General features: G+C 51.6%; 54 protein-coding genes, 1 tRNA gene and 7 pseudogenes (1 of these 62 cut by a window edge). 27 read left to right on the top strand and 35 right to left on the bottom strand.

What is annotated here, in order from left to right; genetic code table 11:
- Positions 1-146 precede the first annotated feature (146 nt).
- The 3 genes and pseudogenes from HV345_RS18450 to HV345_RS18440 all read left to right on the top strand — a co-directional run bounded on the left by HV345_RS18450 (position 147) and on the right by HV345_RS18440 (position 2,494).
- Positions 147-1,595 (top strand): annotated as a pseudogene (locus HV345_RS18450) (EAL domain-containing protein).
- A gap of 193 nt (positions 1,596-1,788) precedes the next feature.
- The gene (locus HV345_RS18445; RefSeq protein WP_137367227.1) at positions 1,789-2,253 is read left to right on the top strand and encodes an isoprenylcysteine carboxylmethyltransferase family protein; all 465 of its coding nucleotides are present in this window, start codon (positions 1,789-1,791) and stop codon (positions 2,251-2,253) included.
- Positions 2,254-2,418: 165 nt separating this feature from the next.
- Positions 2,419-2,494: transfer RNA gene (locus tag HV345_RS18440), tRNA-Thr, on the top strand.
- 381 nt (positions 2,495-2,875) lie between these two features.
- Here HV345_RS18440 and ykfI read toward each other — a convergent pair.
- From ykfI to HV345_RS18375, 13 genes are all read right to left on the bottom strand, one after another.
- A complete protein-coding gene (gene ykfI / locus HV345_RS18435; protein WP_008324514.1) occupies positions 2,876-3,217 on the bottom strand; it encodes a type IV toxin-antitoxin system toxin YkfI in 342 nt (113 codons plus the stop codon).
- A 20-nt stretch (positions 3,218-3,237) separates the two neighbouring features.
- Positions 3,238-3,555, bottom strand: a complete 318-nt coding sequence (locus HV345_RS18430; protein ID WP_008324516.1) for a type IV toxin-antitoxin system YeeU family antitoxin — start codon at positions 3,553-3,555, stop codon at positions 3,238-3,240.
- Between the two features lie 12 nt (positions 3,556-3,567).
- Positions 3,568-3,795, bottom strand: coding sequence for a DUF987 domain-containing protein (locus HV345_RS18425; RefSeq protein WP_008324517.1), 228 nt, complete (start codon positions 3,793-3,795; stop codon positions 3,568-3,570).
- Between the two features lie 8 nt (positions 3,796-3,803).
- Entirely contained in the window at positions 3,804-4,280 is a 477-nt protein-coding gene (locus HV345_RS18420; protein WP_000811693.1) for a RadC family protein, read from the bottom strand.
- Between the two features lie 15 nt (positions 4,281-4,295).
- The gene (locus HV345_RS18415) at positions 4,296-4,754 is read right to left on the bottom strand and encodes an antirestriction protein (protein WP_000211838.1); all 459 of its coding nucleotides are present in this window, start codon (positions 4,752-4,754) and stop codon (positions 4,296-4,298) included.
- A 97-nt stretch (positions 4,755-4,851) separates the two neighbouring features.
- Positions 4,852-5,091, bottom strand: a complete 240-nt coding sequence (locus tag HV345_RS18410; RefSeq protein ID WP_000194654.1) for a DUF905 domain-containing protein — start codon at positions 5,089-5,091, stop codon at positions 4,852-4,854.
- A gap of 76 nt (positions 5,092-5,167) precedes the next feature.
- Positions 5,168-5,635 (bottom strand): protein YkfB, encoded by a 468-nt coding sequence (ykfB, locus tag HV345_RS18405; protein WP_001547765.1) that lies wholly within the window; start codon positions 5,633-5,635, stop codon positions 5,168-5,170.
- Between the two features lie 22 nt (positions 5,636-5,657).
- Positions 5,658-6,101, bottom strand: a complete 444-nt coding sequence (locus tag HV345_RS18400; protein WP_001547764.1) for a YfjS/YafY family lipoprotein — start codon at positions 6,099-6,101, stop codon at positions 5,658-5,660.
- Positions 6,101-6,337 carry a protein YpjK gene (gene ypjK, locus HV345_RS18395; protein ID WP_001115854.1) on the bottom strand — a complete coding sequence of 79 codons (237 nt, stop codon included), beginning with the start codon at positions 6,335-6,337 and terminating at the stop codon, positions 6,101-6,103. The genes HV345_RS18400 and ypjK overlap by 1 nt, the downstream gene beginning before the upstream one ends.
- A 36-nt stretch (positions 6,338-6,373) precedes the next feature.
- On the bottom strand, positions 6,374-7,075 hold the full coding sequence (locus tag HV345_RS18390; protein ID WP_032654806.1) for a WYL domain-containing protein: 702 nt from the start codon (positions 7,073-7,075) through the stop codon (positions 6,374-6,376).
- Positions 7,076-7,292: 217 nt separating this feature from the next.
- Complete coding sequence (locus tag HV345_RS18385; protein WP_032654809.1) at positions 7,293-8,114, bottom strand: DUF932 domain-containing protein; 822 nt, start codon at positions 8,112-8,114, stop codon at positions 7,293-7,295.
- Positions 8,115-8,205: 91 nt separating this feature from the next.
- The gene (locus HV345_RS18380) at positions 8,206-9,069 is read right to left on the bottom strand and encodes a GTPase family protein (protein WP_181635899.1); all 864 of its coding nucleotides are present in this window, start codon (positions 9,067-9,069) and stop codon (positions 8,206-8,208) included.
- A 107-nt stretch (positions 9,070-9,176) separates the two neighbouring features.
- Complete coding sequence (locus HV345_RS18375; RefSeq protein ID WP_255467585.1) at positions 9,177-9,782, bottom strand: hypothetical protein; 606 nt, start codon at positions 9,780-9,782, stop codon at positions 9,177-9,179.
- 769 nt (positions 9,783-10,551) lie between these two features.
- Here HV345_RS18375 and HV345_RS18370 point away from each other — a divergent pair.
- From HV345_RS18370 to appA, 7 genes and pseudogenes are all read left to right on the top strand, one after another.
- A complete protein-coding gene (locus tag HV345_RS18370; protein WP_032654816.1) occupies positions 10,552-10,758 on the top strand; it encodes an AlpA family transcriptional regulator in 207 nt (68 codons plus the stop codon).
- Between the two features lie 404 nt (positions 10,759-11,162).
- Entirely contained in the window at positions 11,163-11,774 is a 612-nt protein-coding gene (locus HV345_RS18365; protein ID WP_008325050.1) for an inovirus Gp2 family protein, read from the top strand.
- A 305-nt stretch (positions 11,775-12,079) separates the two neighbouring features.
- A pseudogene (locus HV345_RS26735) lies at positions 12,080-12,166 on the top strand (hypothetical protein); the annotation flags it as partial.
- A 145-nt stretch (positions 12,167-12,311) separates the two neighbouring features.
- A pseudogene (locus HV345_RS18360) lies at positions 12,312-13,271 on the top strand (cytochrome ubiquinol oxidase subunit I); the annotation flags it as partial.
- Positions 13,272-13,282: 11 nt separating this feature from the next.
- Positions 13,283-14,419, top strand: coding sequence for a cytochrome d ubiquinol oxidase subunit II (gene appB / locus HV345_RS18355; RefSeq protein WP_032654819.1), 1,137 nt, complete (start codon positions 13,283-13,285; stop codon positions 14,417-14,419).
- Positions 14,420-14,431: 12 nt separating this feature from the next.
- On the top strand, positions 14,432-14,524 hold the full coding sequence (gene cbdX / locus HV345_RS18350; RefSeq protein WP_000270305.1) for a cytochrome bd-II oxidase subunit CbdX: 93 nt from the start codon (positions 14,432-14,434) through the stop codon (positions 14,522-14,524).
- Positions 14,525-14,603: 79 nt separating this feature from the next.
- Positions 14,604-15,902 (top strand): bifunctional acid phosphatase/4-phytase, encoded by a 1,299-nt coding sequence (appA, locus tag HV345_RS18345; protein ID WP_016239723.1) that lies wholly within the window; start codon positions 14,604-14,606, stop codon positions 15,900-15,902.
- A 119-nt stretch (positions 15,903-16,021) separates the two neighbouring features.
- On the opposite strand, the pseudogene HV345_RS18340 reads toward appA, so the two are convergent.
- From HV345_RS18340 to HV345_RS18310, 7 genes and pseudogenes are all read right to left on the bottom strand, one after another.
- A pseudogene (locus tag HV345_RS18340) lies at positions 16,022-16,714 on the bottom strand (polysaccharide biosynthesis tyrosine autokinase); the annotation flags it as partial.
- 148 nt (positions 16,715-16,862) lie between these two features.
- On the bottom strand, positions 16,863-17,843 hold the full coding sequence (locus HV345_RS18335) for an IS5-like element ISKpn26 family transposase (protein ID WP_032655735.1): 981 nt from the start codon (positions 17,841-17,843) through the stop codon (positions 16,863-16,865).
- Between the two features lie 125 nt (positions 17,844-17,968).
- Positions 17,969-18,250, bottom strand: coding sequence for a helix-turn-helix transcriptional regulator (locus HV345_RS18330; RefSeq protein ID WP_000780222.1), 282 nt, complete (start codon positions 18,248-18,250; stop codon positions 17,969-17,971).
- Positions 18,231-18,560 carry a type II toxin-antitoxin system RelE/ParE family toxin gene (locus HV345_RS18325; RefSeq protein WP_000493286.1) on the bottom strand — a complete coding sequence of 110 codons (330 nt, stop codon included), beginning with the start codon at positions 18,558-18,560 and terminating at the stop codon, positions 18,231-18,233. Before HV345_RS18325 ends, HV345_RS18330 begins: the two co-directional genes overlap by 20 nt.
- 1,047 nt (positions 18,561-19,607) lie before the next feature.
- On the bottom strand, positions 19,608-20,630 hold the full coding sequence (locus HV345_RS18320) for an IS110 family transposase (RefSeq protein ID WP_001572362.1): 1,023 nt from the start codon (positions 20,628-20,630) through the stop codon (positions 19,608-19,610).
- 160 nt (positions 20,631-20,790) lie between these two features.
- The gene (locus tag HV345_RS18315) at positions 20,791-21,036 is read right to left on the bottom strand and encodes a hypothetical protein (protein ID WP_255467584.1); all 246 of its coding nucleotides are present in this window, start codon (positions 21,034-21,036) and stop codon (positions 20,791-20,793) included.
- A 39-nt stretch (positions 21,037-21,075) separates the two neighbouring features.
- Complete coding sequence (locus tag HV345_RS18310; RefSeq protein ID WP_001067855.1) at positions 21,076-21,780, bottom strand: IS6-like element IS26 family transposase; 705 nt, start codon at positions 21,778-21,780, stop codon at positions 21,076-21,078.
- A 310-nt stretch (positions 21,781-22,090) separates the two neighbouring features.
- On the opposite strand from HV345_RS18310, the gene HV345_RS18305 reads away from it, so the two are divergent.
- The 7 genes and pseudogenes from HV345_RS18305 to HV345_RS26495 form a co-directional block, all read left to right on the top strand.
- The gene (locus HV345_RS18305) at positions 22,091-23,773 is read left to right on the top strand and encodes a methyl-accepting chemotaxis protein (protein ID WP_103283513.1); all 1,683 of its coding nucleotides are present in this window, start codon (positions 22,091-22,093) and stop codon (positions 23,771-23,773) included.
- Positions 23,774-23,872: 99 nt separating this feature from the next.
- Positions 23,873-24,190 carry a hypothetical protein gene (locus HV345_RS18300; protein ID WP_086550888.1) on the top strand — a complete coding sequence of 106 codons (318 nt, stop codon included), beginning with the start codon at positions 23,873-23,875 and terminating at the stop codon, positions 24,188-24,190.
- 20 nt (positions 24,191-24,210) lie between these two features.
- A pseudogene (locus tag HV345_RS18295) lies at positions 24,211-24,513 on the top strand (transposase); the annotation flags it as partial.
- Between the two features lie 67 nt (positions 24,514-24,580).
- On the top strand, positions 24,581-25,732 hold the full coding sequence (locus tag HV345_RS18290; protein ID WP_001254932.1) for an IS30-like element IS30 family transposase: 1,152 nt from the start codon (positions 24,581-24,583) through the stop codon (positions 25,730-25,732).
- A gap of 9 nt (positions 25,733-25,741) precedes the next feature.
- Positions 25,742-26,167: pseudogene (locus HV345_RS18285) on the top strand (IS3 family transposase); the annotation flags it as partial.
- A gap of 672 nt (positions 26,168-26,839) precedes the next feature.
- Positions 26,840-28,348 (top strand): group II intron reverse transcriptase/maturase, encoded by a 1,509-nt coding sequence (ltrA, locus tag HV345_RS18280; protein WP_001189123.1) that lies wholly within the window; start codon positions 26,840-26,842, stop codon positions 28,346-28,348.
- A gap of 80 nt (positions 28,349-28,428) precedes the next feature.
- Positions 28,429-28,616: pseudogene (locus HV345_RS26495) on the top strand (DDE-type integrase/transposase/recombinase); the annotation flags it as partial.
- Positions 28,617-28,781: 165 nt separating this feature from the next.
- Here HV345_RS26495 and HV345_RS18270 read toward each other — a convergent pair.
- From HV345_RS18270 to HV345_RS26730, 6 genes are all read right to left on the bottom strand, one after another.
- Entirely contained in the window at positions 28,782-29,786 is a 1,005-nt protein-coding gene (locus HV345_RS18270; protein WP_003029591.1) for a LacI family DNA-binding transcriptional regulator, read from the bottom strand.
- 29 nt (positions 29,787-29,815) lie between these two features.
- On the bottom strand, positions 29,816-31,216 hold the full coding sequence (locus HV345_RS18265; protein WP_003029589.1) for a sucrose-6-phosphate hydrolase: 1,401 nt from the start codon (positions 31,214-31,216) through the stop codon (positions 29,816-29,818).
- On the bottom strand, positions 31,216-32,586 hold the full coding sequence (locus HV345_RS18260; RefSeq protein WP_000345204.1) for a sucrose-specific PTS transporter subunit IIBC: 1,371 nt from the start codon (positions 32,584-32,586) through the stop codon (positions 31,216-31,218). Before HV345_RS18260 ends, HV345_RS18265 begins: the two co-directional genes overlap by 1 nt.
- 137 nt (positions 32,587-32,723) lie before the next feature.
- Positions 32,724-34,241, bottom strand: a complete 1,518-nt coding sequence (locus tag HV345_RS18255) for a carbohydrate porin (RefSeq protein ID WP_003029587.1) — start codon at positions 34,239-34,241, stop codon at positions 32,724-32,726.
- A 165-nt stretch (positions 34,242-34,406) separates the two neighbouring features.
- Positions 34,407-35,330 carry an aminoimidazole riboside kinase gene (locus tag HV345_RS18250; RefSeq protein WP_003029584.1) on the bottom strand — a complete coding sequence of 308 codons (924 nt, stop codon included), beginning with the start codon at positions 35,328-35,330 and terminating at the stop codon, positions 34,407-34,409.
- 228 nt (positions 35,331-35,558) lie between these two features.
- Complete coding sequence (locus tag HV345_RS26730; RefSeq protein WP_352145210.1) at positions 35,559-35,678, bottom strand: hypothetical protein; 120 nt, start codon at positions 35,676-35,678, stop codon at positions 35,559-35,561.
- 560 nt (positions 35,679-36,238) lie between these two features.
- Between HV345_RS26730 and HV345_RS18240 the strand changes: the two genes are divergently transcribed.
- Both HV345_RS18240 and HV345_RS18235 read left to right on the top strand, forming a co-directional pair.
- Positions 36,239-36,547 (top strand): maltose acetyltransferase domain-containing protein, encoded by a 309-nt coding sequence (locus tag HV345_RS18240; protein ID WP_003029582.1) that lies wholly within the window; start codon positions 36,239-36,241, stop codon positions 36,545-36,547.
- A gap of 28 nt (positions 36,548-36,575) precedes the next feature.
- Positions 36,576-37,232, top strand: a complete 657-nt coding sequence (locus HV345_RS18235) for an ATP-binding protein (protein ID WP_003029581.1) — start codon at positions 36,576-36,578, stop codon at positions 37,230-37,232.
- A 268-nt stretch (positions 37,233-37,500) separates the two neighbouring features.
- Here the strand turns inward: HV345_RS18235 and HV345_RS18230 are convergent, their stop codons facing one another.
- Positions 37,501-38,481 carry an IS5-like element ISKpn26 family transposase gene (locus HV345_RS18230; RefSeq protein WP_000019450.1) on the bottom strand — a complete coding sequence of 327 codons (981 nt, stop codon included), beginning with the start codon at positions 38,479-38,481 and terminating at the stop codon, positions 37,501-37,503.
- Positions 38,482-38,714: 233 nt separating this feature from the next.
- On the opposite strand from HV345_RS18230, the gene HV345_RS18225 reads away from it, so the two are divergent.
- The 3 genes from HV345_RS18225 (at position 38,715) to foxA (ending at position 43,531) form a co-directional block, all read left to right on the top strand.
- The gene (locus HV345_RS18225) at positions 38,715-40,031 is read left to right on the top strand and encodes a methyl-accepting chemotaxis protein (protein ID WP_255467583.1); all 1,317 of its coding nucleotides are present in this window, start codon (positions 38,715-38,717) and stop codon (positions 40,029-40,031) included.
- Between the two features lie 286 nt (positions 40,032-40,317).
- The gene (locus tag HV345_RS18220; protein ID WP_032931274.1) at positions 40,318-41,301 is read left to right on the top strand and encodes a helix-turn-helix transcriptional regulator; all 984 of its coding nucleotides are present in this window, start codon (positions 40,318-40,320) and stop codon (positions 41,299-41,301) included.
- Positions 41,302-41,422: 121 nt separating this feature from the next.
- Positions 41,423-43,531 (top strand): ferrioxamine B receptor FoxA, encoded by a 2,109-nt coding sequence (foxA, locus tag HV345_RS18215; RefSeq protein WP_181635898.1) that lies wholly within the window; start codon positions 41,423-41,425, stop codon positions 43,529-43,531.
- A gap of 106 nt (positions 43,532-43,637) precedes the next feature.
- Here foxA and HV345_RS18210 read toward each other — a convergent pair whose 3' ends face one another.
- From HV345_RS18210 to HV345_RS18195, 4 genes are all read right to left on the bottom strand, one after another.
- A complete protein-coding gene (locus HV345_RS18210) occupies positions 43,638-44,147 on the bottom strand; it encodes a hypothetical protein (RefSeq protein WP_223307927.1) in 510 nt (169 codons plus the stop codon).
- A 183-nt stretch (positions 44,148-44,330) separates the two neighbouring features.
- Positions 44,331-45,425: a 4Fe-4S binding protein gene (locus tag HV345_RS18205; RefSeq protein ID WP_047499123.1), complete on the bottom strand. Its 1,095-nt coding sequence runs from the start codon at positions 45,423-45,425 to the stop codon at positions 44,331-44,333.
- A 219-nt stretch (positions 45,426-45,644) separates the two neighbouring features.
- Positions 45,645-47,033: a diguanylate cyclase gene (locus HV345_RS18200; protein WP_016151942.1), complete on the bottom strand. Its 1,389-nt coding sequence runs from the start codon at positions 47,031-47,033 to the stop codon at positions 45,645-45,647.
- Positions 47,034-47,112: 79 nt separating this feature from the next.
- Positions 47,113-47,745 carry a LysE family transporter gene (locus HV345_RS18195; protein ID WP_016151943.1) on the bottom strand — a complete coding sequence of 211 codons (633 nt, stop codon included), beginning with the start codon at positions 47,743-47,745 and terminating at the stop codon, positions 47,113-47,115.
- 273 nt (positions 47,746-48,018) lie between these two features.
- Here HV345_RS18195 and yahO point away from each other — a divergent pair, with 273 nt between their 5' ends.
- Positions 48,019-48,294, top strand: coding sequence for a DUF1471 family periplasmic protein YahO (gene yahO / locus HV345_RS18190; protein ID WP_016151944.1), 276 nt, complete (start codon positions 48,019-48,021; stop codon positions 48,292-48,294).
- Positions 48,295-48,326: 32 nt separating this feature from the next.
- On the opposite strand, the gene prpR is transcribed toward yahO, so the two are convergent.
- Positions 48,327-49,937, bottom strand: coding sequence for a propionate catabolism operon regulatory protein PrpR (gene prpR / locus HV345_RS18185; protein WP_046275626.1), 1,611 nt, complete (start codon positions 49,935-49,937; stop codon positions 48,327-48,329).
- 251 nt (positions 49,938-50,188) lie between these two features.
- Here prpR and prpB point away from each other — a divergent pair, with 251 nt between their 5' ends.
- The 4 genes from prpB to prpE all read left to right on the top strand — a co-directional run bounded on the left by prpB (position 50,189) and on the right by prpE (position 55,735).
- Positions 50,189-51,070, top strand: coding sequence for a methylisocitrate lyase (prpB, locus tag HV345_RS18180; RefSeq protein ID WP_016155797.1), 882 nt, complete (start codon positions 50,189-50,191; stop codon positions 51,068-51,070).
- Positions 51,071-51,150: 80 nt separating this feature from the next.
- The gene (prpC, locus tag HV345_RS18175; RefSeq protein WP_047497899.1) at positions 51,151-52,320 is read left to right on the top strand and encodes a 2-methylcitrate synthase; all 1,170 of its coding nucleotides are present in this window, start codon (positions 51,151-51,153) and stop codon (positions 52,318-52,320) included.
- Positions 52,321-52,357: 37 nt separating this feature from the next.
- Positions 52,358-53,809 carry a bifunctional 2-methylcitrate dehydratase/aconitate hydratase gene (locus HV345_RS18170; RefSeq protein WP_016155798.1) on the top strand — a complete coding sequence of 484 codons (1,452 nt, stop codon included), beginning with the start codon at positions 52,358-52,360 and terminating at the stop codon, positions 53,807-53,809.
- Positions 53,810-53,848: 39 nt separating this feature from the next.
- On the top strand, positions 53,849-55,735 hold the full coding sequence (gene prpE / locus HV345_RS18165) for a propionate--CoA ligase (protein WP_181635897.1): 1,887 nt from the start codon (positions 53,849-53,851) through the stop codon (positions 55,733-55,735).
- Positions 55,736-55,779: 44 nt separating this feature from the next.
- Here the strand turns inward: prpE and HV345_RS18160 are convergent, their stop codons facing one another.
- From HV345_RS18160 to HV345_RS18150, 3 genes are all read right to left on the bottom strand, one after another.
- A complete protein-coding gene (locus HV345_RS18160; RefSeq protein WP_016151950.1) occupies positions 55,780-56,052 on the bottom strand; it encodes a YceK/YidQ family lipoprotein in 273 nt (90 codons plus the stop codon).
- Between the two features lie 155 nt (positions 56,053-56,207).
- Positions 56,208-57,461, bottom strand: a complete 1,254-nt coding sequence (locus HV345_RS18155; protein ID WP_181635896.1) for an MFS transporter — start codon at positions 57,459-57,461, stop codon at positions 56,208-56,210.
- A 52-nt stretch (positions 57,462-57,513) separates the two neighbouring features.
- Position 57,514, bottom strand: a 1-nt sliver of a protein-coding gene (locus HV345_RS18150; RefSeq protein ID WP_181635895.1) for a beta-galactosidase. It continues 3,083 nt past the right edge of the window; a 1-nt sliver of its 3,084-nt coding sequence is all that appears in the window; the start codon falls outside the window, past its right edge; the stop codon is cut by the window's right edge — 1 of its three bases falls inside, at position 57,514.

Genomic DNA, 57,514 nt, shown 5'->3' with positions numbered 1-57,514 from the left:
ATAAATTCTGAAACTGCGTGAGATGACTTATGGATAAAGTTAATTCGCGGACTGCATTGTAATTTCTGGAGGCTAAAGGTGTTGTATATTCTCTCGTGTATAAAACGAGGGACCTGCCATGCCATAAATTTAAGTTGGTGGTAACTATGAATACTAAAAAGGTTTTTCTGCTCAGTTATGATATTTTTCTTTTCTCAGGGATAAAAGCGTGGTTGCCAAATCTGGTGTTGGTCGATGCGCGGGCATTTATTTCTGGTTCACAGTCAATTATTCCACGGTATCCATCCTGTTTACTGGTGATCGATAACCGGTTACCATTATTCCAGGTCAGGAAGTGGTTTCAGAGAAATAGCACGCAGTTTATCAATATAAACTGTATTGTTCTTCGGATGAATGAAAATCGTTCTATTAATCGGGGGTATGAGGAGTATGCATTCATTAATGGACGGGAACTATCGGATCAGCTGATTTCTCAGTTGAGAGCCAATATAATGGCTCCCAATGAGGTTGTGGAAGTCACTAAAGGTTCAGCGATATTTACTTTTCATTTGACTGAGTTTGAAGAGAAAATGCTGTATGCATCTTTCACAAAGGAAAAATTGCACGATTTTTGTCATGCTAACTCGATAACAATTAAGTCAGTGTATCGATATCGGGAACGAATTACCGCTCGTCTGGGATTTTCTCATTTTAATGAAACTATCATTTTTTTAACCAGGAATAATCTATTGCATGAAGGTTCCTCGACGAACAGTTATTCTGGTAAGAATGTAATATACGGCGAAGCATATGATGTCTCAGATTCTAGTCGACTGAGTATGGCAATAAGGAATGAAGAGATCATTCCTTATTTTCAACCCATCGTAAATATCAACGAAGATGTCTGTGGTGTTGAGGTTTTGGCTCGTTGGCCACAGGGAGATAATTATGCTATTTCTCAGCGTGAGTTTATACCGCTGGCTGAAAAATGTGGCTTAATGAATGAGTTAACGAGCTATTTAATGAACACCGTCGCGCGTAATCTGGTCAACGGAAGCGAGGATTTCAATAAAACTTTATTTGTCTCTTTTAATGTGAGTCCATCAGGTTTAAGTAACCCCGTCTTTTATTGGGAGTGTCTTAATTTTATGGAAATAACGCAAAGGCTACCGATAAAATTGATGATTGAAATAACTTAAAACCAGACTCTCACTATTACTCCTGCAATTAAAGAGCTGATACGATCGTTGCGAAACAGAGGGGTTCTGTTTGCTTTAGATGATTTTGGGACGGGATACGCTAACCTTTGCTATCTCAATGAGTTAGACCTGGATGTTATAAAAATTGATAAAACCTTTATCAAAGCTATTAAAGAAGTTGAGCAACATATCCCTATGCTCGAGTCAATCATTCACCTTTCCGAACTCCTGGGGTTACGCATGGTGGCGGAAGGCGTTGAATATGGCTATCAGCAGCAATGGTTGGGGAAAAATAATGTTGATTACCTGCAGGGTTATCAATTTTTACCGCCAGTGACGTTTGATGATTTTATGCGTTACTACAAGCAGTCTTTAGATTTTTTTGAATCAGCGTCGGATTCTACTTTCTCAACGTAAAGCCTTTCGGGAACATCAGGAGCGGATGCCTCTGATGCAGGTATTTTTGTCGAGGTGAGTACGATAACTCCCGCCTGTCTGGTGAAGGCGATAGCCTGTTGTGAGTGAGGCATCGTTTGTTTATGTATCTAATACGGGGTATTTATAGCGGTATCAGCGTTAATTAAACCGATTCCAAGGTGAGTTCCTGGCCATGCGTCATTTCCTGACAAAATTAAGAGTCTGGTTTCCGCCGCCTCTTATCTTAGTACTTTTTCTCGTTGCGGATGTGCTGACGGCGAGTCCGCGCTTCACATTCGGCGGGGTGAATATCGTGATATGCGCATTGCTGGCCGGCGTCAGTCTGTTGGTGATATTGCATACCGCGTGGCAGATGCGGATGAAACGTACGACCCTGAATCCGCTGCATGCACATAAATCGACCACGCTTGTTACCGACGGATGTTACGCCTGGAGCCGCAACCCGATCTACCTTGGTATGAGTGGAATCCAGTTGGCCTTTGCTCTTTACATCGGTAGCCTGACTGGAGTACTGGCTGTACCGGTGTTTATGCTGGCGGTTGCCAGATTGCATATCGACTTTGAAGAGGAACAACTGCGAAAACATTTCGGGCTGGAGTGGGAGCGCTATGAACAACACGTTCGCCGCTGGTTATAGTAATACCCGACCGCGTATAAGCATGCCTGTAACGACACGATTCGTGCGTAATTGAAACCGGATGATGCAAAAATAGGCGTTTGATTCGCAAGGCCATTGACGCATCGCCCGGTTAGTTTTAACCTTCTACCCCGTGCTCACATTCGTGGACATGTCCTTTTCAGGGCCGATATAGCTCAGTTGGTAGAGCAGCGCATTCGTAATGCGAAGGTCGTAGGTTCGACTCCTATTATCGGCACCATTAAAATCAAATTGTTACGTAAGATCTTATCATTCTCCCACCAAAAAATTATCTTAATGTAACAGCTGGTGTAAGTAAATTCTATCAACGAAGATCAATCTTATCTACTGACCAAAAAGGCCTGATAGGGCTTCGCTCACTATACATCCTTGGCTGCAGGTTTAGTTGTACACTACTCCTAAATTTAATGTGTTGGCAATGTGTTCAATAAAGCTCGAACAAATTAGCTCATTATGATCGGTTAATACTTCAACTTCTGGTTGCATGATTGTTTGTCCGTAAAAAGATAACGCGCCTGCCGGGTAGTAGCAGGCGCATTACGCAATAGGTAAACAAGGGAGGAAGTTCAGAAATGTAAATCGGGAAGGTTGTACGCAATGTTCATCGTACTACGTTGTTACGGCTTTGCCGCAACAAGCCAGTTGCCTGCCGTGCTCGCAGAATGTCTACAGCCCGGAGATAAGGGGATTGTTCCTGCCAGTTAAATCCCTTCCTGTCGATACGCACCAGTTCGTATTTTTCCACCAGAAAATTCACGGCATCGGCTAGGGTGATACCGGCATCGATGTGTTCCTTAATCACAGCCTCATTGCAGAATGGCGTGTCGTTTATTGTCAGACCATAGTGCTGTTCCAGCAGACGTGTCAGTAACATTTGCCAGACAGCCACGGGTGACAGGCAGGGCTTCGCCGCCCGCTGAGTTGTTGCAGGTAAAGTTTTCATGTTTACTCTCGTGAAGGTAATTAACTCTGAGTGGGGTAAATGGCGATGTATACGTAGCCGCAACTGCCAAGAGTATCGGCTTCGCAGGTGAAACCGTTGTGGTACAGGGTGACGCAGTGGGCGTGTTGGGGACTGAGTTCACCGGTGGTTAGCATCGACTCCATATGGCGGATAAAGTGCGGGCATGTTTCATCCAGCTTCCGGCATTCGGTGTCACTGAACCTGCCGGTGATGCTGGCCCTGTCAGCCAGATAGTGCAGTCGGTTACCCTCCTGCACCAGACGGGCTCCCAGGCGCGGCGTGATAGCCCGCTGCAGGCCCCTGGTAGGGTTGCTCATTACAGTTCTCCACTATTGCCAGTTCAGGGTGATGCTCATCAGGCAGGTATAGGGCCCATTGCGGTCCTGGCGGCGTTCGGCGTATACCGCGAGGACTCCGGCGATATCCGGAACGTCCCTGCCGGTGTAATGACAGACGCTACCGTGCCACTGGTATTTGCCGGTGCAGTAGCGAAAGATCCGGGACTCAGGATGCTGGCGGTATATCGTCATTGCCCGGCGTTTACTGATAATTTTCATGTCATACCTCACAACAGACCGTGTTCTGCGAACGAATAGATTTGCCTGCCACCGACAATCAGATGGTCAGGGACACGGATATCCACCAGCTGAAGCACCTGAACCAGTCGCTGCGTGAGGGTTTTGTCGGCCTGGCTAGGTGTCGTCTCGCCGGAAGGATGGTTATGCGCGAGTATCACCGCCGCCGCGTTGAAGTGCAGAGCACGTTTGACCACCTCCCGGGGATGCACCTCGGTGCGGTTAATCGTGCCGGTGAAGAGCGTTTCATGGGCAATCAACTGATTCTGGTTGTCCAGATACAACACCCGGAACTCTTCCCGCTCAAGCGCGGCCATATGCAGTCGCAGCCATTCACGTACGGCGTGGGTAGAGGTGAAGGCTACGCCGGGCTCATGCAGGTGGCGGTCCAGAGCCCTGAGCGCTCGCTGAATGAGACGCCGGTCCTGTGGCGTCATCTCGCCGGGTAAAAAGGAAAGCTGTTTCATCTGTTGCTCCTTCGGTCAGTCGATAATACGCAGAATGGCGTGAGCCTCTGGATGTTGCATGGCATACTCCCGCAGGCGGTAATAGTGTGCGGTCATCGCGTCACATTCTGTACGGCAGGCATGGTGGCTATACGCAATCAGGCAGACAGCAATACCTGCTGCTTCTGCACTCATTTGGGCATCGTTACCGTTCAGGCAGTTAAACAGACGCCATGTCTCATCGTTGTCAGGCTCGGGGGACATAAATGCGCCGCCATTGCTGAGGGTGTAGAACGACCAGATACCACCGCTGTAGCCCTCACAGAAGCGGTCCATCCAGGCGAAGATATGCGGCTCCAGGAGTAGCCACTGCGGGATAGCGCCAAAGTACTGTGGCCAGAAATCGATACGCTGTTCATCGGGGACCGGCGTGACGGTCAGTTCAAATTCGGGTTGGTTAGCGGGTGCGAGGTCGTGCTGCGTCTGTGTTGTCATGGGTATGTCTCCGTCAATAAAAACGCCAGCGGCGATGGCTGGCGTATGGGGATATAAAGTGTGTTCGGGGAGGTGAATGCGGGTAAATGCTTCGCGATCAGCGGGTGGCCGTGTCTGTACGGATGCCTGAGGTGCGGATATAGCGGTTAAGACCTTCACCGGCATCCGGCTCAAAGTTCCATGCCCGCCAGACCATCCGGCCTTCAGTATCACGAACCACCAGACGGAAGTGACTGCCCTGGTCGTCTTCGAGTGTGATATTGCTGTACGTGGTAGTGACCGCTTGCGCTTGTCTCCGGGTGAAAGGCCCCGGTGGCAGCAACACGGATTGGGTCATTTTCGGGCTCCTGATAAAAGAAAACCCCGGCAGCCTGCTAGCTGTCGGGGTGGATTTGCTGGGGAAGATACTACTATCAGTCGTTGCTGCAGTCTCCGAGAGTGGACAGAACTTTCTCAGCGTTCTTCCGGTCCGCAGTGAAGGTCCCTGCTTTGTGGTCATTGACGTAGACGTCGAACTGCCCGGCCTCAGAGATATTGCTGATGAAGTCAAACCAGGCGTTATCGCCGTTACGCCAGCCCAGGCTGGACGGAATAATGTACTGCTGGTGATCCATCACTACGGTGATAGTAGTGTCGTCATCGTGCGAACTGACCATCTTGTCATCGGCAAGGGTAAGAAAGACTGAATGCTGATAGAAACCATTCTGGTCCGGGTTCCCTGTGCAGTTGATGGTAAACGTCTTTCCGCTGGCTTCGGTCACGCTGTATTCCGTATTGCCCTGACCGTAACCCTGCTGCCAGAACCCCGGGATAGCAGAGGCATTAAAGCTCGCGAGCAGTACACCCGCCAGCATAAACCGACTTAGTGAAAGTATTGTCATTCTTGTCTCCTTTGTCGTTGTTTTATTCCTGGTTCTCAGGGTTTGAGGGTATCAGCAGTCGCCCCATCAGTTTGCCGTCATGGGCGTACTCAAAGTATTTTTCTTTGGTATACGGGTCCGTCACCTCCTGGTATTCCAGTTTGATGTTATCGGCAATACACAGCGCATTCATCAGTGGCTGGACGGTTTTTTCCTGCATATCCACGAGGTAGTAGTAACTGCCATCCTCGCAGCCATCGGGCGACTGGCGGGTACGTAAAACCTGCAAGGTGGGACCGGATAAGTAGTCAACCTGTGACCATTCTTCGCTGACATCATCCTGGTGGCTGACCACATCACTGAAACGCGGTGGGGTGAGGTCCTTAAATTTACTGATGGCCTTCAGGTCATCACTTCTGTCATCGCATGCGATGAGAAACAGAGTGGTGGCAACCAGCGCCAGCAGAGGCAGTGTTTTACGTTTCATTATTTTTTTCCTGAAATCAGACGAACCACTTTGGCAAAGACATAAATGCCCACGAAAATACCCACCGGCACGCCGACGAACGGTGTCAGTGCGACACTGGCCGCACCGGCTGCCCCTCCGCCCGTCAGCAGTGCGGCAACGGTGGCAAGGGTCAGGGCCGTGAGGCTGTCGGACACCCCGGTTTTGTTCAGAATGATGACGATGACAACAATGGCGATAATGGCAATAAATGGCATAGGCTCTCCCTGCGGATGAGTTGAGATAGACCTGCACTATTCCGGTGGGCTGTCGGCCGGAACAAACGCAAGCAGCGACTGCTGGATAAAGCGAAAATGGGGTAAGGCCTGAATAAACACCGGGTCTTCAACCAGACTGCACAGACTGTCGTTGCGGCGAAAAGACTCCTGCAGGGGCTGAACCAGATGGATTTCATTCAGGGTGAATACGGCGATATGTCCGTCGTGCTCTGCCACCAGATACCAGGCCTGCTGGTGGATGAGTAACCGGCAGGGAGCCAGCCGCTCACAGCGCTGCCCCTCGGCAATCAGCGTCACCCGCCTGCGCCCGGTAATGGCCTGAATCAGTCGCCAGAAAGACAATGCGCCTGATGGCGAAGGAGCCGGACTGGCGGGTGCGATTACGCAGGGAGACTCATCGCACATCAGCAGTGCGTTTACCAGACGACGGTCAAAGCCAGGGAAAAGACCGGCCATCCCGCTGCGGTGGGCAAAGATAAGCACGTCGGGCACCATCTGCATCTCACTGCCCGCAGTACGTAAGCGGCAATATCCGGACTGATACTCCAGGTCCAGATACATCAGCCGCTCGCGAAAATCACGCCGCAGCGTGCGCACCGACACACCAAACTCAGCGGCCAGCTTACGCACACTCAGCGTTTCCCCTGCCACCAGACGGCTGATTATCAGTGACAGCCTGACAGCCAGCCGGTCATGGCGGCGTTCTGCCTGTGTCATGAGACGTTCTCCGTGAAAGTTAACTGACTGAAAATGATGTGATTACTTTAAAGAGGGGGTCGGACAGGGTATGGACATCACAGAAACTATTTTTCATTTCTGCAAAAGCCAGAGGCAGCGGGGGTTACAGGCCATTCACTCAGTGAGTGAGGACCGCCAGCACGGTGCGATGCGGACAGGTGGTGTCCGATATTAACAAGGCGGCAACATTAAACGGTCACTGCAGTTGCGTGAGCATCGCTTCCGCCATCACCCACAGTGCCCGGTTAAGTTTCACGTCCCCGTCGATACCGCGAACGGCACGGGTATGTGACCGTCCTCCTTTGGCATTACGGCCACTGAGCCCGCCCTTAATCAGGTTCTCCTGAATACGCTGGTACGTGGTCCACAGGTCATTGCTCTCATCCTGCCAGCGGCGAGGGGAGAGGATCTGCGATTCAGTCACCGGCTGGTGGTCTTCACCAAAGCGGTATGTGAGGGCGGCTTTTGCCAGTGCCTGCTGTGCCGGGGGTGGCAACAGCAACGACTGCATGGCATCCCGTTTCTCCTCCACCCGGTCAAAAATCCCCAGCACCTCATACGCGCCTTCAATCACCTGACTCACCACGTCCCCCTTGTGTGGCACCCGCACCTCGCCAAACGACTCACCGCAGACGAGCCCGTTCTGACAAACCGCACGAAATAGTCCCGGCAGCATCTGGTACGAACTGCTGCCATCGTGAGAGTTGAGCAGGATTATTTCCGGCACCTGCTTACCGGTTATCTGTCCCTCACGCCGTAGACGCAGCATATGCTTGGTGTGTTCGCGACGCTCCGGATCACGCACACGGGTCTGACAGGCAAAGAATGGCTGGAAGCCTTCTCGCTGCAGGCTGTCCAGCAAGGAGATGGTGGGTATATAGGTGTAGCGTTCACTACGGGACTCGTGTTTGTCCTCGCTGAACACACTGGGCACCACGCGAAACAGCTCCTCGCGGGTTAACGGACGGTCACGACGAATAATGTTTGCAGCGCCAAAGCGCGAAGCCAGACGGGTCATAAGCAGACTCCTCATAACGGGAAAACAAATAAAGGGGATCCCCGTCGCATCGGCGACAGGGTCAGGGAAATAACAGGGATGGATTAAATACTCAGAAGAAGAAATCCCAGACGGCGCGGGCCACAGAGACCACGGTGGTGCGCACGGCCTGAATGACAGCCCGTACCGGGGCGGGTATCAGGGGAAAGGCACTGATGCTATCGAGTACGGCCCCGACGGTTTCACCAAAATCGCTACGAGCCTGTTCCCGGACTACCGTCGTGCGAAAGGAAGACTGGAGTTGCGACACCACCGGGCTGGTGGCCTCACGTGGCAGGCACTTAATCATTCGCTCGGCCATCACCCGCAGTCCCCACTGAAGACGGACCGACACGGCACACACCGGATGTACGGGCTGGAACAGCTCATGCAGCAGACAGATTTTACGGCTGATATTCTGCTTCTGCGCCGTGGACAACGGTCCCCCACCGCTGGTGGGTTCGGCCTTATCCGACTGGCTGATAACAAACAGCACCTTATGCCGGTATACCTCTCCAATCACCTGATGATAAAAATGTTCATCCACCGCCAGCGCCCGGTCATCGGCCTTAATCAGCCACAGAACCAGGTCGAGCCGGGGGAGTTGTTCGCGGTACATCGCAGCATACTCGGTATCGCGAGCACCACTTTCGCCCACGCCTGGCAGGTCCACCAGCGTCATATAGCGGTCGCCGACTTGCAGGCGAAAGCGCAGTGGCTCACGGGTACATGCAGCCACATCGCTGACCGGTGATATATCTCCGGCAAACAGGGCATTGCACAGACTGCTCTTCCCAACACCGGTTTTACCCATAATGCCGATCACTGGCTCGTAGCGGGTTAACTGATTTATCTGCTGCAATATACGTTCAGACACCCACTGTGGCAGGCCAGCAAGCGATTGCTGAAACGACTTCAAACCTTCAGAATTGTTCATTAGCTACTCCTCTGAAAAATAATACAAAAACGGCAGAATCGTGAGATTTCACCGTTAATCTGGTATGTTCAAAGGGATGATATATATCTGAAAATTATTAACTTGATCTACTTTTTGTCTTTTTTACGTGATGAAACAGCCTGCTGCCAAGCATGCTTCATTTTCTGAATAAAGAAATATTTTTCTTCAACTCCAGTGTCCCAACTATCCATGCATGCAATGATCATCTGTATTCTCATTGCAGTGTTATATGGTTTTAAATAAAAGGGGGTCATATTTTTATTTCTCAGATACTCCCAGCAATAGATAGCTTGCTTTTCATCTTTTTTATCTAGCCAGTCATAATCAGTAAGGAATGTATTATATTGCTCTAGCCATTTATCATGCAACTTACGAAAATAAGAAATTTTCTGACTTAAACTTACAGGATCTAAATCAATAAACCTCATCAAAGTACAAATGCGTTCTTGTTCGGATGTTGTATTCGGGCTGTAGTTGTCGGGATCTGCGCCAGATGTTAAATAAAATCTACGCGAGTATTTTTCAGGTGTATCTCTATTTTTTTCTTTATTGCTAGGGGAGATTCCCATCTGCATTTCGGCTTGTACTTCATCAAGTGAGAAATTTTTAATTTCATCAATGTTTTCAAATTCAAAAAAGGATGCAGGAGTTGAGTTCGGGTTGTAAATATTATCTTGTGCAAAGATATTCACGCTCGAGGAGGTTTCAGGACTGATTCTGTTGTTATATATATACATTAAGGCAAACCACGATCCTCTATCAGAACCTTTGAAACAATCGAACTTCTCTTTGTCAAGATTTTGTAATGGAACTGTTTTTTCAAGTAAGTACGCGCACTTTGTATTGCTTCATTATTGAATAGGAATTTAGTGTTCAATATATGATTAATGAGTTTTTGAAATTCCTCAGGCGTGTCGAAATTACTCGCCTGCTTAATGTAATCTTCGTTGTAATACAGACTCAGAACGTAAAGGGAAAAGAACTCCTCTCTCACTTCGTCATACCTAAGCATGTACCCTCCAGTGTGATATCACATCTGTCCGATGCTTTCAAAAGTATAAATGAACCATGATGATTTGGCATCTGCAAGGTGACTGTTGACTGGTTTTTTGCTGATTTTTTAATGATAAAGTAGTGATTACTAACTGATTAGTAAGTGATTAATGGCTGGTTGCCTCCTGTGATTTTTCTGCCTCTGGTAAATTGGGGGAGAGTACTGATCAACTCACCACTCTGAATAATTTTCATGATTGCACTCTACAAAGTTTCGACATCCGTCAAATTGTAACGGTCAGAGAACAGCGTTACACGAGGTTTTCCGTATCTATGCATTCTTAGTTGGGTAGCTCAACTGCTCCTTCCAGATCTTTTTTTACGTCACACCCCATTCATGTGGAGGAGAAGGCGTGAACAATTAGTTATCGCCTGCTCCGGTGCTCTTCTCGCAATGGGACACTCAGCATGAAAACTAAACCTGCACTAATGGAAGATGAGTTCATCGATATGAAGTTTATCACACGCCTTACTGGCCTGAGTGATAAATGGTTCTATAAGTTGATACAGGAAGGGGTATTTCCGAAACCCATTAAGATGGGTAGAGCTTCTCGCTGGTTAAAAAGCGACCTGGAGGAGTGGTTGCAGGCTAAAATTAATGATTCCAGAAATTAAATATTTTGGACTGTGTTTATCAAATTCCATGCCCTTTTTGCTGCTTAATTTTAAATGACACTCTGATCATGCACCGTGATTGAAATAAGTTATAGCCACCCCTTAATCATTTTTTTCAGACGACATTAACTTCGGAGTAAATAATTTAACACAATGAAATATCAAACCGTATCTGGCCTGAATGTTGAGTATTAATACGTGACGGATTGTTAATATATATCAGTACATAAACCCCAATATTCCAGTAATACACACCTACGCAATACACACCAAGCAATTTAGTCAGCATCACCCAACTAACATCCAACACAAACTCAATAAGCCAGATTTGATACCACCTAATTACCTCAACCATCGCGGGTAAGGTTCCGTCCTGCCCGATATTCAGATCACAGGAATCTATTATGCTTAATGATATTTATCTTGACCAACGTCATGCCCCATTCAATACAACGTATTTGCAACGGATGCTGGGTGTAATTGATAACGCTATAGCACAACACCCAAGGACAATGGCTGTCCGTGTCGATCTACGTCTGCCTGATGACAACTGTAATAGGAATAGTGGTCTGATATCCCGTTTCATTGAATCGCTTAATGCAAAAATCGATGCTCGGTACCGAAATAAAATAAAGAATGGCATCAGGAGCTACCCATGCCAGTTGCGTTACGCCTGGGTTCGGGAAGTGGGAGAAATAAACGAGAAGTCCCATTACCACATGGTACTTTTCGTGAACAAAGACACATTCAATGGACTTGGGAGCTATGGAGAAGGGGGAACGGGATTAGCCAGCCTGATACGTGAAGCCTGGCTGAGCGCTTTGCAACTAGGCCCTTACCCCGAATACCGAACGTTGGTCCACATCCCAGATAATCCCCTGTATTATCTGGATGCCAACGCCACAGACTATCGTGCGGTTTACGATAAGCTCACTTTCCGTCTGAGCTACTTTGCGAAGGAGCGCACCAAGTCATACAGCCGAGATGAACGCTCGTTTGGCTGCAGTCAGTCCTGAGGCAAAACAAACTAAGTCTATAAAGATTTTTTCAGCCTGGCTCTAATCGACTGAATCTCAGCATACTCCGCTTTTGAAGCCTTGACACGTCAGTTGTTCTTTCACCTCTGAGTGGCTACTCGCGACTGCCTGCAGGAGACTGATTATGTTATTGACCGCAAAATCCATTAACTGACTTTTCGACTTAATCTCCTTAAGTTATGTGAGAAATTTGCCGATATGAAAACATGATCCTCCAGTCGCTACTGACATGCCCTGTCAGTAGCAACTGGTAATCTCAAGGAAAAATTACAAGGAGAACGCGCATGAGCGGGCATGAGGTAATGGTACAAAGAATGACCGCTATTATTGCAGAACTTTACCAGTACGGTTTTGTATCACGTAAGAAGATGATGGACGAATTCAACATCAGTGAGCGTACTTTGTATCGTGATCTTAATCGTCTGGGCGACAGAATCGTCCCCGATGGTGATGGTATTTACAGGCTGGCTCCCGCTTACGCTAAACCTCAGGCTCTAAAAGAACAACAAAATCTCGGCCATGTTTATTATGGCGATCAGCGCCTGGTATTTACTGCGCGGACGGGAGCGCGATGTCGCATTACGCTCGTTTGCCATCGGTTCCGTCTTCGGTACTCTGGCGATTATTGGCACGCTGCAACTCGGAGACAGTTCTGCGTATGAAGTCGCGCAAGTACAACCGGTAAAACTGGCGGCGATGGAAGGGGAGTGGCAAACGGAACCTGCACCTGCACCGTTCCATGTGGTTGCCTGGCCGGAACAGGATCAAGAGCGTAACGCCTTTGCCATCAAAATTCCCGCGCTGCTAGGGATCCTCGCCACTCACTCATTAGATAAACCCGTGCCGGGTCTGAAGAATTTGATGGCTGAAACCTACCCACGCTTGCAACGCGGACGTATGGTCTGGCTGTTAATGCAGGAAATATCGCAAGGCAATCGTGAGCCGCATGTGTTGCAGGCATTCCGGGAACTGGAAGGTGACCTGGGCTACGGCATGTTGCTCTCCCGCTATGCGCCGGATATGAATCATGTCACAGCCGCACAGTACCAGGCGGCGATGCGTGGTGCAATACCTCAGGTTGCGCCGGTATTCTGGAGTTTCCGCATCATGGTGGGCTGTGGTTCCCTGCTGCTACTGGTGATGCTGATTGCGCTTGTCCAGACGCTGCGTGGCAAAATCGACCAGCATCGCTGGGTGCTGAAAATGGCGCTCTGGAGTTTGCCGTTGCCGTGGATTGCGATTGAAGCCGGGTGGTTTATGACCGAGTTTGGTCGTCAGCCGTGGGCGATACAGGACATCTTACCGACATACTCCGCGCACTCCGCCTTAACCACAGGACAACTGGCTTTCTCACTGATCATGATCGTAGGGCTTTACACCCTGTTCTTAATCGCCGAAGTCTACCTGATGCAGAAATATGCCCGTCTGGGGCCGAGCGCGATGCAGAGTGAACAACCGACGCAGCAACAGGGGTAAAGGAGAAAATCATGTTTGATTATGAAACATTGCGCTTCATCTGGTGGCTGCTGATTGGCGTGATCCTGGTGGTCTTTATGATCTCCGACGGATTTGACATGGGGATCGGCTGTTTGCTGCCGCTGGTGGCGCGTAATGATGATGAACGCCGGATAGTGATTAATAGCGTTGGTGCGCACTGGGAAGGCAATCAGGTCTGGTTGATCCTCGCAGGTGGGGCATTATTTGCCGCCTGGCCCAGAGTGTATGCAGCGGCGTTTTCCGGCTTTTATGTGGCGATGATCCTGGTGCTGTGCTCGCTGTTCTTCCGCCCGCTGGCCTTTGATTATCGCGGAAAAATCGCCGATGCACGCTGGCGTAAAATGTGGGATGCCGGTCTGGTCATCGGCAGTCTGGTGCCGCCGGTAGTCTTCGGTATCGCCTTCGGCAACTTGTTGCTCGGCGTGCCGTTTGCCTTCACACCGCAATTACGCGTGGAGTATCTCGACAGCTTCTGGCAACTGCTGACGCCATTCCCTTTATTGTGCGGATTGCTCAGCCTTGGGATGGTGATTTTGCAAGGTGGCGTCTGGTTACAACTGAAAACTGTTGGTGTGATTCATCTGCGTTCACAGCTGGCGACTAAACGCGCTGCACTGTTGGTGATGCTGTGCTTTTTGCTGGCGGGTTACTGGCTGTGGGTCGGTATTGATGGCTTTGTACTGCTCGCCCAGGATGCTAACGGTCCTTCCAATCCGTTAATGAAACTGGTGGCAGTGCTACCTGGTGCCTGGATGAATAATTTTGTCGAGTCGCCCGTTTTGTTGATCTTCCCGCTACTGGGGTTCTTCTGCCCATTGCTGACGGTGATGGCGATTTATCGTGGTCGCCCGGGTTGGGGATTTTTGATGGCATCATTGATGCAATTTGGCGTGATTTTCACGGCAGGTATCACGCTGTTCCCCTTTGTCATGCCGTCAAGCGTGAGTCCAATCTCCAGCCTGACGTTGTGGGACAGCACTTCCAGTCAGCTGACGCTGAGTATTATGTTGGTAATCGTGCTGATATTTTTGCCCATTGTGTTGCTCTACACTCTCTGGAGCTACTACAAAATGTGGGGGCGCATGACGACAGAAACTCTCCGCCGTAACGAAAACGAGCTGTACTAAGGAGCAGGAACAATGTGGTATTTACTTTGGTTCGTCGGCATTTTGTTGATGTGTTCGCTCTCCACCCTTGTGTTGGTATGGCTGGACCCGCGATTGAAAAGTTAACGAACGTAAGTCTGATGCGGCGCATTAGCGTCGTATCAGGCAATCAATAATGTCGGATATGAAAAGCGGAAACATATCGATGAAAGCGATCTTGATCCCATTTTTATCTCTTCTGATTCCGTTAACCCCGCAATCTGCATTCGCTCAGAGTGAGCCGGAGCTGAAGCTGGAAAGTGTGGTGATTGTCAGTCGTCATGGTGTGCGTGCCCCAACTAAGGCCACGCAACTGATGCAGGATGTCACCCCAGACGCATGGCCAACCTGGCCGGTAAAACTGGGTTGGCTGACACCGCGCGGTGGTGAGCTAATCGCTTATCTCGGACATTACCAACGCCAGCGTCTGGTAGCCGACGGATTGCTGACGAAAAAGGGCTGCCCGCAGCCTGGTCAGGTCGCGATTATTGCTGATGTCGACGAGCGTACCCGTAAAACAGGCGAAGCCTTCGCCGCCGGGCTGGCACCTGACTGTGCAATAACCGTACATACCCAGGCAGATACGTCCAGTCCCGATCCGTTATTTAATCCTCTAAAAACTGGCGTTTGCCAACTGGATAACGCGAACGTGACTGACGCGATCCTCAGCAGGGCAGGAGGGTCAATTGCTGACTTTACCGGGCATCGGCAAACGGCGTTTCGCGAACTGGAACGGGTGCTTAATTTTCCGCAATCAAACTTGTGCCTTAACCGTGAGAAACAGGACGAAAGCTGTTCATTAACGCAGGCATTACCATCGGAACTCAAGGTGAGCGCCGACAATGTCTCATTAACCGGTGCGGTAAGCCTCGCATCAATGCTGACGGAGATATTTCTCCTGCAACAGGCACAGGGAATGCCGGAGCCGGGGTGGGGAAGGATCACTGATTCACACCAGTGGAACACGTTGCTAAGTTTGCATAACGCGCAATTTTATTTACTACAACGCACGCCGGAGGTTGCCCGCAGCCGCGCCACCCCGTTGTTGGATTTGATCATGACAGCGTTGACGCCCCATCCACCGCAAAAACAGGCGTATGGTGTGATATTACCCACTTCAGTGCTGTTTATCGCCGGACACGATACTAATCTGGCAAATCTCGGCGGCGCACTGGAGCTCAACTGGACGCTTCCAGGTCAGCCGGATAACACGCCGCCAGGTGGTGAACTGGTGTTTGAACGCTGGCGTCGGCTAAGCGATAACAGCCAGTGGATTCAGGTTTCGCTGGTCTTCCAGACTTTACAGCAGATGCGTGATAAAACGCCGCTGTCATTAAATACGCCGCCCGGAGAGGTGAAACTGACCCTGGCAGGATGTGAAGAGCGAAATGCGCAGGGCATGTGTTCGTTGGCCGGTTTTACGCAAATCGTGAATGAAGCACGCATACCGGCGTGCAGTTTGTAATGCATAAAAAAGAGCATTCAGCTACCTGAATGCTCTGAGGCTGATGACAAACGAAGAACTGTCTAATGCGTAGACCGGAAAAGGAGTTCACGCCGCATCCGGTCACTTTACCTTCAGTTTTACTCTTTCTCGGAGTAACTATAACCGTAATAGTTATAGCCGTAACTGTAAGCGGTGCTGGCGCGTTTAATCACACCATTGAGGATAGCGCCTTTAATATTGACGCCTGCCTGTTCCAGACGCTGCATTGACAAGCTCACCTCTTTGGCGGTGTTCAGGCCAAAACGCGCAACCAGCAGGCTGGTGCCGACAGAGCGCCCCACGACCGCAGCATCGCTCACCGCCAGCATCGGCGGCGTATCGACAATCACCAGATCGTAATGGTCGTTCGCCCATTCCAGTAATTGACGCATCCGATCGCGCATCAGCAGTTCAGACGGGTTAGGTGGCATCTGACCGCGAGTAATCACATCAAAGCCTCCTTTGCCAAAATGCTGGATCACTTTGTTGAGCTCATCTTTACCTGCCAGATATTCCGACAAGCCATGTGCATTACTCACGGTAAACAGGTTATGCGAATAACCATGGCGTAAGTCGGCATCAATAAATAACACTTTTTGATCGGACTGGGCGATCACCGCTGCCAGAGTTGAACTGACAAATGTTTTACCACTGTCTGGCGTCGCACCGGTGATCATCAGAATGTTATTCTCAGTCTCCATCATAGCGAAATGCAGACTGGTTCGTAGCGCACGTACGGCTTCCACAGCAGAATCCGCCGGGTTATCCACCGCCAGGAAGGGGATATTTTTAGGGAAGGTGCGAATAAGCGGGGAAATTCTTCTCGGCTGACTCAGTCATTTCATTTCTTCATGTTTGAGCCGATTTTTTCTCCCGTAAATGCCTTGAATCAGCCTATTTAGACCGTTTCTTCGCCATTTAAGGCGTTATCCCCAGTTTTTAGTGAGATCTCTCCCACTGACGTATCATTTGGTCCGCCCGAAACAGGTTGGCCAGCGTGAATAACATCGCCAGTTGGTTATCGTTTTTCAGCAGCCCCTTGTATCTGGCTTTCACGAAGCCGAACTGCCGCTTGATGATGCGAAACGGGTGCTCCACCCTGGCACGGATGCTGGCTTTCATGTATTCGATGTTGATGGCCGTTTTGTTATTGCGCGGATGCTGCTTCAAGGTTTTTACCCTGCCGGGACGCTCGGCGATCAGCCAGTCCACATCCACCTCGGCCAGCTCCTCGCGCTGTGGCGCTCCTTGGTAGCCGGCATCGGCTGAGACAAATTGCTCCTCTCCATGAAGCAGATTACCCAGCTGATTGAGGTCATGCTCGTTGGCCGCGGTGGTGACTAGGCTGTGGGTCAGGCCACTCTTGGCATCGACACCAATGTGGGCCTTCATGCCAAAGTGCCACTGATTGCCTTTCTTGGTCTGATGCATCTCCGGATCGCGTTGCTGCTCTTTGTTCTTGGTAGAGCTGGGTGCCTCAATGATGGTGGCATCCACCAAAGTGCCTTGGGTCATCATGACGCCTGCTTCGGCCAGCCAGCGATTGATGGTCTTGAACAATTGACGGGCCAGTTGATGCAGCTCGAGCAGGTGGCGGAAATTCATGATGGTGGTGCGATCCGGCAGGGCGCTATCCAGGGATAATCGGGCAAACAGGCGCATGGAGGCGATTTCGTACAGGGCATCTTCCATGGCACCGTCGCTCAGGTTGTACCAATGCTGCATGCGGTGAATACGCAGCATGGTCTCCAGCGGATAGGGCCGTCGGCCATTGCCCGCCTTGGGATAAAACGGCTCGATGACAGCGGTCATATTCTGCCATGGCAGAATCTGCTCCATGCGGGAGAGGAAAATCTCTTTTCGGGTCTGACGGCGCTTAGTGCTGAATTCACTATCGGCGAAGGTGAGTTGATGGCTCATGATGTCCATCTGGGATGTGCTCCGGATGAATATGATGATCTCATATCAGGAACTTGTTCGCACCTTCCTTAACAAAATTTTGGGACTGACCGAAACAAAAAGGCCAGCCCCGGAGGGCTGGCTATTCAGTACAGGGCAATGACAGGTTTCTTGATGCCGCAGGCGTGAGCGTAGCGGGTCAGTGTGTCGATGCTGGCTTTGGTGATGTTGTTTTCCAGGCGAGAAATAACCGGAGGTGTAACCCCCATGCGTTCAGCAACCTGCGCTTTTGTCAGGTTGTCATGCTTGCGCCATTCAGCAAGCAGCTCCCTGAGCTTTTCCTTACGTTCTTCTTCCTGCCATGCAGCGCGATATTCATCGTCCTGCATCCACTCGTTATGCAGTTCTTTATGGCTTACCAGTTTCATTAAGTACCTCCGCTAACCGCTTTTTGGCGAGATCGATTTCTTTCGCTGGCGTTTTCTGTGACTTCTTGATGAAAACACGGAGCATGATGATGGTATTGCCTTTGTGGTATACCCAGATTCCCCTGGCTATGTCCGTCCCCATCGTGCGGATCTCAAAAAGTCCATCGCCCAGGGGCTTCGTGTCCGGCTCCCGCAGTAATCGGGCGTCATACTCCAGTTTGCCGATGAGACGGTCAAACTTCACCCTGATTTTTACGGGTAATGCTGTGGCTTCTTCCCTGGCTTCCGGGTGATAAACAACGCTAAACATGTGACCTCCCATTTCTATTAATATTAACCTATAGGCTAATTTCAGACAAGGTAGAATTAACCTATAAGCTAATTTTGTTGGCAGTTATCGTGGCTACCCGGTCACTACCCTGTTAGCGTGAGTTTTCGTTCCACTGAGGAACGGGGATTTATGCGCGTTAGCGCATGTAAGGCGGCAGGATGAAATGACAGGTAGCACCGAGGGTTAGCCGCCGATACCAGTGAGGGATCGAAAGGGATCGCCTATCCATCCCTTCACCCTGCAAAGCCATATTCCGCTAAAAGCGGCTCAGAGGCTTTTGTGCGCGGTCGGAGTGGTCACAACAAGGCGAAGCCGCAGTTGGGGCGTATCTCCTCGTTAGCGGGTCGTAAGAGCCGCTTACGAGCGTGTAAGCTAATTCTTCAGCGATATTTGCTGACGTATCCGGCGTGGCCGGATTTGTCCAATCCCTCGATGGCTAACAGGCGAGCTGTTAGCCATCGAGGGATTCCGTTCTGAATGCCCCGCGCTTTAGCGTGGGGAGCTACTTTTGAGGCGCTCGCGCCGATGCTGTTCGGTTATCCACTTTTTAAAGGGGATAACAGTAATGTCTTTTATTTTTTTTGGTTTATCTTTTAATACGTAAGTAATTAAAAGATAAACCAAAAGAGTATTTGCGCCATCTCGTTTGCACTTCATTATCACTTACCCACAAGCTATACAGCAGTTGTGGTGGGTCTACGCCGGAACCGCCGAAAAATCCGTCATTCCTGTAGGCGGGATGGGTTGGATTTCGAAAATTATTGTACTATAAGGGCTTCCCCGGCGTGTCAACGCCGGTGTTTATGGTTTCTGTCTGCTCTTCAGTAAAAATAAAGGGGAGAGACTGCGGTACTATAAACGGCCATGATGAATCGTCATCGATTCGGACCCTGATGAAAGACGCGCGTGAGGTTCTTGTTCGTTAAGCGGATACGTATATCCTGTACAATAGCCAGATAGGCCTCACGGGGTCTAACCCTTTATCATCAACGAATTGCAGGTCAGATGGTTATTTTGTTTCGTGCTTTAGCTGGCTGAGTACAGCCTGAAATCATCACCGTAATGCAATGATGCCCAGCACAGCCTTGCGTTTTTGGCGGCGATGGCTACAACGGCACGCCAGTATCCTCTGCGATCGACCAGTGAACAGACCCAACGACTGAATAAATCAGTCCTTTTCTCGGCACCAATCAGAACCGAACGAGCCCCCTGAACCAGTAGCGTTCGCAGATACGAATCGCCAGCTTTAGTTATCCTGCCAAGCTTTGATTTCCCACCACTGCTGTACTGCGATGGCGTTAGTCCCAGCCAGGCTGCCAGTTGTCGCCCATTTTTAAAATCGTGTGCATTACCGATACTGGCGACCAGCGCACAGGCCGTTGTGGGACCAATCCCTTTCAGTTCCATCAATCGCTGGCTGCGGTGATCTGTTTTTGCCATGCGGGACAAAATCCGGTCATATTCAGTAATATTATCTTCAATACGATCAATGTGTTCCAGCAGGTCATTAACACATTGTTGAACCTGAAGTGGCAAAGAACTCTTCTGCTCAGAAACCATGTGACGCAGGGCATCTGTACTTTGTGGGGCGATGACACCGAATTCCGATATCAAACCTCTCAATCGGTTATATGTTGCTGTTTTCTCTTCGATAAAACCCTGTCTGATACGGTGTAGGCATTGCATCGCCTGCTGGCTCTCATCCTTCACTGGTACAAACCGCATATGCGGGCGACGAACTGCTTCACAGATAGCCTGAGCATCAGCTGCATCATTTTTGCCTGATTTACCGGCCATGCGGTAAGGAGATACAAATTTAGCAGCCATCAGCCGTGGTTCATGACCATATTGCCGAAACAACCTTGCCCAGTAGTGAGCCCCGGAGCATGCCTCCATCCCGATAACACAGGGAGGTAAACTGGCAATCAGCTCAGGAAGGGCAGCACGCGATACTTTGGGTTTAACCAGAACAGTTTTACCGTGTTGGTCAACGCAGTGAACAGCGAACACATTTTTAGCAAGATCGATACCGACAGTCGTGATGGTCATAACGAATCCCTCCGGGGCTATGTTTACCCCATGATTGCACAAGAGTTAATCAGGCGCATATCCAGGGGAAGTCCCTTCCATTCGTTAAGGCTGTTTTTTGTACTGAGGTTTATTGCAGACGTGCAGAATCCCCGCCAGCTAAGGCGGTAGTAGGCGGGGATCAGGCAAAGGTTAGGGAGTAGTATTCCTGTTTGCGCTGGCGAGCCACTTCACGCTTCGCTTTCATCCTGGCTAACCCGGCAGCGGCCTTACGCGTCCAGTTCTCAACCTTGATAGCGATTAACCGGACATCCCCGGAGGATATGATTTCTTCCGGGTTGGCCTTAAGCAGCCTGGCGCGTTCCCGGTAAACCTGTTTTAGCGGGATGCCGAGAATGGCGAAGAAATCCTCTGGGCACTGTTGCAAAGTTAGCGATGAGGCAGCCTTTTGTCTTATTCAAAGGCCTTACATTTCAAAAACTCTGCTTACCAGGCGCATTTCGCCCAGGGGATCACCATAATAAAATGCTGAGGCCTGGCCTTTGCGTAGTGCACGCATCACCTCAATACCTTTGATGGTGGCGTAAGCCGTCTTCATGGATTTAAATCCCAGCGTGGCGCCGATTATCCGTTTCAGTTTGCCATGATCGCATTCAATCACGTTGTTCCGGTACTTAATCTGTCGGTGTTCAACGTCAGACGGGCACCGGCCTTCGCGTTTGAGCAGAGCAAGCGCGCGACCATAGGCGGGCGCTTTATCCGTGTTGATGAATCGCGGGATCTGCCACTTCTTCACGTTGTTGAGGATTTTACCCAGAAACCGGTATGCAGCTTTGCTGTTACGACGGGAGGAGAGATAAAAATCGACAGTGCGGCCCCGGCTGTCGACGGCCCGGTACAGATACGCCCAGCGGCCATTGACCTTCACGTAGGTTTCATCCATGTGCCACGGGCAAAGATCGGAAGGGTTACGCCAGTACCAGCGCAGCCGTTTTTCCATTTCAGGCGCATAACGCTGAACCCAGCGGTAAATCGTGGAGTGATCGACATTCACTCCGCGTTCAGCCAGCATCTCCTGCAGCTCACGGTAACTGATGCCGTATTTGCAGTACCAGCGTACGGCCCACAGAATGATGTCACGCTGAAAATGCCGGCCTTTGAATGGGTTCATGTGCAGCTCCATCAGCAAAAGGGGATGATAAGTTTATCACCACCGACTATTTGCAACAGTGCCCTCTACGCAACGGTAGACCCCATAGACATTGTCAGATTTCAGACCAGCCCTCACCGTCTGGTCTTTTTTGGCAGGACGCTTCGGGGTATTAAGTGGTCGTGTCTGACATACTCCATTCAGGCACACTGATACCGATAACAGATCTCGTTAATCAAAATATGATTCCTCATAAATAAGTCTGGAGGCACCAGTTATTTGTCAGGGACACCGGGGTCCGAAATAACCAGCTTCATTCACGGGTAATAAAATGAAAATCAAAGACTTTAGTGTGGGTATCAGGCTGGCTGGCAGCTTCAGCCTAATTCTGGTTCTTATCATGATCATGACAGTGACCGGAGTGGGGTACCTGAACTCTATGCTCACTTCCACCGAACGCGTGATGAATAATTATCTTCTGCAGGAGCGTATGGCGAATGAATGGCAGACCGGTATTGAATCAAACGGTGCGCTTGGACTGGTTCTGCTGACGTCGGGGGACCCGGATATCAGGACATATGCACAGCAGCGGATAGAGAAAACCCGTGCTCGCGTGGATATACTGCAGGATAAATTTAACAGGGAGCTTACTTCAGAGCAGGGTATTAAGCTGCTGAAAACCATTGGTGAAAAGCGTCAGGTGTATGCAGATACCCTGGTAAAAGCTCTTCAGATCAGTGAGCAGGGGGACCGTGAAGCCCTGAACCGCTTCATTCGGTCACAGCAATTACCGATCATAAATGACTACATGGCCAGTCTGCAGGCACTGGTGGAATACGAAAAAACAAGCATAGATAAAGCGGGTGAAGTTATCGCTGATAATGGTACGGCAGCCATACTGACACTGATCATCACTGGGTGTATGGCGCTTCTTCTGGGAGGTGTGCTGGCATGGCTGATCACCAGAAGCATTACCAGTCCGTTGATTTCAGCCGTCCGGATTGCCCGGGAAGTGGCGGAAGGTAACCTGTGTGTGGAGATTAAAGTGGACTCACAGGACCAGCTGGGGCAACTGATGCAGGCACTGCGTGATATGTGCGGGAGTCTGAGTAACACCGTCCGGGAAGTACGTCAGGGAGCGGACAATATTGCGCTGACTGCAGCAGAAATCAGCAGTGGTAATACAGACCTGTCAGCCCGCACCGAAGAGCAGGCTGCCGGTGTGGAACAGACGGCGGCCACTCTGGAACAACTGACGGCCACCATAAACAATACTGCCGGCAATACAGCACAGGTTTACCAGTTTGTGACAGAAACAACGGCCATTGTGAAACAGAATGGAGTGGTCATGAGTGAGGTGTCTTCCCGGATGCAGGAGATTTACGACACCTCGTCTGAAATGACAGCCATCATCCAGGTCATCGACGGGATTGCCTTCCAGACCAACATTCTCGCGCTTAATGCTGCCGTGGAAGCCGCACGCGCCGGCGAGTCCGGCCGTGGATTTGCGGTTGTGGCCGGAGAGGTTCGTAATCTGGCTCAGCGCAGTGCTTCTGCCGCGCGGGAAATAAAAGAGCTCATTGATGACTCCGTTTCCCGCATTGCATCCGGCCGTACCCTGGTTGAAAAAGCAGACAGGGAAATGGAGGATATCATCAGTAACGTCCAGAGCATGGAAGGGCTGATTGAGGAAATAGCCAAGGCCAGTCGTGAGCAGGGAGATGGTATTGCCCAGATTAACAGCGCCATGGGCCAGATAGACAGCACCACCCAACAAAATGCAGCTCTGGTGGAACAGTCTGCAGCCACTGCCGCTTCGTTGCAGAATCAGTCACGGATTCTGCAGGAGAAGGTGAGCGTATTTCGTCTCCGTGATAATAAAAAACGCGATGCTGAACGAAAAAATACCATAGTACCGACAATCAGCAACACCAGCCCGCAGAGTAAGGTTAAAGCGGTAAAGTCCGTTCGTGAAACGGAACAACACGCCAGCGAGAACTGGGAAACCTTCTGACCCCCGACAACAGCGGGATCCTGTCGTTCCCGTTTTGTCAGCCATAATCTCCCGGCATGGTGTTCGCACTGTGCCGGTTATTTACAGGCGACAGTAATAATGAGTGAAATAAATCCCCGTCAGGCTAAATATGCAGACATACATGCGAAACTGACCGACCGGATGCAGTCTGTCAGGGTCATCCTTGAACAGATGGAAGGACACGAGTACGCCGCAATCAGCACCTACATGAATAACATGGAAGCGATTGCCTGCTTTTACGAGGAGGCAGGGGAAAGTCTCAGTGAGCCAGACTTCCTGAACTACCTGAAACAAAACGACCTTAACCTGTTTATTGAAATTCTCTCTGTGGGACGCGCCATTTCACTGATGAAAAACCTGCTGGTGAATATAAGGTGGCTTGTAGTGGCACAGTAAATTTGGCCACCTGATTAAAGGTGATATTCTCACCTCAACACAAAACAGGTGACTTAATGAACAAGAAAACCAAACGTAGTTTCACCCCTGAGTTCAGGCTGGAATGTGCACAGCTGATTGTTGATAAGGGCTACTCATATCGACAGGCCAGTGAAGCGATGAATGTGGGTTCTACTACGCTTGAGAGCTGGGTACGCCAGCTCAGGAGAGAGCGCCAGGGGATTACGCCCTCTGCCACACCCATTACTCCAGACCAGCAACGTATCCGCGAGCTGGAAAAGCAGGTTCGCCGTCTGGAGGAGCAAAATACGATATTAAAAAAGGCTACTGTAGATTCAATTGGTCAACGCAACAGTTATGTGAAAACATGGGGTTGCGGAGGTTTTTTGAATGAGACGAACATTTACAGCAGAGGAAAAAGCCTCTGTTTTTGAACTATGGAAGAACGGAACAGGCTTCAGTGAAATAGCGAATATCCTGGGTTCAAAACCCGGAACGATCTTCACTATGTTAAGGGATACTGGCGGCATAAAACCCCATGAGCGTAAGCGGGCTGTAGCTCACCTGACACTGTCTGAGCGCGAGGAGATACGAGCTGGTTTGTCAGCCAAAATGAGCATTCGTGCGATAGCTACTGCGCTGAATCGCAGTCCTTCGACGATCTCACGTGAAGTTCAGCGTAATCGGGGCAGACGCTATTACAAAGCTGTTGATGCTAATAACCGAGCCAACAGAATGGCGAAAAGGCCAAAACCGTGCTTACTGGATCAAAATTTGCCATTGCGAAAGCTTGTTCTGGAAAAGCTGGAGATGAAATGGTCTCCAGAGCAAATATCAGGATGGTTAAGGCGAACAAAACCACGTCAAAAAACGCTGCGAATATCACCTGAGACAATTTATAAAACGCTGTACTTTCGTAGCCGTGAAGCGCTACACCACCTGAATATACAGCATCTGCGACGGTCGCATAGCCTTCGCCATGGCAGGCGTCATACCCGCAAAGGCGAAAGAGGTACGATTAACATAGTGAACGGAACACCAATTCACGAACGTTCCCGAAATATCGATAACAGACGCTCTCTGGGGCATTGGGAGGGCGATTTAGTCTCAGGTACAAAAAACTCTCATATAGCCACACTTGTAGACCGAAAATCACGTTATACGATCATCCTTAGACTCAGGGGCAAAGATTCTGTCTCAGTAAATCAGGCTCTTACCGACAAATTCCTGAGTTTACCGTCAGAACTCAGAAAATCACTGACATGGGACAGAGGAATGGAACTGGCCAGACATCTAGAATTTACTGTCAGCACCGGCGTTAAAGTTTACTTCTGCGATCCTCAGAGTCCTTGGCAGCGGGGAACAAATGAGAACACAAATGGGCTAATTCGGCAGTACTTTCCTAAAAAGACATGTCTTGCCCAATATACTCAACATGAACTAGATCTGGTTGCTGCTCAGCTAAACAACAGACCGAGAAAGACACTGAAGTTCAAAACACCGAAAGAGATAATTGAAAGGGGTGTTGCATTGACAGATTGAATCTACAACCGCGCTCTTGATGTCAGACTCCCTGAACAGTTCTCGATAATCGGGAAACTCAGAGCGCATTATCCTGTGGCCACACTCTGCCATGTGTTCGGGGTTCATCGCAGCAGCTACAGATACTGGAAAAACCGTCCTGAAAAACCAGACGGCAGACGGGCTGTATTACGCAGTCAGGTACTTGAGCTACATGGCATCAGCCACGGTTCGGCCGGAGGAAGAAGCATTGCCACAATGGCAACCCGGAGAGGCTACCAGATGGGACGCTGGCTTGCTGGCAGGCTCATGAAAGAGCTGGGGCTGGTCAGCTGTCAGCAGCCGACTCACCGGTATAAACGTGGTGGTCATGAACATGTTGCTATCCCTAACTACCTTGAACGGCAGTTCGCCGTGACCGAGCCAAATCAGGTGTGGTGCGGTGATGTGACCTATAGTGTGCCCGGAGTTCAGGGCGGGCATGGATGCTTAAATGAACCGCGAGTCTGTCTGGAATATTGAACCGGTAACTCACGATGAGAAACCCAACAATCCCACCGGGTGTGACGGTGGAGAACCTGAGCGGCAGTGACCTGCGGCATGCCCGCAGGGTGATGTAACCCGCTGACAACGGGGATTGAGGCGAGATCACTAAGCCGAGATGATCCTCAAGGTTAAGTACTGAAAGGCTGAAGAACATGAACCCGTTAATCCGCCTCTGTGGGTTGAAAACGTCACCACGGCCTACGTGATCTGACAGGCCGTGCAGGAGGAACTGGCAGTGATACGTAAGCACTGCCGGTCGAAGGTGTTTTGACATGTATGCGAAACACCGGGGCAGCAGCGTCTATCACGCTTGCGTTGCTGACCTCTGCCAACTTGCGGCAAGCAAGGATAAAGAGTGCGACGGGCAGCCTCCTCAGTATGCCTGAGTCCAGGCAGGTAAACCGGGGAAGGTCAGCGACGGATGTTAAGGGGGCATGGCTCCGATGACGCGCTGGCTGGCGGAGCTTCCGTAGTAGTCCGCGATGGGGAAAGCCCATTACATGGCGAAGGGAAGCAGTTTGAATGTGTTTGCGACGTGAATTAACTGACCTAACGAGGTGAAGACCTTTGATAATCAGCGAAATGCAACGCAAGCTTGCCACATGGGCAGTCACCGATCCGTCCCTACGGATTCAACGGCTGCTGCGTCTGATAACACAACCAGAATGGCTGGCTGAAGCGGCGCGGATCACGCTTTCATCAAAGGGGGCCCATACCCCCGGCGTTGATGGCGTGAACAAAACAATGCTACAGGCCAGACTGGCTGTTGAGCTGCAAATCCTCAGGGATGAATTACTCTCAGGCCACTACCAGCCCTTGCCCGCCAGACGGGTTTACATCCCTAAAAGCAACGGCAAACTGCGACCACTGGGTATCCCCGCGTTGCGGGATCGTATTGTTCAGCGGGCCATGCTGATGGCGATGGAGCCGATATGGGAGAGTGATTTTCATACGCTCTCATATGGCTTCCGGCCTGAGCGCAGTGTCCACCACGCGATCCGCACGGTGAAATTACAGCTCACAGACTGTGGTGAAACCCGGGGACGCTGGGTGATTGAAGGCGACCTGTCCAGTTACTTCGACACCGTACATCATCGACTGCTGATGAAGGCTGTACGCCGCAGGATCAGTGACGCACGTTTCATGACTCTGCTGTGGAAAACCATCAAGGCGGGACATATCGATGTCGGTCTCTTTCGGGCGGCCAGTGAAGGTGTGCCACAGGGCGGTGTTATATCGCCGCTATTATCGAACATCATGCTGAATGAGTTCGATCAATACCTGCATGAGCGCTACCTGAGCGGGAAAGCCAGAAAAGATCGGTGGTACTGGAATAACAGTATCCAACGGGGCCGAAGTACGGCGGTCAGAGAAAACTGGCAGTGGAAACCCGCGGTGGCGTACTGCCGCTATGCCGATGATTTTGTCCTCATCGTCAAAGGCACCAAAGCACAGGCGGAAGCCATCAGGGAGGAGTGTCGGGGTGTGCTCGAAGGCAGTCTGAAACTCAGGCTGAACATGGATAAGACTAAAATCACCCATGTTAATGACGGCTTTATCTTTCTGGGGCACAGGATCATTCGCAAACGCAGTCGTTATGGCGAGATGCGAGTGGTCTCAACGATCCCGCAGGAGAAAGCCAGAAACTTCGCCGCATCGCTGACAGCACTGTTATCAGGCAACTACAGTGAAAGCAAAGTCGATATGGCTGAACAACTCAACCGAAAACTGAAAGGCTGGGCCATGTTCTATCAGTTCGTTGATTTTAAGGCCAAAGTCTTCAGTTATATCGACCGTGTCGTGTTCTGGAAGCTGGCTCACTGGCTGGCCCGCAAATACCGTACAGGTATCGCTTCCCTGATGAGGTGGTGGTGTAAATCACCGAAACCGGGTCAGAGCAAAACGTGGGTTTTATTTGGTAAAACCAATCACGGCAAGCTCAGCGGCGAAATACTGTACCGGTTGGTGGGGCAAGGCAAGAAGCTGTTCCGCTGGCGGCTACCCGAAGGTAATCCCTATCTGAGGACGGAGACCAGAAACACGTATACATCGCGCTTTACAGAAGTGGCAATGGCGTTCGCCAGCATTTAAATGGAGAGCCGGATGCGCTGAAAGGTGCACGTCCGGTTCGGGGAGGAGAGGCAGGGAAATAGTCCGACTACGCCCTGCCTCTTACTCTACTCTGGACAGGCAAGCGTTGGGCTTACCTTGCTGTTGTTCTCGATCTGTTCGCAAGGAAACCTGAGGGTTGGGCAATGTCATTCTCACCGGACAGCAAGCTGACATCAAAGCGCTGGAAATTGCGTGGGAAGCTTGCGGTAAACCCGCCGGAGTGATGTTCCACAGTGACAGTAATAATGCCGGTGTCAGTCTTTACCACCACTCAGTTTGCCGTTTAACCCGATTGGTGTGATTACTGATGCAGTGAAGACCTTTCCGCATCACATCACTACAAATATTGATTTTTGATTGTTGGATTCGCACCAGATTTCACCTCTGTAGGGTATTCAAAAATGCTCAGTTATTACTGATGCCTAAACTGCAGCGTTGCGGGCAGGTAGCGTTGTAGCGTTTCGGGCGTATCGCCCTCGATCAATTGGCTTATCAGATCATAGCAGTGCCAGGCCAACTGGCGGTTATCCTGCTGTACGGTATCGATACGCAGCGACAGCGAATCATAAAGATAGTGATCGTCAAAGCTCGTCAGATGGATATCTGAGTCGAGTAAATGGTGCTGGCTCATATAGCGCAGTACCCCTTCGAGCAGTCCACAGGCGGCAGTGAACAGCGCCTTAGGCGGCCGCCCAAGTCGCGCGCAGAGTGCGGCGAACATCTCATAGCCTGAGCTCGGGTGGTAGTTACCGTTAATCACCCATTCCGGGCGCAGTGCAATACCCGCCTGAGCCAAACCCTGCGTGAAGCCGGTCAGACGATCGCGTGAAGGCGACAGACGCGACTGACCGCCTAAAAACCAGAACTCATCGCTATGCTTAGGTGCAATGCGGGAAATCAGTTCCGCCGTTGGGGTAATCGAATCAGTCATCACCAGCGGCAGCAGGCTTTCATTAGGACAACGGTCAAACAGCACTACTGGCAGTTGTTGGCTGAGCTTAAGATAGTCGGCATCGTTGTGCATACATGAAGCGACGATCAGACCGTCAACCTGGCGGGAAATCATGTTATTGACCACCACGCTCTCCTGACCGGGGTTTTCATCAGTACAAGAGATCAATAGCTGGACGCCTGCTTCGCGGCACAGCATTTCCAGCTCATGTGAAAAGACCGCAAAGCCGTGGTTGGTGATCTCCGGCACCACCAGTCCGATGGTGTGGCTGCGGTTGTCGCGCAGCGAGCGGGCGTGAATGCTTGGCTGATAGTGCTGCTCACGGGCAATCGCCAGTACTCGCTCACGCGTTTCCTGCGCCACACGCAGCTCCTTACCACGACCGTTCAGTACTAGGCTGGCGGTCGCTTTTGAGACGCCAGCCTGTTCGGCGATATCTTTAATGGTTACGCGTTTAGTTTTCATTACGACGCCATGAGCTTGAGGCAAAACGCTTATTCTACCATGCAAGTTCGCAGCGGCCAGTAGCAGAATGCGTCCGGTGTGATGCCAGAGAACATTAGCTGCCCTGAACAGGCCGGGAAGTAGCGGCAGCTCATCACTCCTTCGCCGCCGTTGATGAAAATCTCCACGCTAGACTGGTCGATGAAAATATGCAGCGAGCGGACGTCTCCGCGCCAGTAACGATAATGCTTCTCGTCGCTGGCCAGACTGGGTCGGGCCAGGCGGATCCCGCTGGCATCGCGTTCAAGGATTAATGCGCCGTCAAAATCGAGGCTCAAAATATCGTCCCCAGTGGTTTGTAGAACGATTTCCATCGGTGCCAGCGGCAGGGAGTTCCCTGCCCAGCCGTGCGCTTCGCCGCGCAGGGCGCTCAGCTCTCGTAGAGGACGTTGGTATAGCTGACCATCGATAAACTCCAGCTCACGCAGGCAGGTCATCTGATGGATCCAGCCGTTGGTGAGGGTCGGTTGAAGCATCTCTTCGCCCTCCGGCACGCCCATCCAGCCGACCAGCAGACGGCGGCCATCACTGGTAAGCATGGTTTGCGGGGCGTAGAACTCAAACCCTGCGTCCAATTCGTGCAGTTCGCCATGCTCGAAGGCCGCGCGGTGGTAGTCGAAATCGCCGCTCATCCACACTGCCGGGTAGGTGTTGAGATAGCGCTCTTTCTCACGAGGCACGCCCTGCGGGCAGCAAATCAGGACATGCTGGTCGCCGAGGGCAAACAGGTCCGGGCATTCCCACATATAGCCCGCGTCGTCCAGGCCATTGATGCCATAACCGGCGATTTCGCCCTGACTCGTCCACTCATGAAGGTCCGCTGAGCTGAATAACAACACCTTGCCACGCTTTTGCAAATCCTGTGCGCCCAGCACCATGTACCAGCGACCTTCGTGCTGCCAGACTTTCGGGTCACGCACGTGGCCGGTATAGCCCTCCGGCAGCGGTAATACCGGGCCGAGTTTGGTAAACGTGCCGTCGGCATTTTCCGTCGCCAGGCACTGCCACGCGGTTCGGCTGCCGTCGTCAAATTTTACGTTGCCGGTATAGCACAGGGTGAGCGTGCCCTGACTATCCACGGCGCTTCCGGAGTAGCAGCCGTTGCGGTCATACTCTTCATCCGGCATGAGCGCGATCGGCTCATGTTGCCAGTGCAGCAGGTCGGCAGAGCTCCAGTGCCCCCAGCACTTGAACTTATGATCGCAGGCGAGCGGGTTCCACTGATAAAACAGGTGATAACGTCCGGCAAATTCAATAAAGCCGTTGGGATCGTTCATCAGCCCGGTCACCGGCGCATGGTGCCAGCGGGGATAGTGGCTGTCGGCCAGCGCGCGCGGCTGGCCCTGCATAACAGCCTGCAAAATCGCAGGCAGGCGTGATGGATGTGACATTATTCAGCGTCCGTTTTGTATTTCAGTACCAGGGAGACGACAAAGGCGACGCCAAAGGCGATAACCATCCCGATAATGTAGTTCAGCAGCGAGCTGGCCTGCACGATAGCCATGCCAGGGATAGCCGTCAGGCCCACCGCGGTCATGTAAACATGCATGGATACCACCCACGCGCCGCCCACCGCGCCGCCAATCAGGGCTGCGATAAACGGTTTTACAAAGCGTAAGTTAATACCAAAAATCGCCGCTTCGGTGATGCCGAGCATGGCAGAAAACGCCGAGGGCAGGGTAATGGCTTTGATTTTGGCATCTTTCGTTTTGAACCACACCGCCAGACAAGCACCGCCCTGAGCGACGTTGGCCATCGCCCAAATCGGCAGCAGGAAGTTGACGCCGATGGATGGGTTGCCCAGCAGTCCCGCTTCGATGGCGTGGAAGCTGTGGTGAATACCGGTAATGACGATAACCGAATAGAGACCGCCAAACAGCAGTCCGGCCAGCCAACCGGCGTGGGTAATCAGGGTGCTAAGGACAAACGAAATACCGTCGCCAAGCGCGCGACCAGCCGGGCCGATAATCAGCAGGGCGATAAAACCGGAAATGATCACCGTCAGGAACGGCGTCAGGATCAGATCCAGTGCATCGGGGATCACGCGACGCAGCTGTTTCTCAACGATGCTCATAAACCACACCGCCAGCAGCACCGGGAACACCGTGCCCTGATAGCCGATCATGGCAATCTCAAGGCCGAAGAAGTTCATGGTGTGGAAACCGGCGGCCACACCCCAGGCGTTGGTGAGCGCCGGGTGAGTCAGGATGCCGCCAAGCGTCGCGCCAAGATAAGGATTACCACCGAACTCGCGGGCGGCGGTGAAGCCAATCAGGATCGGCAGAATAATAAACGCCGCTGAGCTGCACATATCCAGCATGATGTAGATGGCGTTACCCGGGTCGACCCAGCCGTACGTTTTAACCATCCCCAGAAGGCCCATCAACAGGCCGGAGGCGACGATAGCCGGGATGATCGGCACAAAGATGTTCGACAACAGGCGGGCAATGCGCTGGAAAGGATTCAGTTTTTTCGCCGCAATGTCGGCAGCTTCCGATTTGCTGGATTCGCCAATCCCTGCCGCCTGGATAAAGGCGGCGTAGACTTTGTTCACCACCCCGGTGCCGAAGATAATCTGCATCTGTCCGGCGTTACGGAAACAGCCCTTCACCCCATCAATTTTGCCGATGGCCTGCTGATCGGCCAGTGAGTCATCGACCAGCACCAGGCGCAGGCGTGTGGCACAGTGCGCGGCGCTGGCGATATTTTCCTTGCCTCCCAGAAGCGGAAGTAGCGAGCGGGAAATCTGTTCAAAATCCATAGTACCCTCTGAATGCGTATTGATTTTCGAGTTGTCGTCCCGTGGTAGCCGGAGCGCATTCTCTTCGTTGTTATTGTGTCCGGGGCGACGAAACGTATTTTGTCGCCCCGGCGGTTACTGTCGCCAGGTGTTAACCATCAAAACCAGGTTTCCATCTGCATCCCGAACGACCATTCGCCGCCCGATTTAAAACCACTGCTGCCCAGCGCGTCATCGCTGGCGTAATTATTGAGTTTTTTGCTCCAGTCCATCCACGAGGTGTAAAGACGGATTTCAGGACGGCTGAAGAAATCGCCGATGTCGCCAACCTTAAAGGTCGGGGCGAAGGTGAGCTTGTAGAAGCTGCCGTTTACCGCATGGCGATCGTTATAACCTTCAGGTTTGAGATCCATATACTGGTAACTGCCTTCATAAGCGAGGGCGAAGTTTTGATTGATCTCCTGGATCAGACGCATGTTGAGGGTTGCCCACTGGTAGCTGTCGCCATCGACATAACGGTCTTTACTGGTTTGTGCCAGTATCGCCGGGGCGATAAACCAGTTCTTGCTCAGTGGCGTGGTGCCGTAGCTGGCGAAGCGCCAGGTGTTAGCCCCCGAGCGTAACGCGCCGTCAGAGCCGACACCTTTAACTTCGGCACCCAGTCCGTGACCGTAGAGCAGGGCGGTTTTGCTGGCACCTTCACGCAGGCCGTAAAAACTGTCGTTGTGCAACCCGAGCAGCGCATGTACACCGGTATTTGCCGCATCGCCTTTGACCGGATTACCGTTGGTATCCTGGCGTTCGTCGTTGTCTTTTGCCCGCATCCCGCTGACCATCATCTGCACCGGCCCGATGAAATTGTTCATGCTGACGATGTAGTTCTGCACACTGTTGCTGGTATCAGCAATATCGCCGAAGTTACGCCCGTAAAGAGAGAAGTTGCTGCGAACGCTGTCGTTCCACCTGACATCGTAAATACCGCCGCCGGTACCGGCGAGGAACACGACATCCGAGTCGATCCAGTGAATGTCAAAGTTATCCCGGTCAAAGCGTTTCCCGGCCCACAGGGTGGAGCCTTTAAACGGCCCGTCGAAGGTGGGCAAGTTGCCCAGTTCAACAAAGGCCTGACGCACGTTCAAATCACTGGTGCTCGCCGTCCAGTCGTTATAAGTGGTTTGACCGTCGGCGACCATGACTTTGAAGCGGGTCGTTGCCCCGTTATCCAGGGTCTGCTTATGTTCAAGATTCATTTCAACATAGGTATCGGCCTGGTTTCCCAGGCGGCCAATAGCCCCACCGGTTTCCCCTGCTGGCGTCATGTAGGCTCCGGATTTGGTGCTGGCGCCGGAGTCATTCATTATCACGCCGGAGCGGGCGTAGCCGTGGAACTCAAACCCGCTTTTCTCATCGGCTTTTTTCTCCAGTTTGGCGGTACGCTGAGCCACTTCCTGAGTGCTGTCCTGGGTTTTTTGTTGCTGTGTCGTGAGCTGCTGTACTTTCTTCTCTGCCGACTCTGCGCGGGTTTCTGCCGTTTGCGCTCTGTTTTCGGCATCCTGTAAGCGTTTTTCCAGCGCAATTAAACGGGCTTCGATACTGCTGAGATCCGTTTGTGCATGGGCTGAGGCGGCGCCGGTTAGCAAAGCGATAAGAACCGCGAGTGTGCTTTTTCTGAACATATTGATTGCATCCCAAAAGGAAAATAAAAAATTGTGTGTTTTTACTAAACCGGTTTAGTTGCAATGTTAAGCACGACATTTAACATTTTGAAATTGATTTTGCTAAACCGGTTTAATAAGTGTGATGGATGCAACAAAGTGGACCGCGTACGACGGTATTTAGGATCAAATCTGGCGGTGTAGATCGCGCTGGTATGGCAGGGCAGTCATCGCGCCTTTCGCCAGGGTTGCCAGGGCACCGCAGGTTTGCGCCAGAGCGAGCGTTGGCTCCAGGGCATTGATATCCGCCGGCATCCCGTTGGCAGCAAGGCTGGCAAGCAGTCCGGCGACAAACGCATCGCCCGCACCGGTGGTATCCACGCTGACAACCGGTTTAGCGCTGAAATGGATAAACTGCTGCTGGAATGCGGCGATGACGCCCGCTTTACCCTGAGTCACCAGCAGTAATTCAGGCTGATAACGCTCAGTGATGCTGGCGATCCCCTGCGCGATATCATTACTCCCGCTGATGAGTATCAGCTCTTCTTCGGACAGTTTCACCACGTTCGCCAGACGCAGGGCGCGGTCGAGACAGGCGTGCAACAGGTTCTGATCTTGCCAGAGATCCAGGCGGATATTAGGGTCAAAGCTCACCCGGCCACCGGCACGTTTGATGTTCTCCATAGCCGCGAAGGTAGCACTGCGGCTGGGCTCGGCGCTGAGCGCGATGGAGCAGATGTGCAACCACTGTCCGGCGGCAAACTGTGGCAGGTCTTCTTCAGCCAGGAACAGGTCAGCGCTGGGGCGTACCATAAAGGTAAAGGTGCGTTCACCTTGGTCATCAAGGTCGACCACCACAGTGGACGTGCGGTGATGATCGTCAAGATACATATGGCTGACGTCGACCTGCTCCTGTTGCAGGGTATGACGCATGTAGCGGCCAAACGGGTCACCGCCGACGCGGCCGATAAATCCGCTGTTGCCGCCAAGGCGGGCAACCCCTACCGCCACGTTAGCCGGCGCGCCTCCAGGGCACTGTAGCAAGCGCCCTTCACTCTCCGGTAGCAGGTCCACCACTGCGTCGCCCAGAACCCAAACTTTTGCTTTCATGCTAAAACCCTCCAAGGCTAAACTTAATTAAACCGGTTTAGCATATTAAATCACAGTGAATGAGTGGGGGAAAGTTCCAGCCGGAAAAGCACTGCTCAGGGCATAAAAACGTGAGCCGCCTTACGAAATAGAATTGATTCGACAGCTGTGAAGACTTACGTCCTGGACACAAATGGATCCTGGATAAATTACCATGCAACTTGATGAAATTATCATGTTTTATCTTATTTACAGATAAATCAAAGGGCTTTTAACACCACACTTCTTGGCATAATGGTTAAGTGTAGTAATGCTCGCTCTGGATGGGTTTGCTTCTATGCTGCGCAGGTATTTGTAAGAAATACCCATTCTACTGGCGAGTTGTTGTCGCATCAGGCCAGCGAAACTGCGCAATTTCATCAGCGTTTCTGGAGGGTTTCCTTTAAAACTTCATCGACAAAACCGCTTTTTACCGTAGATACAGTAAGTGCCTCTTCTCTGCCATTATCCCAGCATCCAAGGTTACCGGGTTCTGATGTAGTCTGCCGATATGCAAGAAATGCAACGGCATCATGCTGGTTATGATGCTGTTTAATCTTCATTGTCACATGGACTATTCAGGGAGCGACAAGCGCTCCCACATGAAAACAGAACCACTCGTTTCATTTACGTGCTTCCTCAAAAGTAATCTCATACCCAATACTTCTGATTTAGTAGGGTTCTGATCATATCATGCAGCTCGATTGCGCTCAATTTGACGGTTTTCATCTTTACACAATGCTCGGTTATGATACTTTGTGATAGGCATGACAAGATCTGGCCGTAATTTTTTAGAAGTGAGTTTGCCCGCCACTTCACGGGACAGCATACATCCGGATAAAACCGGTAACAGGAAAGGCTCCACGCTGCATACGGAGGAAACAGAATTAATGAATGATAAATTGCCGCCCTGCGCTGATACCAGGGTGGAACGTGTCCGTCTTAAAGATGGGGATTACTTTTTCCCTGCTGAACCCGCCATAAAAGCGGATTCTTTGCGGACAAAATCGCTCCTTCATCGTTTTAACCACACCGATCCTGCTCATATTGATTCCCGCCTGCTACTGATGAAAGAGTTGCTGCCTGAATGTGGGGAAGGGGTATCTGTCACCACGTCTTTCCACTGCAGCAGGGGGTATAACATTCGTAAGCGTCGTCTCAGCACCGTCTGGCAGATCCTGAAATTCCTGAGAGGATAGTGGACACCAAATATGGTGGACACTATCCATGAAATCATTAACCACAGTGCGTAAAAAAAGCCCTAATTATCCCGTTGAGTTCAAAATCAAAATGGTTGAACTCTCGCATCGACCAGATATCCGAGTCTTTGCGTTTGCCAGCGAGGATAAGGAGTACCAACCGTTACTCGATGATATTCTGGATGGTCCAATGGTTGGGCGTTTTGATACTGAGGAAGCCGGAAAGGCTTTGATCGATGGTGGATTGATTGAGCGTTTGATGTCAACTATCATGCCCTTTATCACTTCAGAGGCCCCTCTACCCGATACGCATCTACGTCGGGAAACAACCTGGTATTATCCACTGGAAGCTATTCGCGAAACTGTTGTAAATGCACTGGCTCATCGTGACTGGACACGCTTTGTTGAGATAGAGATTGGCTTGTATAGCAATCGATTTGAAGTTATTAGCCCAGGGGCGCTGAATAATTCGATGTCGATTGAAAAGATGGTTACAGGTCAGCGATCACCACGCAATACGATTATTATGGAAGTCTTACGTGATTATGGTTACGTTGATTTCAGGGGGATGGGAGTCAGGACAAAGATTATTCCACTAACACAGGCCATGAGTGGCCAACTCCCTGAGTTTACTGCAACAGATGATTACTTGAAAACAATACTTTATCGCTCACCATCTTCTTGATATATAAGGTCTGGCCTTTCCATCCATAAGAAAGGCCATTGCTGTAAAAAATAAATTACCCGCGACTGCAGCCGAAGCTACGGTCGCCATCTCCATATGCTTTTGTATCGAGTTTAGCTAGGGAAGGTGCGAATAAGCAGGTCATTTCTTCCCAAGCTGACTCGCTGATTAAAATTTCGCGGATCTGGGCCGATTTTTTTCCCGCAAACACATCGAATCAGCCTATTTAGGCTATTTTTTCCACCATTTCTGGCGTTATTTCCGGTTTTTACTGAGATCTCTCCCACTGACGTATCATTTGGTCCACCCGAAACAGGTTGGCCAGGGTGAATAACATCGCCAGTTGGTTATCGTTTTTCAGCAGCCCCTTGTATCTGGCTTTCACGAAGCCGAACTGCCGCTTGATGATGCGAAACGGGTGCTCCACCCTGGCACGGATGCTGGCTTTCATGTATTCGATGTTGATGGCCGTTTTGTTCTTGCGCGGATGCTGCTTCAAGGTTTTTACCCTGCCGGGACGCTCGGCGATCAGCCAGTCCACATCCACCTCGGCCAGCTCCTCGCGCTGTGGCGCTCCTTGGTAGCCGGCATCGGCTGAGACAAATTGCTCCTCTCCATGAAGCAGATTACCCAGCTGATTGAGGTCATGCTCGTTGGCCGCGGTGGTGACTAGGCTGTGGGTCAGGCCACTCTTGGCATCGACACCAATGTGGGCCTTCATGCCAAAGTGCCACTGATTGCCTTTCTTGGTCTGATGCATCTCCGGATCGCGTTGCTGCTCTTTGTTCTTGGTAGAGCTGGGTGCCTCAATGATGGTGGCATCCACCAAAGTGCCTTGGGTCATCATGACGCCTGCTTCGGCCAGCCAGCGATTGATGGTCTTGAACAATTGACGGGCCAGTTGATGCTGCTCGAGCAGGTGGCGGAAATTCATGATGGTGGTGCGATCCGGCAGGGCGCTATCCAGGGATAATCGGGCAAACAGGCGCATGGAGGCGATTTCGTACAGGGCATCTTCCATGGCACCGTCGCTCAGGTTGTACCAATGCTGCATGCAGTGAATACGCAGCATGGTCTCCAGCGGATAGGGCCGTCGGCCATTGCCCGCCTTGGGATAAAACGGCTCGATGACAGCGGTCATATTCTGCCATGGCAGAATCTGCTCCATGCGGGAGAGGAAAATCTCTTTTCGGGTCTGACGGCGCTTAGTGCTGAATTCACTATCGGCGAAGGTGAGTTGATGGCTCATGATGTCCCTCTGGGATGCGCTCCGGATGAATATGATGATCTCATATCAGGAACTTGTTCGCACCTTCCTTAGTTGATCTCAAAGGAAATCAAAAAAATACGTTATTACTACATAACATCATTAAGGAGCAGGATACCCTGCATAAGGTCGTTGAGGCTGTTTATAAAGTCAGAAGCGTTCGTGATAATATTCAACAACATAATGCGACCGATGCCCGACAGACAGTGAATCAAATGCAAGATCAGATGGCGTATGCCAGAAAACAGTTCGATATTTTCTGGGGTATTCCTGGATTGACGGCTGACGATCCGCAAATCGGTAAAGTCATCAGAACGGCTTTTGAGCAACAAATGAATGCTGAGCAAAAGTCTATTGATACATTAAATCAGACGCTTTCCAGCAACAGTATTATTAATGCACAAGAAAATGCTAATGCGGAACTGCTCGCGGCTCGCAAAAATTTCGATAACGAAGTGACGAATTATTACAAATCAACAATGCTGATTGGTGAGAAGATCGTTGCACAAACACACGTTCAGTTTAATACCTCGATCCTGAAAGTATCCGTGATCCTGGTCATTACGGTACTTATCTTCGTTATCTGTAATTTCTGGTTGAACCGGACCATCATTCAGCCTTTAAAAATCGTTTCTGAACATTTTGCGCGGATTGGTAAAGGCGATCTCAGCCATCCTGTTAAGGTATCGGGTAACAATGAAATCGGCATACTGTGCTTAAATTTGCATAATATGCAAAAAGGCCTACGCGAGACTGTCAGCACTATTCGCGATGGCGTTGAGTCTATTAATATCGGTATGCAGGAAATTGCTTCCGGTAATTCCGATTTATCAACCAGAACGGAACAGCAGGCTGCGGCAGTCGTTGAAACGGCGGCCAGTATGGAGCAGATTTCAGTCACAACAAAAAATAATACTGATAAGTCACATCAGGCATCCGTCATGACCAGCGAAAGCACGGAAATGGCATTGCGTGGCGAGCGTTTAATGAGTGATATGGTTGAGAAAATTCACCTGATCAGCCGTAATGCGCAAGGCGTGAACGAAATATCCAATGTTATTGATAGTATTGCTTTTCAAACCAATATCCTGGCATTAAACGCGGCGGTGGAAGCCGCACGCGCTGGTGAGTCCGGGCGTGGGTTTGCCGTTGTGGCGAGTGAAGTCCGAACGCTTGCTCAGCGCAGCGCCTCCTCGGCGAAAGAAATCAGTGAACTGGTTGCCAAAGCGGCAATTAGCGTTAAGGAAGGGGTAGAGATAGCCGAAAACAGTGGCGCCATGATGGCGGATATTGCGAAGGCGATACGCAACATTAATGTCTTAATGGAAGATATCTCTGGAGCCTCGGGGGAACAGAGTCGCGGCATCGAACAGATCCGGGTTGCGGTAACGCAAATGGAGCAAGTGACTCAGCAAAACGCCTCGCTGGTTGAGGAGATAGCCGCCACGACAGGCAGTGTGGAAGAGCAGTCGGCAATGCTATCCCAGGCTGTGGCGGTGTTCCAGGTGGAGGAAAACCAGCCTTCAGCATAATAAATAGAGTACAAACTCGGCGGGTATCGAGGTGCGTTTGACGTGCCCGTTTATGACAGTGAGAAAGGTTGAGCTGCACATAGCTCACAGACCGCAGCTCATCAGGTGTCAATGTTGCCTGATGAGCTGCGCGAGAAAAATATCGGGAATGACGTTCTCCAGCGCGATTTGAAATCGCATTCGTCATATTGATAATAATTCTCATTATTATTGTTGTGTTGTACAGGTAATGGTAATGTTGCTTCAGTTATCAACCGTTAATCCCATTTCCTGTGCAGAAGACAGCATGAACAACACCACCGCCCTGAATACGTCCAGACGCGTAGCCCGCACCTTCTCCGTCAGCGAGTTTATGGATTTTGGTGAGCGTTACGGGATCGATTACCGCTTTCCCCTGCTGGCGCAAAAGCCGGATTTGTCGTCTTGCAGCCCCGTTCTGCAGGGGGAGGTTGAGGAGATGACGCTCCCCTGCGGGATGTGTGTCACGCACTCTGATGTGCAGGTGCTACAACCCTACGAAACCACCTCCCGCCACAGCAGTCCTCTGTATATGCTGGTGGTTCTGGAAGGCTGCGTCATCCTGACGCTCAACGGGCAGGAGCATGTGGTACGTTCCGGGATGGCGTTTAGCTCACGCCTGAGCGAGCATCAGACGATGCGTGCCCGCCATCATGCTGACTGCAAACTGCGCACGTTATCGCTCGGTCTGTATCCCGACGGCGCGTGGCGCACGGGGTTGCTCGAATCGTTGATGCGTGAGTGGGAAAGATGCGAAACGCCGACGCTTATCTGGCAGGTGCCGGGGTTTTTACTCAGCGGCCTGCAGTATGCGCAGCGGAGCACGATCGGTCATGTTTCTCGCCAACTGATGCTGGAAGGGCTGATATTACAACTGTTCGGCCATGGCCTCAGCGTGTGTCAGGTTGAGAGTGGCAAGCGGCTTGCGGCAAGCGGTGAACAGCAGCGGCTGGAGGTCGTTCGTCGTCTTCTGGAGCAGAGTCCCGAGAATGACTACACCCTCAATGCCCTGGCCCAACGCGCGGCGATGAGCCCCAGCAGCCTGCGCAGCAAGTTCCGTGCGGCCTATGGCTGTTCCGTCTTTGACTATCTGCGTGATTGCCGTCTGGAACGCGCGCGCGGCTATTTACTGGAAGGATACAGCGTACAGCAGGCGGCCTGGATGTCGGGTTATCAACATGCTACCAACTTCTCCACCGCATTTCGGCGTCGTTACGGCTTTTCGCCTGGCGATGTACTCAAACTTTGCTAATCCATTTTTACGTTTTTCGCACGTGCCTTCCCGACAATTTGGCACTGCGCATAGGCAACCTGGCATCCTGCATAGCTATCTCCGTTAGCAAAAAGGTAATAATTCTCACTTACAATTAGACATGCCTTTGGAGATATTCATGTTCGCGAAGACTCGGTTGGCGCTAGTGGTGGGATGGGTGACCGGTAGCGTGGCTTTTCCACTGCTGGCGCAGGAAACAACAAAAAACGATACGGTGGTTGTCACCTCGCAAATGCAAAGCGGGGCCACGAAGCTCGCCACGCCGGATATTGAAACGCCTCAGTCGGTATCGATCATTACCCGTGAACAGTTTGAAGAGCAGGGCGCAACCAGCGTGCGCCAGGCCGTGAGCTATACGCCGGGGGTGTACAGCAATCAGATTGGTGCCTCCAACCGCTTTGACTATATTGTGCTGCGTGGTTTCTCGGATGGTAGCCTGGACAACGTCTATCTCGATGGCCTGAAGATGATGGGGGACACCAACTCACACAGCTCGCTGGTGGTCGATCCGTGGTTCCTCGAAGATATCGAAGTGGTACGCGGCCCGGCTTCCGTACTGTATGGCCGTTCTTCTCCGGGCGGTATTGTCGCGCTGACATCACGTAAGCCGTCGTTTGATGCCGGCGGAGAAGTGAAACTGTTTGCTGGCAACAATAACCAGCGCGGCGCGGCGTTTGACGTCACCGGGGCGCTGGATGATAACGATCGCGTGGCGGCACGACTGAGTGGAATGACGCGTTACGCAGACTCGCAGTTTGGTCCATTGAAAGAAGAACGTTATGCGCTGATGCCCAGCCTGACCTGGCGCATCACCGACCAGACGCGTCTGGATCTGATGGCTTATCTGCACCGTGACCCGGAAGGCGGAAGCCACTCCGGTCTGCCGTATGACGGCACCGTGGTTCCACATTACGGGCAAAAGATCTCCAACACCTTTTACGAAGGCGAGGATGATTACGACAAATACGATCGCCGTGAAAACATGGTGGGCTACAACGTTGAGCACCTGTTTGATAACGGCTGGTCGGTGCGGCAAAAACTGCGCTACCTGCATACCGACGTTGAGCTGAATCAGGTGTATGCGGCGGGCTGGCTGAATGAAACCGAGCTTAACCGCGGCTACTCCGGCTCCGATGAAAAAATGTCAGCGATTACGCTGGATAACCAACTCGACGGCAGCTTTGATACCTGGCAGGTCAACCACCGTGTGCTGGTGGGGATCGACTATCAGGATCGCAGCAACAATACCACCGGCTACTATGGGGCATTCCCTCCGATAGATGCTTTCAACCCGGTGTACGGCGCGCAGCCTGATTACATCAACATGTATGCGCGTGAGAAGCACAAGCTGCGCCAGACAGGCTACTATTTGCAGGATCAGATGTCATGGGATCGCTGGCGTATTACGCTCGGCGGTCGCTACGATCAGGTGAGCGTTTCTAACATTGATAGGATCAACGATACCCGTAGCGATCTGGACAAAAACAACTTCAGCACCCGTGCTGCGCTGCTCTATTTGTTCGATAACGGCTTTGCGCCGTATGTGAGTTATTCCACCGCCTTTACGCCAACCAGCTTTGCCGATGAGAACGGCAATCTGCTGGATCCGATGAAAGGCAAGCAGTGGGAAGCCGGGCTGAAATATGAGCCGGAAGGACTCAACAGTCAGTTCAGCGCGTCGGTATTCCGTATCAATCAGACGAATATTGCCACCAAAGAAGAGCCGACCGATCCGTACCGCTCGATTGGGGAAATTGAGTCTGAAGGGGTGGAGCTGGAGGCCATTAGCCAATTGACGGAGAGCTTCCGTCTGCAGGCGGCGTATACCTATACCGACATTCGCTATAAGAAAAGCAGCCCGGAAGAGCAGGGTAAGCGCGCAGTGTACGCGCCGCGTAACCAGGCCAGTACCTGGCTGAGCTACGATGTGAAAAGCGGTCCGCTGGATGGCCTGACGCTGGGCTCAGGCGTGCGTTATGTCAACGGTATTGCCAGCGATCGCCTGAATACTCACACTCTGCCGTCCTACACGCTGGTGGATATGGCAATTGGCTACGACTTAACGAATATCGGTATTAAAGGGTTGAGCGCCCAGTTGAACGTCAACAACCTGACCGACAAGCGCTACGTTGCGGCTTGTAATTCGCTCTCATACTGCTACTTCGGCGCCGAGCGCAGCATTGTCGGCAGCGTTTCATGGAAGTTCTGAGTATCGTTTTTTAGCCGGATGGCGGCGCTGGCGTCTTATCAAGCCTACAGATGCGTGCAAATTGTAGGCCTGATAAGCGCAGCGCCATCAGGCTGGGGGATTGCGGTTATTGTGTAAAACCGTTTTGCATACAAATCTGCGCGCTGGTTCTCAGGGTAAAGGCGACTTTGTCTGGGTACTGGCTGTAATAGTTATGCTCTTCTTCCAACCCTTTCGCCTGCGCCAGACGTACCGTTTCCAGCGAGCAGGTACGGTAGATCAGGTCTTTATTCATATTGGTCTGCTTTTCACGCTGCTTATCTGCGGACAGCGCCAGCCAGCTCTCGGACAGCGAGTAATCGTAGACCACCCGGTTTCCTTTCGCCTGCACATTTTCAATGGTAATGAATTCGTCGATTTTCAGTCTTGGTTGCCCACGCATTTTTTTCTTATCTTCTGCGGCGGCATATTGGGCCAGCGCATTAATATCCATGCCTGCTATTTTCTGTTTATAGATATCGACATAAGCGGCGGGCTGCTGATAACGCTGAGCGTAAGCGTTTCTTAATTCTCCATCGCTCACCGTACAACCCGCCAGAAACAGAGGTAAAAGCAGCGCCAGTTTTATTTTAGTCATGATGTTATCCCGTTCATTATTGTGGTCCCAGTCGCCCATAACATAATAAAAAAATGATTACGGGTGATATTTAAGGTTGTATAAACGGGGGCACGATGACACAAGTGCAATAGTCTTAAAATGGCGTTACAGGCAGGAAACCCTGCCAGAATTGGCAGGGGTTTTGAACATACTGGTAAAGAATTAATGGCCGATCATTTTTGCTTTCGGGATCAGCTGGAAATACAGGTGATCCGGCACCGGCGTATCCCAGACATTGGCATATACCGCATAACCAATGGTGGCAAACAGAATCCCCAGCACCAGTATTGTCATGGCAATACCCGACAGTGCCGTTTGTCGCCATAACGCTTTACCGCTGCCTTTTGCACCCGGCGGTGTCTGCAGGGAAAAGCTCAATGTTGAAGCCACCGGGCAGGATTCAACACAGGTCATGCAGCCAGTGCATTCCACAGTACGCACCTGAATCAGTCTGTCGACCGGGATTTTCGATGGGCAATTTTTCGCGCATTTCCCGCAATCAATGCAACTGTCGGCGTTGCGGCGGATTTTAAACGGCGAGAACAGCGAGAACAGACCAAGCAGTGCGCCGTAAGGACACAGATAACGACACCAGGCGTTGCGAATAAACAGGCTCAGGAGGCTGATAACCACCACGGAGATGAGTGTGGCGGAGCCAATATGGCGAAAGAAATCGAGCATCTTCACATCGATGATGATTCCATAGGCTGACGTCAGAAAGTACTGAATCCCCTGGGCGGGCATTGACAGGGCGATATACAAGAAAAACCCCAGCAGCAGATACTTCAGGCTGAGCAGCGGGATATCCAGCCAGCGCGGCAGCGTAAAGTTACGACCGAATAATTTTCTCCCCAGATTACCGAGCAGTTCGGAAAGCGTCCCCACTGGGCATAACCATGAACAGAAAGCTTTTTTTAACAACAGGCTAATCAGGATAAACGCAACTAACAGCAGCATAGAGGCGGCATGGATGGGCGGAAGAAAACCGGTCTCTAGCGTATAGCGGAAATTCATCAAACCCGCTATCGGCAGCCATCCCTCAATACCGCCGGGCCTTGGAATATAAACGCTGGTGCCGGCGGTTTCGAAATAGCGGACCCAATACCAGAACGCCACGCCAATATAAATATTGATAGCCAGCAGGAGAAACTGGGTGGCTTTTCGCCAGCTGCTGGCGTTGCGCCAGTCATTCCACGGCAGTTTGCCCCCGGTCGTGCCTGGGCGGCGCTGCCAGCGCGTTCTCATCTTCCCGTTCATGGTTTTATAGTATCCCTCATATTTCCCCTTCTGCATTCAGAAGGCGTCATCACCGGGATATGCTAGCGCTATTCAGATTTGGTGTATTTGATTTGCATCTTATTACGAGGCTGTTATTTTCTTCATGCCAATATGCCTGAAAAATAATAACAGCCCGATATTTATCACAGGTCAGATAAATACCCTGAACGGGGTATTTATTTCTCTGCAGGGCAACGATTATTCCTGATAAACCTCAACGCGGTCGCGGCCATTACTTTTCGCCAGATAAAGTGCGCGATCGGCTTTATCAACCAACTGTTTATAGTCGGGATGATAGTCATATTCGGCAATACCAATACTGACGGTAATAGAAAACGTTTCTGTCGCTGAGGCTGCCATGCGCATCTCGGCAATTTTCATACGCAGCGTTTCCAGAATAATACTGGCCTGTGTTTCATCTGACTCGACGAGCAGAATCATAAATTCTTCGCCACCGTAGCGGAACACGTAATCGCTGCTGCGGATATGATCGTAAATGACCGCCGCGACGTTTTTGAGCGTCAGATCGCCAGTATTATGCCCGAAGTTATCGTTAATTTGCTTGAAGTAGTCGATATCCAGCATCGCCAGGGTAAAAGGCTTACGCGTATGTAACGCCAGCGAGATCTCGCGCCGCATGATGGTCGGAATAAAGCGGCGATTAAGCAACTGGGTCAGCGAATCTTTACCATTTTCCTGCTTAACCAGCGCGTCGAACATTGAGGCGAGCAGGAAATGGATTTTTGCCGATAGCTGGCGTACATCCTGCAATAAGCTCATCCGCTCGGGTTCTGTCGGCTGATGCTGATGCGACAGGGTTGTTGTCAGACGACTGTCGATCTCTGCAATCAGTGATTCCATCTTATTCAGCAGATTGCTGTTGCCGAGGATATGTTTTCCCTTATGTGATAACCACATACCGAAGTCAGAATTCGCCAGAAACACCATCTCACCGAAAGGCATTCCGGTGGCGATGTTATAGATAAACTGGTTTTCCCAGTCGGTAAACGAACGGATTTGCCGCTCGCGCTCGACGTTAACGTCATCGTAAATAGTCTGTAGACGGTACTGCTCCTGCGTGTGCATAGAGTTTTGAAAACTGGGGGAATAGGAGACCGTCATGGCCTCCAGCGCAGTATCCATTGCCAGACTGCTGAAACAGATAGCATCGCTCAGCAAGGCGGGAGTGGAATCCGCCTTTGTTTTTAACACCCTGTACAGCTCATCTTTCAGCTTGCGCGCGCCGCGGTTTACCAGATCGATGGGCAGGCCGATACGGGCATGCACCACACCAATTTTGCGCTGTTTGGCCAGCAGTTGTGAGAGATCTTCGTGGGCGCTGCCAAGTACGCTGCGCAGCCAGTCAAACATGCTGCCGCTGAGGCGGGTACTGACCTGTTCTGTATTGAGGAACAATGCGCTCTCCGCATGGGAGAGCATATAGTCATAAAAAACGGTTACTAAATGGCGGATCTCTTCATCGCTTAACGATGTCAGGAGCGTGTGAACTTCAGGCGATGTTTGACGTAACAGCGCCTGCCATTCTGTAAGGAGTAATGTGTCGTTTACCGGTTCAACCTGTTCCATCTTACTGCCACTCAACGTGCGATTAAAAATTCAGGCGGTATTACGGACAATTACCTCACGATGGTCAAGTTAAACTCTCTTATCGATGGCTAATACCTTCATAAATAAGCCTGAGCGCGAAGACACCAATAATGGCGCCAATCACCCGGCTGGCAACCCGTTGGATTCGGCCATACGCACGGCGCACGGCGGGCAACGAAAACGCCTGGCTGAGAAAAATACGCCAGATAACGGAAGACAACACAATGCCTGCCCAGGCCATCAACCTGGCCCACGTTGGCGTGTCTGCGCTTAAGGTGACCGAGAAGATACTAATAAAAAACAGCACGGTTTGCGGATTAGATAAATCCGTTAATAACCCACGGCGGAAAAACACATACCAGGGGGCGGAAAGCGGCTGCTGTAGCGTTGGCATTTGCGGTGTTGCCTGATGCCGGATGCTGTTCCAGGCGAACCACAGCAGATAGGCGCCGCCGACAATCTTAATCAACGAAAAAATCTCTTCACACTGAGTGATAAGCGTCGCCATGCCAAAGAGCCCGAGGCCGGAGTAGAACGCATCGCCTAAGGCGACGCCCAGACCGGTTATCACGCCCGCGCGTCGCCCTGACGCCAGGCTGGTTTGCACCACCACAAACAGGTTCGCGCCGGGGTTAAAAAAAGTTAAAACAAACAGGCTGACGGTGAGTACGACGGCGTGCAGAGGTTCCATAGACAACAATTCCTCAGATTCTCATAAAGTTAACACTATAATTTCAGTGCGCTGCCTGTTCTGAGGATCAACTCACACTGGCTATTGAAACTTTGAACAGGTTGACGCGCTGCTACCCGGTGACCGGTTTTTTCTGCGCCGCAAAATCTCTATATATTCCTGCTGAATGTGGATTTTTTATCCAGGCTGGACTAGTTATTAATCATCCTTGAATCGCGTTATGTAATGTTCAGGGATCGATGATGGCGTAATAACAAAACCTGGAGCTGGTCTATGAAAACTGGAATTAAAGTACTTATTGGTGCATTAGCTTTTGTCGTGACCAACGCATATGCCGCGGAATTTATGACAAAACTTGAATTTGAAAAGGTTGAGTCGCAGTACACAAAAATCGGTGATATCTCAACGAGTAATGAAGTTTCTGTCTCAGACGCTAAAGAAGAGCTGCTGAAGAAAGCAGAAGAGAAAGGGGCCGATGTGGTGGTATTAACCTCCGGTCAAACGGATAATAAAATCCATGGCACAGCCAATATCTACAAGAAAAAATAATACGCTACTGTAAAAATCACGATACCCGCCGGTCATTGTATCGGCGGGTTTTCTTTTAATCTGCGCCAGAAGGTGGTTCGGCTTACCCCGAGATATCGTGCAGCCGCGGTTTTATCGCCATTGAATTGCGCCAGCACCTGCTGCGGCGTCAGCGATGAGGATACCTGCGGCGCGTCAGCAGCAACGGCCAGTTCCGGTAACAGCTGCTGCAGGAATTGTACGTTCAGCTCCGGCTGCGGCTCGACGCTTAAAAACAGCGCCAGGCGCTCCATCATATTACGCAGTTCACGGATATTCCCTGGCCAGCCATAATTCAGTAACGTCGGTTGACTCAGACCCAGCCCTTTGCGCACAGGTTCAGAAAACGGCACCTCCAGTTCCGCCAGCGACTGTTTTAAAAAGCCTTCCGCCAGCGGCAGGATATCGGGCAATCGCTCGCGTAGCGGCGGTAGCGTGAGGCGCAAAATACTCAGGCGATAAAACAGATCGGTGCGAAATTCTCCCTGTTTTATCTCCTGCTCCAGATGACAGTGGGTGGCGCTAATCACCCGTACATCGACTGGAATTGGCTGATGTCCTCCGACCCGGGTGACCTCTTTTTCTTCCAGCACGCGCAGCAGTCGGGTTTGTAACGGCAGCGGCATTTCACCTATCTCATCAAGAAACAGCGTTCCGCCGTGGGCGATTTCAAACAGGCCCGCGCGTCCTCCCCGACGGGAGCCAGTAAAGGCACCATCCTCATAGCCGAACAGCTCCGCCTCCAGTAATGATTCGGTGATTGCCCCGCAGTTGACAGCAACAAACGGCGGCGAAGGTTTACCGCGCCGGTTCTCCTGACGGGTGAAAAACTCACGATGAATTGCCTGCGCCGCCAGTTCTTTGCCCGTGCCTGTTTCGCCCTGAATCAGCACCGGCGCACGCGAACGGGCATAAAGCATAATGGTGTGCCGCACCTGTTCCATCTGTGCCGAGTGACCGCGCATATCCCCCAATGCATAGCGGGTGCGCAGCGTATCGCCGGAAACGTACGGACCGTTTCTGCGCAGCGTCAGACGAGTCATATCGAGCGCATCGACAAAGGCCTGGCGCACGGTGGCCGCCGAATAGATAAAGATGCCGGTCATGCCTGCTTCTTCAGCCAGGTCGGTAATTAACCCCGCGCCGACGACCGCCTGCGTGCCGCTGGCCTTCAGCTCGTTGATTTGCCCACGGGCATCTTCTTCCGTGATATAGCTGCGCTGTTCAAGCTGCAAATTGAAGGTTTTTTGAAAAGCGAGCAGCGCGGGGAGGGTTTCCTGATAGGTAATGACGCCAATCGACGAGGTGAGCTTTCCCGCTTTGGCCAGCGCCTGTAGCACGTCAAACCCGCTGGGTTTAATCAGGATCACCGGAATCGATAAACGGCTTTTAAGATACGCCCCGTTGGAACCCGCGGCAATGATGGCATCACAACGCTCGGTGGCTAACTTCTTGCGGATATACGTCACCGCTTTTTCAAAACCAAGCTGAATAGGGGTGATGGTTGCCAGGTGGTCGAACTCCAGGCTGATGTCGCGAAACAGTTCGAACAGGCGCGTGACCGAAACGGTCCAGATAACCGGTTTGTCGTCGTTCACCCGCGGCGGAAGATGCGTATCAGCCATAACCATCCTAAAAAGTAAGGCACCGAGTATTAGGGTTTAGTTGTGTTTCATGAATGTTGCAATGAAACATGAAGGAACGTTTCATGAAACGATAGCTGACACGCTTTTGTGCAACAAAGATACAAGGATTTAATTTAATATATTGTTTTTAAAGATAAATATATAAATTAATTAAAAATTAAGGTCTTTGGCATACCCCTTGCTTTAAATAAATCAACGAACGATAACAAGTTGATAACAAAGGACGGGATATGTCTCTACACTCCCCAGGGCAGGCGTTTCGCGCCGCGCTCAGCAAAGAAAACCCATTACAAATCGTTGGCACCATCAACGCCAACCACGCTCTGCTGGCTCAACGCGCCGGATATCAGGCGATTTATCTCTCCGGCGGCGGCGTCGCGGCTGGGTCTCTGGGTCTGCCGGATCTTGGTATTTCTACCCTTGATGATGTGCTAACCGATATTCGCCGCATTACTGATGTTTGCCCGCTGCCATTGCTGGTGGATGCGGATATCGGTTTTGGATCGTCAGCTTTCAACGTGGCGCGGACCGTGAAGTCAATTTCCAAAGCCGGTGCCGCCGCGCTGCATATTGAAGATCAGATCGGCGCCAAACGCTGCGGTCATCGCCCGAACAAGGCGATCGTCTCGAAAGAAGAGATGGTCGACAGGATCCGCGCCGCCGTGGATGCGCGTACCGATCCCAACTTTGTGATCATGGCGCGGACCGATGCATTGGCGGTGGAGGGGTTAGAGGCCGCCATCGAACGTGCCCAGGCGTACGTCGAAGCAGGCGCGGATATGTTGTTCCCGGAAGCCATTACCGAGCTTGCCATGTACCGTCAGTTTGCCGATGCGGTACAGGTGCCGATCCTCGCCAACATTACCGAATTTGGCGCTACGCCACTGTTCACCACTGATGAACTGCGCAGCGCGAACGTCGCGATGGCGTTGTATCCGCTGTCGGCCTTCCGCGCCATGAACCGCGCTGCGGAAAAGGTTTACAACGTGCTGCGCCAGGAAGGAACGCAAAAGAGCGTTATCGACATTATGCAGACGCGCAACGAGCTGTACGAAAGCATCAATTACTACCAGTTCGAAGAGAAACTCGACGCGTTGTATACCAAGAAGTAACCGTCGTAGGCCGGATAAGGCGTAGCTGCCATCCGGCAATAAATTTGTACCCTACATATTATAAAAATGACGAGGACAACATGAGCGACACAACGATCCTGCAAAATAGTACCCATGTCATTAAACCTAAAAAATCGGTTGCGCTGTCAGGCGTTGCCGCCGGAAATACCGCGCTGTGTACCGTTGGCAAAAGTGGTAACGACCTGCACTATCGCGGCTACGATATTCTCGACCTGGCGCAGCAGTGCGAATTTGAAGAAGTCGCGCACCTGCTGATCCACGGGAAATTGCCCACCCGTGATGAGCTCACCGCCTATAAAATCAAATTAAAAGCGCTGCGCGGACTGCCCGCAAACGTGCGTACCGTCCTGGAAGCGCTGCCTGCTGCCTCGCACCCGATGGACGTGATGCGCACCGGCGTCTCCGCGCTGGGCTGTACGTTGCCGGAAAAAGAAGGGCATACCGTCTCCGGCGCACGCGATATTGCTGACAAGCTGCTGGCATCGCTCAGTTCTATTCTCCTGTACTGGTATCACTACAGCCATAACGGCGAGCGTATTCAGCCGGAAACTGACGATGATTCCATTGGTGGACACTTCCTGCATCTGCTGCATGGCGAAAAGCCGTCGCGAAGCTGGGAAAAAGCGATGCATATTTCGCTGGTGCTGTACGCCGAACACGAATTCAACGCCTCCACCTTCACCAGCCGCGTGATTGCAGGGACCGGATCCGATATGTATTCCGCGATTATCGGCGCGATTGGCGCATTGCGTGGTCCGAAACACGGCGGGGCGAATGAAGTATCGCTGGAGATCCAACAGCGCTACGAAACGCCAGACGAAGCGGAAGCGGATATCCGTAAACGCGTTGAAAACAAAGAAGTGGTGATTGGCTTTGGTCATCCGGTTTACACCATCGCCGACCCGCGTCATCAGGTGATAAAGCGCGTGGCGAAACAGCTTTCTCAGGAAGGCGGTTCGCTGAAAATGTACAACATCGCCGACCGTCTGGAAGACGTGATGTGGGAAACGAAAAAGATGTTCCCCAACCTCGACTGGTTCTCGGCTGTCTCCTACAACATGATGGGCGTCCCGACTGAAATGTTCACACCGCTGTTTGTCATCGCCCGCGTCACCGGCTGGGCGGCGCACATCATTGAACAGCGCCAGGACAACAAAATTATCCGTCCTTCCGCCAATTACACCGGCCCGGAAGATCGTGTCTTTGTCGCGATAGATCAGCGTTGCTAATGCAAAACCTCTAAATATAAAAACAGGAACCCTTGTTATGTCTGCACATATTTCGAACGTCCGCCCGGAATTTGACCGTGAAATCGTTGATATCGTTGATTACGTCATGAATTACGAGATCACTTCGACGGTAGCGTATGACACCGCGCATTATTGCCTGCTTGATACCTTAGGCTGCGGCCTGGAAGCGCTGGAATATCCGGCCTGTAAAAAACTGCTGGGGCCGGTAGTCCCAGGGACTGTGGTGCCGAACGGCGTGCGCGTTCCGGGTACCCAGTTCCAGCTCGATCCGGTGCAGGCGGCGTTTAACATCGGCGCGATGATCCGCTGGCTGGACTTTAACGACACCTGGCTGGCCGCGGAATGGGGGCATCCTTCCGATAACCTCGGCGGCATTCTGGCTACGGCTGACTGGCTGTCACGCAATGCGGTAGCAGTGGGGAAAGCGCCGTTAACCATGAAAAAAGTGCTCACCGGAATGATTAAAGCCCATGAAATTCAGGGCTGCATTGCGCTGGAAAACTCTTTTAACCGCGTCGGTCTCGATCACGTCCTGCTGGTCAAAGTGGCCTCCACGGCGGTGGTCGCCGAGATGCTTGGCCTGAACCGGGATGAAATCCTCAACGCCGTGTCGCTGGCGTGGGTTGACGGGCAGTCGCTGCGTACCTATCGCCATGCGCCAAATACCGGCACGCGTAAATCCTGGGCAGCTGGCGATGCAACTTCGCGCGCGGTACGTCTGGCACTGATGGCGAAAACCGGTGAGATGGGGTATCCGTCTGCGCTGACGGCGAAAACCTGGGGCTTTTATGACGTCTCTTTCAAAGGCGAATCGTTCCGCTTCCAGCGCCCGTACGGCTCTTATGTGATGGAAAACGTGCTGTTTAAAATCTCCTTCCCGGCCGAGTTCCACTCGCAGACTGCGGTAGAGGCGGCGATGACGCTGTACGAGCAGCTACAGGCTGCAGGGAAAACGGCGGCGGATATCGAAAAAGTGACCATTCGTACGCACGAAGCCTGTATCCGTATCATCGATAAAAAAGGCCCGCTGAATAACCCGGCGGATCGCGATCATTGCATCCAGTATATGGTCGCTATTCCGCTGCTGTTCGGGCGCTTAACCGCGGCAGATTATGAAGACGGCGTGGCGCAGGACAAACGCATTGATGCCCTGCGCGAGAAGATCAACTGCTTTGAAGATCCGGCCTTTACAGCCGATTACCACGATCCTGAAAAACGCGCCATCGCGAATGCCATCACCCTGGAATTCACCGACGGCTCACGTTTTGAAGAAGTGGTGGTGGAGTACCCAATCGGCCATGCGCGCCGTCGTAACGACGGGATGCCGAAGCTGGTCGAGAAGTTCAAAATCAACCTGGCGCGTCAGTTCCCGACCCGTCAGCAGCAGCGCATTCTGGATGTCTCCCTGGACAGAACTCGCCTGGAGCAGATGCCGGTCAATGAGTATATGGATTTGTTTGTTATCTGAAACCCGACTCATCAGGCGTAAGTTCAACAGGAGAGCATTATGTCTTATAGCGAGTTTTATCAACGTTCTATTACGCAGCCGGAGTCGTTCTGGGCCGAGCAGGCCCAGCGTATTGACTGGCTGCAGCCGTATACGCAGATACTGGACCACAGCAATCCGCCGTTTGCCCGCTGGTTTTGCGGCGGGACGACCAATCTGTGCCATAACGCCATCGACCGCTGGCTGGAGAAACAGCCCGAGGCGCTGGCGCTGATTGCTGTGTCATCAGAAACCGAAGAAGAACGCACGTTTACCTTTCGTCAGTTGTATGACGAAGTGAATATTGTGGCAGCGATGCTGTTGTCGCTCGGCGTACAGCGCGGGGATCGGGTACTGGTTTATATGCCGATGATCGCCGAAGCGCACATTACGCTGCTGGCCTGCGCGCGCATTGGGGCGATCCATTCGGTGGTGTTCGGTGGTTTTGCTTCGCACAGCGTGGCGGCGCGCATCGATGACGCCCGACCGGTGGTTATCGTTTCGGCGGATGCCGGGGCGCGCGGCGGCAAGATCCTGCCCTATAAAAAGCTACTCGATGATGCGATCGATCAGGCTCAGCATCAGCCGCGTCATGTGGTGCTGGTCGACCGCGGTCTGGCGAAAATGGCGCGGGTGGAGGGGCGTGACCTCGACTTTGCCGCGCTACGCCAACAGCATCTCGGCGCACGGGTGCCGGTTGTCTGGCTGGAGTCGAACGAAACGTCCTGCATTCTCTACACCTCCGGGACAACCGGTAAACCGAAAGGCGTCCAGCGAGACGTTGGTGGTTACGCGGTCGCGCTGGCGACCTCGATGGACACCATTTTCGGCGGCAAAGCGGGCGGCGTGTTCTTCTGCGCGTCGGATATCGGCTGGGTGGTTGGGCATTCCTATATCGTGTATGCCCCGCTGCTGGCGGGGATGGCGACGGTGGTTTACGAAGGGCTGCCAACGTATCCGGACTGCGGCGTATGGTGGAAAATTGTTGAGAAGTATCAGGTCAGCCGGATGTTCTCGGCCCCGACCGCCATCCGCGTGCTGAAAAAATTCCCAACCGCGCAAATCCGCAATCACGATCTCTCCTCGCTGGAGGTGCTGTATCTGGCGGGTGAGCCGCTGGACGAACCGACCGCCAGTTGGGTAACGGAAACGCTGGGCGTCCCGGTTATCGACAACTACTGGCAGACTGAATCCGGCTGGCCGATTATGGCTATCGCCCGCGGGCTGGACGACCGACCGTCGCGGCTGGGCAGTCCTGGCGTGCCGATGTACGGCTATAACGTGCAGTTGCTCAATGAGGTGACCGGTGAACCTTGTGCGGCAAACGAGAAGGGGATGCTGGTGATTGAAGGGCCGCTGCCGCCGGGCTGTATTCAGACTATCTGGGGGGATGACGCGCGGTTTGTGAATACCTACTGGTCGCTGTTTTCCCGCCAGGTGTACGCCACCTTTGACTGGGGCATTCGCGATGCCGATGGCTATTACTTCATTCTGGGCCGTACGGATGACGTGATCAACGTGGCCGGACACCGGCTGGGGACGCGCGAGATAGAGGAGAGTATTTCCAGCTATCCAAACGTCGCCGAGGTGGCGGTAGTTGGCGTGAAGGATGCGCTGAAAGGACAGGTGGCGGTCGCGTTTGTTATTCCAAAACAGAGCGACAGTCTGGAAGACAGCGACATTGCCCATTCGGAAGAGAAGGCGATTATGGCGCTGGTGGACAGTCAAATTGGTAATTTTGGTCGTCCGGCGCACGTCTGGTTTGTGTCGCAACTGCCGAAAACACGCTCCGGCAAAATGCTCAGACGGACGATTCAGGCGATCTGCGAAGGCCGCGATCCTGGCGATCTGACGACCATTGACGATCCCGCATCGTTGCAGCAAATCCGTCAGGCGATCGAGGAGTAACGTCGTGTGATGCCCGGTGGCGCAATGCTTACCGGGCCTACGTTCTAATCAACTTTCTTATACGGCCCGTGATAGTAATCAAACGGCGCATAAACCGTATCGGCCACGAACGATAACGGCACATCAACAAATAACAGCGCTAAATCGAAATAGTTATAATCGTAAGCGCCCGGGTTTTTTAGTTTATCAATATCATGGCGCATACCCACGTAATACGTATCTGAATCCTCGCCTGCCGTGCGCGCATCAATGCTGCCACATCCTGTAAGTAATACGCTGATAAAGAGCGTTGTTACCGCAACCGTCTTTTTGCTCATGCTATGACCTGGCTTCTCGCCCCGTTTTATCATAACGATAAAAAAGCGGCGTGTTGTCCTCGGAACTTAAACCACCAGGTCAGGACTCATCGTGTGAGGATGGCACATCGAAGGCCGGATAAACCACGTGAGTGGTGTATCCGGCAAAGAGGCTTTTACAGCGTGACGCTTTCGCGACGACGCAGCAGAGAAAACGGCCCCGTTCCACTTAGGGTAAATACGGAAATCAACGTGAAGCTTAGCGCAATTATCCCCAGCACCAGATACGCCCCCTGGAAACCAATACTCTCATACATTTTTCCGGCCAGAACTGACATGAAAATCATTGCTAACTGTTTGAAGAAACAGAAGCACACCAGGTAAATTGTGGCCGAGAAGCGCACTTCAAACTGACTGGTGATGTATTTGAAGCAACCGACGATCAGGAACGGTATTTCAAACATATGCAGCGTTTTGAGAATGACGACCTCCAGCGCAGAGGTGGCGAAGGAGGAGCCGATGATCCGCACCGACATTATCGTACCGGCCAGCAGTAAGGCGTTCTTTCCGCCAATGCGGTTCACAATCAGTGGCGCAAAGAACATGATAGAGGCATTAAGTAATTCCCCCATGGTCGTGACGTAGCCAAACACACGGGTACCCTGTTCGCCGGTGGCAAAGAACGAGGTAAAGAAGTTGGCGAACTGCTGGTCAAACACATCATACGTACAGGAAACGCCGACCACGTACAGGGAGAGGAACCAGAGTTTCGGTTGTTTAAATAACTCCAGCGCCAGCTTCAGACTGAATGCCGAGTTGTTGGCGCCTACCGCATCCGCAACTTTTGCAGAAGAGGGGACATCTGTTTTTGAAAAGAGCAGCAGCAATGCCAGAATGACCGCACAGCCGGAACCTAACCAGAAGACAAACTGGTTATTGATGGTGAACATAATCCCGGCAATTGAGGCGCACAGCGCCCAGCCCACGCAGCCAAACATGCGCGCGCGACCAAATTCAAAATTGCTTCGGCGGCTGGCTTTTTCAATATAGGCTTCAATCGCCGGGGCGCCGGCATTGTAGATAAAGCCAAGGTAAATCCCGCCGACAATCGAACCCAGTAAAATATTAACCTGTAATAACGGGCCAAAGACGTAAATAAAGAATGGGGCAAACATTACCAGCATTCCGGTAATTACCCACAGCAGGTGTTTACGCAGGCCAAGCTTATCGGAAAGCAGTCCGAAAACAGGCTGGAATAATAATGAAAATAGTGAAATACAGGCGAAAATGATCCCGGTGTCACCTTTACTGATATGGTTTACATCGTGTAACCAGATAGGGAAGAAGGGGAAATAGGCACCCATAATGAAAAAGTAAAAGAAAAAGAAGAAGCCGAACATCCAAAAGTTAGTGTTTTTCAAATAATACATAATGGACTTCCTTACGATGAATGCGGGCAGGGGGGAACCTGCCCGATTATTAT

Origin of the sequence: Citrobacter sp. RHBSTW-00986 (genome assembly GCF_013783065.1) — a bacterium.
In the GTDB taxonomy this organism is placed as follows: domain Bacteria; phylum Pseudomonadota; class Gammaproteobacteria; order Enterobacterales; family Enterobacteriaceae; genus Citrobacter; species Citrobacter braakii.
Note: the sequence above shows the minus strand (reverse complement) of the source record. Positions and strands in the feature narration are given on the sequence as shown.

Bases quoted from the DNA above. Each gene is read 5' to 3' on its own strand.
- HV345_RS18445 (WP_137367227.1), top strand. From the start codon at position 1,789: ATGCGTCATTTCCTGACAAAATTAAGAGTCTGGTTTCCGCCGCCTCTT.
- HV345_RS18420 (WP_000811693.1), bottom strand. From the start codon at position 4,280: ATGAAACAGCTTTCCTTTTTACCCGGCGAGATGACGCCACAGGACCGG.
- HV345_RS18400 (WP_001547764.1), bottom strand. From the start codon at position 6,101: ATGAAACGTAAAACACTGCCTCTGCTGGCGCTGGTTGCCACCACTCTG.
- HV345_RS18160 (WP_016151950.1), bottom strand. From the start codon at position 56,052: ATGAGCAAAAAGACGGTTGCGGTAACAACGCTCTTTATCAGCGTATTA.
- ykfB (WP_001547765.1), bottom strand. From the start codon at position 5,635: ATGACAATACTTTCACTAAGTCGGTTTATGCTGGCGGGTGTACTGCTC.
- HV345_RS18170 (WP_016155798.1), top strand. From the start codon at position 52,358: ATGTCTGCACATATTTCGAACGTCCGCCCGGAATTTGACCGTGAAATC.
- ltrA (WP_001189123.1), top strand. From the start codon at position 26,840: ATGCAACGCAAGCTTGCCACATGGGCAGTCACCGATCCGTCCCTACGG.
- foxA (WP_181635898.1), top strand. From the start codon at position 41,423: ATGCCTTTGGAGATATTCATGTTCGCGAAGACTCGGTTGGCGCTAGTG.
- cbdX (WP_000270305.1), top strand. From the start codon at position 14,432: ATGTGGTATTTACTTTGGTTCGTCGGCATTTTGTTGATGTGTTCGCTC.
- HV345_RS18220 (WP_032931274.1), top strand. From the start codon at position 40,318: ATGAACAACACCACCGCCCTGAATACGTCCAGACGCGTAGCCCGCACC.
- HV345_RS18230 (WP_000019450.1), bottom strand. From the start codon at position 38,481: ATGAGCCATCAACTCACCTTCGCCGATAGTGAATTCAGCACTAAGCGC.
- HV345_RS18325 (WP_000493286.1), bottom strand. From the start codon at position 18,560: ATGTTTAGCGTTGTTTATCACCCGGAAGCCAGGGAAGAAGCCACAGCA.
- appA (WP_016239723.1), top strand. From the start codon at position 14,604: ATGAAAGCGATCTTGATCCCATTTTTATCTCTTCTGATTCCGTTAACC.
- HV345_RS18200 (WP_016151942.1), bottom strand. From the start codon at position 47,033: ATGGAACAGGTTGAACCGGTAAACGACACATTACTCCTTACAGAATGG.
- HV345_RS18260 (WP_000345204.1), bottom strand. From the start codon at position 32,586: ATGGATTTTGAACAGATTTCCCGCTCGCTACTTCCGCTTCTGGGAGGC.
- HV345_RS18310 (WP_001067855.1), bottom strand. From the start codon at position 21,780: ATGAACCCATTCAAAGGCCGGCATTTTCAGCGTGACATCATTCTGTGG.
- HV345_RS18225 (WP_255467583.1), top strand. From the start codon at position 38,715: ATGCAAGATCAGATGGCGTATGCCAGAAAACAGTTCGATATTTTCTGG.
- HV345_RS18415 (WP_000211838.1), bottom strand. From the start codon at position 4,754: ATGACAACACAGACGCAGCACGACCTCGCACCCGCTAACCAACCCGAA.
- HV345_RS18300 (WP_086550888.1), top strand. From the start codon at position 23,873: ATGAGTGAAATAAATCCCCGTCAGGCTAAATATGCAGACATACATGCG.
- HV345_RS18210 (WP_223307927.1), bottom strand. From the start codon at position 44,147: ATGACTAAAATAAAACTGGCGCTGCTTTTACCTCTGTTTCTGGCGGGT.
- HV345_RS18265 (WP_003029589.1), bottom strand. From the start codon at position 31,216: ATGTCACATCCATCACGCCTGCCTGCGATTTTGCAGGCTGTTATGCAG.
- HV345_RS18330 (WP_000780222.1), bottom strand. From the start codon at position 18,250: ATGAAACTGGTAAGCCATAAAGAACTGCATAACGAGTGGATGCAGGAC.
- HV345_RS18320 (WP_001572362.1), bottom strand. From the start codon at position 20,630: ATGACCATCACGACTGTCGGTATCGATCTTGCTAAAAATGTGTTCGCT.
- ykfI (WP_008324514.1), bottom strand. From the start codon at position 3,217: ATGAAAACTTTACCTGCAACAACTCAGCGGGCGGCGAAGCCCTGCCTG.
- appB (WP_032654819.1), top strand. From the start codon at position 13,283: ATGTTTGATTATGAAACATTGCGCTTCATCTGGTGGCTGCTGATTGGC.
- HV345_RS18390 (WP_032654806.1), bottom strand. From the start codon at position 7,075: ATGACACAGGCAGAACGCCGCCATGACCGGCTGGCTGTCAGGCTGTCA.
- HV345_RS18385 (WP_032654809.1), bottom strand. From the start codon at position 8,114: ATGACCCGTCTGGCTTCGCGCTTTGGCGCTGCAAACATTATTCGTCGT.
- HV345_RS18365 (WP_008325050.1), top strand. From the start codon at position 11,163: ATGCTTAATGATATTTATCTTGACCAACGTCATGCCCCATTCAATACA.
- HV345_RS18255 (WP_003029587.1), bottom strand. From the start codon at position 34,241: ATGTTCAGAAAAAGCACACTCGCGGTTCTTATCGCTTTGCTAACCGGC.
- HV345_RS18290 (WP_001254932.1), top strand. From the start codon at position 24,581: ATGAGACGAACATTTACAGCAGAGGAAAAAGCCTCTGTTTTTGAACTA.
- yahO (WP_016151944.1), top strand. From the start codon at position 48,019: ATGAAAACTGGAATTAAAGTACTTATTGGTGCATTAGCTTTTGTCGTG.
- ypjK (WP_001115854.1), bottom strand. From the start codon at position 6,337: ATGCCATTTATTGCCATTATCGCCATTGTTGTCATCGTCATCATTCTG.
- HV345_RS18240 (WP_003029582.1), top strand. From the start codon at position 36,239: ATGAATGATAAATTGCCGCCCTGCGCTGATACCAGGGTGGAACGTGTC.
- HV345_RS18205 (WP_047499123.1), bottom strand. From the start codon at position 45,425: ATGAACGGGAAGATGAGAACGCGCTGGCAGCGCCGCCCAGGCACGACC.
- HV345_RS18380 (WP_181635899.1), bottom strand. From the start codon at position 9,069: ATGAACAATTCTGAAGGTTTGAAGTCGTTTCAGCAATCGCTTGCTGGC.
- HV345_RS18195 (WP_016151943.1), bottom strand. From the start codon at position 47,745: ATGGAACCTCTGCACGCCGTCGTACTCACCGTCAGCCTGTTTGTTTTA.
- HV345_RS18335 (WP_032655735.1), bottom strand. From the start codon at position 17,843: ATGAGCCATCAACTCACCTTCGCCGATAGTGAATTCAGCACTAAGCGC.
- prpC (WP_047497899.1), top strand. From the start codon at position 51,151: ATGAGCGACACAACGATCCTGCAAAATAGTACCCATGTCATTAAACCT.
- prpR (WP_046275626.1), bottom strand. From the start codon at position 49,937: ATGGCTGATACGCATCTTCCGCCGCGGGTGAACGACGACAAACCGGTT.
- HV345_RS18250 (WP_003029584.1), bottom strand. From the start codon at position 35,330: ATGAAAGCAAAAGTTTGGGTTCTGGGCGACGCAGTGGTGGACCTGCTA.
- HV345_RS18410 (WP_000194654.1), bottom strand. From the start codon at position 5,091: ATGACCCAATCCGTGTTGCTGCCACCGGGGCCTTTCACCCGGAGACAA.
- HV345_RS18235 (WP_003029581.1), top strand. From the start codon at position 36,576: ATGAAATCATTAACCACAGTGCGTAAAAAAAGCCCTAATTATCCCGTT.
- HV345_RS18155 (WP_181635896.1), bottom strand. From the start codon at position 57,461: ATGTATTATTTGAAAAACACTAACTTTTGGATGTTCGGCTTCTTCTTT.
- HV345_RS26730 (WP_352145210.1), bottom strand. From the start codon at position 35,678: ATGGGTATTTCTTACAAATACCTGCGCAGCATAGAAGCAAACCCATCC.
- HV345_RS18370 (WP_032654816.1), top strand. From the start codon at position 10,552: ATGAAAACTAAACCTGCACTAATGGAAGATGAGTTCATCGATATGAAG.
- HV345_RS18430 (WP_008324516.1), bottom strand. From the start codon at position 3,555: ATGAGCAACCCTACCAGGGGCCTGCAGCGGGCTATCACGCCGCGCCTG.
- prpE (WP_181635897.1), top strand. From the start codon at position 53,849: ATGTCTTATAGCGAGTTTTATCAACGTTCTATTACGCAGCCGGAGTCG.
- HV345_RS18425 (WP_008324517.1), bottom strand. From the start codon at position 3,795: ATGAAAATTATCAGTAAACGCCGGGCAATGACGATATACCGCCAGCAT.
- prpB (WP_016155797.1), top strand. From the start codon at position 50,189: ATGTCTCTACACTCCCCAGGGCAGGCGTTTCGCGCCGCGCTCAGCAAA.
- HV345_RS18305 (WP_103283513.1), top strand. From the start codon at position 22,091: ATGAAAATCAAAGACTTTAGTGTGGGTATCAGGCTGGCTGGCAGCTTC.
- HV345_RS18270 (WP_003029591.1), bottom strand. From the start codon at position 29,786: ATGAAAACTAAACGCGTAACCATTAAAGATATCGCCGAACAGGCTGGC.